The organism is Streptomyces pseudoechinosporeus, assembly GCF_054783935.1.
In genome coordinates this window covers 258,977-315,267 of the sequence record NZ_BAAGPS010000023.1, presented here as the reverse complement: position 1 = coordinate 315,267, position 56,291 = coordinate 258,977, and the positions used below count along the sequence as shown (strand labels likewise).

Sequence of the window (56,291 nt, the reverse complement as noted above, 5' to 3'; positions counted from 1 at the left end):
CCTCTTCGACAACGTCACCGACCAGGCGGGCCTGACGCTGGACAAGGAGAACGGGATCGTCACCGGCTACTCGGACGTGAAGTCCGACCTGTCGACAGGCGCGACACGGCTCTTCGTGTACGGAACCTTCGACGCACCCGTGACCGACGGCGGCTCCTCCGGAGTCAAAGGCCATCTGCGCTTCGACGCAGGCTCCGACCGCACCGTGACTCTCCGCCTGGCGACCTCCCTCATCAGCGTCGACCAGGCCAAGGACAACCTCCGCCAGGAGATCCCCGACGGCACCTCCTTCGACACGGTCAAGTCACGCGCCCAGAAGCAGTGGGACCGGATCCTCGGCAAGGTGGAGGTCGAGGGTGCGACACCGGACCAGCTGACGACGCTGTACTCCAGCCTCTACCGGCTGTACCTGTACCCCAACTCCGGCTTCGAGAAGGTCGGTTCGAAGTACCAGTACGCCTCCCCCTTCTCGCCGATGCCCGCCCCGGACACCCCGACGCACACCGGAGCGAAGATCGTCGACGGCAAGGTGTACGTCAACAACGGCTTCTGGGACACGTATCGGACGACCTGGCCGGCGTACTCGCTGCTGACACCAGGTCAGGCGGGCGACATGGTCGACGGTTTCGTACAGCACTACAAGGACGGCGGCTGGACCTCGCGCTGGTCCTCGCCCGGGTACGCGGACCTGATGACCGGCACCTCCTCGGACGTGGCGTTCGCGGACGCGTACGTCAAGGGCGTCGACTTCGACGCCAAGTCGGCGTACGAGGCGGCGCTGAAGAACGCGACGGTCGTCCCGCCGTCCTCCGGGGTCGGCCGCAAGGGGATGGGCACCTCGCCGTTCCTGGGCTATACGAGCACGGACACGCACGAGGGCCTGTCGTGGGCGCTGGAAGGCTACCTCAACGACTACGGCATCTCGAAGATGGGCCAGGCCCTCTACAAGAAGACGGGCGAGACTCGCTACAAGGAGGAGGCGGAGTACTTCCTCGACCGGGCCCAGGACTACGTCAACCTCTTCGACTCGAAGGCGGGCTTCTTCCAGGGCCGTGACGAGAAAGGCGACTGGCGGGTCGAGTCCGCCAAGTACGACCCGCGCGTGTGGGGCTACGACTACACCGAGACGAACGGCTGGGGTTACGCCTTCACCGCCCCCCAGGACTCGCGCGGCCTCGCGAACCTCTACGGCGGCCGGCCGGGGCTGGCGGAGAAGCTCGACGAGTATTTCGCGACCCCGGAGACCGCCTCGCCCGAGTTCAAGGGCTCGTACAGCGGCGTCATCCATGAGATGACCGAGGCGCGAGACGTACGGATGGGCATGTACGGCCACTCCAACCAGGTCGCCCACCACGTGAACTACATGTACGACGCGGCCGGGCAGCCCTGGAAGGCGCAGAAGAACGTCCGTGAGGTGCTGTCGCGGCTGTACGTCGGCAGCGAGATCGGGCAGGGCTACCACGGAGACGAGGACAACGGCGAGCAGTCGGCCTGGTTCCTGTTCTCCGCACTCGGCTTCTATCCGCTGGTGATGGGCAGCGGCGAATACGCCATCGGCTCCCCGCTGTTCACCAAGGCGACGGTGCATTTGGAGAACGGCAAGGACCTGGTGGTCAAGGCGCCGAAGAACAGCGCGAAGAACGTGTATGTGCAGGGACTCAAGGTCAACGGACGTACGTGGACGTCGACTTCACTCCCCCACTCGCTCATCTCCCGCGGCGGCACCCTGGAGTTCGACATGGGGTCGAAGCCGTCGTCGTGGGGCACGGGGAGGAACGCGGCGCCGCCGTCGATCACCCAGGACGACAAGGTGCCGTCGCCGCGGAGCGATGTCATCGAGGGGGACGGGGCGTTGTTCGACAACACGTCGGCGACGGGCGAGGCTGCGGCCTCCGTCGATCTGCCGATCCCCAAGGGGGCGAAGGCAGTTCAGTACACGCTGACGTCTTCGGATCGGGCGAAGGCTCCGAAGGGCTGGGTCCTGCAGGGCTCGTCCGATGACGGCAGCACGTGGAAGGACCTGGACAGGCGCTCCGGGGAGTCCTTCGCCTGGGACAAGCAGACGCGCGCATTCTCGGTCGCCAAGCTGGGGACGTATGAGCGGTACCGGCTGGTCCTCGACGGCGAGGCGACGCTGGCGGAGGTGGAGCTGCTGGCCTGAGGCACGCTCCCACGGGCCTCCCCCACGGGAGAGGGGCGGGCGCGGAGGAACTCTCCGCGCCCGCCGCGCGTCAACGGTGCGCCGTGGCAGTCTCACTTCGGGTGACGCTACCGTCGTACACAAGACCACGACGCGCACCGGCGTCCACACTCTTGTCCATGGGAGCAGTGATGACCACACCCGGGCAGGGACGGGCCACAGAGGACACCTGGATGTTCCCGCCGGCAGACGGCTGGACCTTCGACCAGGTCAAGCACTTGGAGCTGCCTTTCGACTGGGAACTCGTGGATGGACGGATCGTGGTTCGAGGACAGACCAAGTACTGGCACAACCGTGTGCGCGACAGGCTGTTGATCGCCCTTGATGCCGCACGAGCCGAGCCGTACGAGGTCGTGGCCGAGCAATGCGTCATGGTCGATGACCAGAACGCCAACAAGCCGGACCTGATCGCCTTCGACCCCCGGAAGCTGAACTTCCTGGAGCTCGAATGCATCCCGGTGGAGAAGCTCGCCCTCGTCGTCGAGGTCGTCTCCCCCGGTTCCCGCCAGGACGACCGGGTACGCAAGCCCGCGCTCTTCGCCGAGGCCAAGGTGCCCTGCTATTGGCGGGTGGAGCTGGAACGGGACCAGCGGCTCGCGGTGCACGAGTACTGGCTGCACGCCGAGACCCGGTCGTACATCCCGGCGCCCATGCACCCCGTGCACCACGACAAGCTGGTCACCGAGGTCCCGTTCCAGGTGGAGATCGACATCAACGCGCTCGTCGGGTTCTGACAGGCCGCTCCCGTCAGCCGACCCGACACGGGAGGGCGGTCGCCGGATCACCCCCGGAGCCCTCGACCGCGTACCCGAACGTCGTGCTCTCTCCCGGATCCAGCGAGCCGTTCCAGTCGGCGTTGTGGACCATCACGTTCTGCCCGGTGTAGGTCGCGTTGCCGCTCCACAGGCTGTCGACCTTCTGACCACTGGGCAGCGTCCAGTCGACCATCCAGCCGAGCATCGGGACGTCACCGGAGTTGGTGACGGTCACCTCGGACTGGTAGCCGCCGTTCCAGCTGCCCGTCGTCTTGCGCGTGGCCGTGCAGGTCCCCGGCACCGGCTCGGTGGGGTTGCCCGGCTGCTTGATGCCGGTGACCTCGCCGTTTCCGCCGTCGAAGACGACGTCGGAGCAGGAGTAGAAGGTCTCCTGGCTGTCGGAGCGCTGCCAGACCATGTAGATGATGTGGCGTCCGTCCTTGCCCTCCGGAAGCCGGCCGGACCAGGAGTAGTTGGCCTCGACCGTGCCCGGGCTGCCGTTGAGCGGCGGGTGGTCGACGGTCAGGAACGGCTGTTCCTCCATGTCGTCCCAGGTCAGCGGCTTGGTCGGGTCGAAGCCGTCCTTGGTGATGTACACGTAGAACCAACCCGGGTGCGCGGCCCACGCGTTGTACGAGAAGTCGACGGTCGCGCCCGAGGTCAGATGCGTCAACGGCCAGTCGCTGCTCGGGGTGTTGAAGCCGGTGAAGTTGGTGTTGCCGCCACTGCACAGCTCACCGTCGGGCACGAAGCCGCGGGTGCGGCCCGCACCGTCCGAGCGAAGGACGGAGAACCAGTTGTAGAACGGCGTCGTGCCGCTGACCTGCTGCGCCGCCTTACAGGCTGGGTTGACAGGCTTGATCTCGCCGGTATCGGTCAGGCCGTCCTGCCAGCAGAGGAAGGTGCGGCTGCCGGGCTTCATGGGGGTGCCGTGGGCCTCCGCCTCGCCGCCGGCCGTGACGACCAGGCTCAGGGCCGGGATCGTCGCGAACAGGGCCACGAGGACGAGGAAGAGGGCTCTGGCGCGGGTGGGGAGCACTAATCGGCGTGGGGAGTCCAGGGACTTCGCCGTCGCTCTGGATTTTGGCATGATCATGACAGATCAGTCCATTCCTTGAGGTACGGGCCGTGTGTGGATGCGCGGGTACGCAGTGGATGCGTGTGTGCAGATGCGTGAGGCGGGAGCGGCCACGGGGTGGGTTCCGGTCCACCGTATGGGAGCGCTCCCACCCCACCCTTTGGGGAAACTAGCGCTGAGCGGCCCACTTGTAAACGCCTGGCACAAGGGGCCGCACCTCGGTGAGTGCGGCTCACGGGCTGAACAGGGTTACGCCGACGGGCGGTCCGGGCGTACGGAGAAGGCCGTGTCGCCCGCCACCGCCACGATCGCGTCCTTCACGAGCAGCAGGCTCGGGATCGTGTTCTCCGCCGAGTCCCCCGGGGCGTCGAGCTTGTCCGTGGTCCACCGCTCGGCACCGGTTCCGCGGTCGAGCGCGAGGAGGCGGCCGTAGCGGTTGGCGAAGTACAGGGCGTCGTACTTCTTGGACAGCACGGGCGTCGACAGGTTCTCGATCTGCGTGCCCCGCTGCCACAGCCGGGTGCCGTCGGAGACCTTGACCGCGGTGACGGTTCCGTCGGGACGGACGAAGTACGCGATGCCGTCGATGACGGTGGCCGTGCCGCGTGGGGCGCCCGCCAGGGGGATCCGGGTGACGGTGCCGGTGGTCGGATTCACCCGCAACAGGGCGGTGTACGACTCGTCCCGGCCGTCGTTCGACTGGTACTCCGCAGTCTTGGGCAGCACGAACAATGGCTGTCCGTCGACGGCGCCGAGCGGCACCGCCCCCGAGGGCAGCGGGTCGAGTTCGTTCGCCGTGCCGTCGGTCGGGTCGAGGCGCAGGAGGCCGGTCGACCCCTTGGTGGGATCGTTCGCGTCGGCACACGCGCCGTAGGGAGCGCCGTCGAGGACCACCGGGGCGCAGGAGGTGCCGGCCGACGACTTGGCCGGGGTGCGCCACAGGTCCTTGCCCGTGGTGGCGTCGAGGGCGACGAACTCCAACGCGTCGTCCGACATCGTCACGACGCCGTCGTCGAACAGGGCGGCACGATAGCCTGCGTCGACCTCTCGGGTCCAAACGCGCTTTCCGGTGTCGGCGTCGAGGGCGATCACCCGCTGGGCCGCGTACACCTCGTCCGGCTGCTCCACCGTGTACACGATCCCGTCACGCACGCCGAGGGGCCGCTCGGCGGCCTGGGAGCTGTTGCCGAACCGCCACCCGACGCGGCCCGAGGCGGCGTCGAGCCGGGCGACCGTGAAGCCGGTTCCCGCGCAGTACAGGGAGGATCCGCCGGACACGCAGCCGGAGTCCACGCTGTCCACGTTGATGGTCAGGGGGTCGTCCTGCACGGCCCGGGTGAGGTTTGTCTGCCAGGGCTGCCAGCCGGCGGGGAGCGCCGGGGCCGACGAGGAGGGGGTGTCGGCGGCGGGCCTGTCCTCGGTGGTGTCCGAGCTCGACACCAGGTGGTACACCGACGCGGACACTGCGGTGACGGCCAGGGCCGCGCCGAGGACGACGAGGCGGCGCACCCGGCGGCTGCGGCGGCCGGTGCCGGCCGCGGCCGTCGTGTCACCGTGGCGTCGAGCGGTCGGCCGGTCTCCCGGTACGCGCGGCCTACCCACCACAGCTGTGTCCGGCAGCGTCTTGAACAACCCGTGCAGTTCCGCCAGTTGAGGCCTTGCGCCCGGGTCCTTGTCCAGGCAGCGCTCGACGATACTCAGCAGAGATTCGGGGACGCCGTCCAACGCAGGCTGCTCGTGCACCACCTGATAACCCGTCATGTATGGGCTGTCGCCGTCGAAGGGACGGTTGCCGGTGACCGCGTACACCAGCAGCGAACCCAGCGAGAAGACGTCCGAGGCGGCGGTGACGTCCCGGGGCGAGGCGAACTGCTCCGGGGACATGAAGGGCGGAGTGCCGATCAGCCGTCCGGTCACGGTGAGGGCCTGGTTGTCGGCGGCGCGCGAGATGCCGAAGTCGATGACGCGCGGTCCGTCCTCGGCCATCAGGACGTTGCTCGGCTTCAGATCGCGGTGCACCACCCCCGCCCGGTGGATGTCCCGCAACGCTTCGACAAGACCCAGCGCCAGCGTGCGCAACTCGCCACCGCCCAGCGCGCCTTCCTTGGCAACGATGTCCTCCAGCGTGCGGCCCGGCACGTACAGCGTGGCCATCCAGGGCAGTTCGGCGTCCGGATCGGCGTCCACCACGGGGGCAGTGAAGGCCCCGCTCACCCGGCGGGCCGCCGCGACCTCTTGGCGGAAGCGGGTGCGGAACTCCTCGTCCTGCGCGTACTGCGTGTGGACGACCTTGACCGCGACATGGCGCCCGGAGGCGGCGCGGGCCAGGTAGACGACGCCCATGCCGCCGCTGCCGAGCCGGTCGAGCAGCGTATAGCCGCCGATGGACCCGATGGACTCCGAATCCCCGGTGCTCAGCGGCATATTCCGGTCGCCCATCGCAAATCCCCTGTGTCGCACGGCTGTTCAGCGGCATCAGACTAGTGCCTGTGCCGCGGGCCATGTCGCAGAGGCCGGACCGTCTACACCGACGCAGACCGGCTCCGGGCCGCCTGCACTCCCGACGGTTCGTCCGCCGCCGGAAGGTCGACGGTGAACTCCGTGTGCCCGGGGACGCTGTGCACGTCGATCCGGCCGCCGTGGGCCGACGTGATCGCCGCCGCGATCGCCAGCCCCAGCCCCGAACCGCCCGCCCGCGCGTCTCTCCGGGAGCGGGAGGTGTCGGCGCGGGTGAAGCGCTCGAAGACCCTGGGGAGGAGGGCGGGCGGGATGCCGGGGCCGTTGTCGCGGACGCGGACGACGCAGTGGTCCGCAGTGGCGTCGACGGATGCCACCACTGTCGTGCCAACAGGCGTGTGCATACGCGCGTTGGCCAACAGGTTGGCCACCATCTGGTGGAGTCGGGCCTCGTCGCCGATGACCAACGCCGGGGCGTCGAGGCTGAGTTCGAGCTGCCAGTCGTGACCGCCGCCCGCAGCACGCGCGTCCCACACCGCCTCGGTGACCAGCGCGGTCAGGTCCACCTCGGCGGACTGTAGGGGCCGGCCGTCGTCGAGGCGGGCCAGCATGAGGAGGTCCTCGACGAGGCCGGTCATGCGGGCCGACTCCGCCGAGACCCGGCGCCAGGCCAGCATCGGCTCGATCCGGTCCGTGCCGCGGTTCATCAGTTCCGCGTATCCGGCGATGGACGCGAGCGGTGTGCGCAGTTCGTGGCTGGCGTCGGCGAGGAAGCGCCGCATCTTCTCCTCGCTGCGGCGCACCCGCTCCTCGCCGCGCTGCCGCTCGACGAGGGATGACTCGACGTGGTCGATCATGCGGTTGAGCGCGGCGCCGACTTGGCCGGCCTCGCTGCCGGGATCGGTGTCGGGTTCGGGCACCCGGGTCAGGCCGGTGACCTCGCCCCGGCCGAGCGGCGCGCGGGAGACCTCGGCGGCGGTGGCGGCGACCCGCCCGAGGGGCCGCAGCTGGCGTCGTACGACCACGGCGCAGACGCAGCCCGCGAGGGCGAGACCGGCGACCGCGACGCTCGCCTCGGCCACGACCAGGCCGCTGATCATGTGCTCGACGTTGTCCATCGGGAGCCCGGTGAGGACCCGGATGCCGTCGCTGTCGAGCGCGATGATCCGGTAGGTGCCGAGGCCGGGGACGGTCCGGGTGTACTTGGAGCCGTCGGCCGCGATGTCGGCGAGGGGGGCACGCTGGGCATCGGTGAGGGAGTGCGGCGGGGTGTCCTGGCCGACGACCGCCGCGGAGAGGACCGTACCGTCGTTGTCGAGCCGGGCGGCGAGCAGGCCTGCGGGACGGCCGTTCTCGGCCCCGCCCAGGCCGAGTTCGGCGGCGTTGGTGACCCGGTCGTCCAAGTCGCCCATCAGATAGGCGCGTTGGACGAAGGCGGTGGTGAACGCCATCGTGGTGCACACGACGACGAGGGTGGCGCTGAAGAAGAGGAGCAGCCTGGTGCGCAGGGACTGCGTGCGCAGCCGCAGGCGCGGCGGGGCGGTCATCTCCCCTCCTCCGCAGGCCTGATGGCGTAGCCCGGTCCGGGCCCGGTGTGGATCATCGGCGCCCGGCCGTGTTCGGCCCCGGCGCGCGGCGCGCTCCGCCCGTCCGACGCCGGACAGGCCCGTCGGCCCGCCTCGGTGACGGCCACGGACAACACTTCGGTGAGCGTGGGGTCGTCGACGACGATGAGCACGCGTACGCGGCCGGTCCGGGGCCGGGAGGTGCCAGGCATGTCCCGATCGTGTCCCGGTCCGCTGAGGGAACCCTGTGTTCCACCTGAGGGTGGGTGATGACCTGGGACATCCCTGGCCACACACGGCGAAGGGCCGCACCCCCGTCACCGGGGGCACGGCCCTCAACTACGTTGCCGGACCGCTTACTTGCGGATCAGGCTGCGCAGTACGTACTGCATGATCCCGCCGTTGCGGTAGTAGTCCGCCTCGCCGGGGGTGTCGATGCGGACGACCGCGTCGAACTCGACGCCCGTGTCCGTGGTGACCTTCACCGTGCGAGGCGTACGGCCCTCGTTCAGTTCGGTCACGCCGGTGAAGGAGAAGGTCTCCTCGCCGGTCAGGCCCAGGGACTCGGCCGTGGCGCCCTCCGGGAACTGGAGCGGGAGTACGCCCATGCCGATGAGGTTCGAGCGGTGGATGCGCTCGTACGACTCGGCGATGACGGCCTTGACGCCCAGCAGCGCCGTGCCCTTGGCCGCCCAGTCGCGGGACGAGCCGGAGCCGTACTCCTTGCCCGCGAGGACGACGAGCGGGATGCCCTGCTCGATGTAGTTGCGGGAGGCGTCGTAGATGAAGGAGACGGGCGCGTCCGGCTGGGTGAAGTCGCGGGTGTAGCCGCCCTCCGTGCCCGGCGCGATCTGGTTGCGCAGGCGGATGTTGGCGAACGTGCCGCGGATCATGACCTCGTGGTTGCCGCGGCGGGAACCGTAGGAGTTGAAGTCGCGGCGCTCGACGCCGTGCTCCGTGAGGTACTTGCCCGCCGGGGTGTCGGCCTTGATCGCGCCGGCCGGGGAGATGTGGTCGGTGGTGACCGAGTCGCCCAGCTTGGCGAGGACGCGGGCGCCGGTGAAGTCGGTGACCGGCGTGGTCTCCATCGTCATGCCCTCGAAGTACGGGGGCTTGCGGACGTACGTGGACTGCGGGTCCCACTCGAAGGTGTTGCCGGTCGGGATCGGCAGGGCCTGCCACTGGGCGTCGCCCGCGAAGACGTCGGAGTAGGACTTGTTGAACATGTCCTCGCCGATGGCGTTCGCCACGACGTCGTTGACCTCGGCCTCGGTGGGCCAGATGTCCTCGAGGTATACGGGCTTGCCGTCCTGGCCGGTGCCCAGGGCGTCCTTGGTGATGTTCACCTTCATGGAGCCGGCGAGGGCGTACGCGACGACCAGCGGCGGGGACGCCAGGTAGTTCATCTTGACGTCGGGGTTGATCCGGCCCTCGAAGTTGCGGTTGCCGGAGAGGACCGAAGTGACCGCCAGGTCGTGCTCGTTGACCGCCTTGGAGACCTCCTCCGGCAGCGGGCCGGAGTTGCCGATGCAGGTGGTGCAGCCGTAACCGACCAGGTTGAAGCCGACCTTGTCGAGGTACGGGGTGAGCCCCGCCTTGTCGAAGTAGTCGGTGACGACCTTGGAGCCGGGGGCGAGGGTGGTCTTGACCCAGGGCTTGCGCGTCAGGCCCTTCTCGACCGCCTTCTTGGCCACAAGGGCGGCGGCGACCATGACGTACGGGTTCGAGGTGTTGGTGCAGGAGGTGATGGCCGCGACCGTCACGGCACCGTGGTCGATCTCGTACGTCGAGCCGTCGGGGGCGGTGACCGTGGTCGGGCGGCTCGGGGCGCCGTTGGGGGCGACGGCCGGGGCGTCGGAGGCCGGGAAGGACTCCTGGCCCGCCTCGTCCACGGTGTCCACGTAGTTGCGGACGTCGGTCTTGAACTGCTCGGCCGCGTTCGCGAGGACGATACGGTCCTGCGGGCGCTTCGGGCCGGCGATCGACGGGACGACCGTCGACAGGTCGAGCTCCAGCTTCTCGGAGAAGTCGGGCTCGGCGGCCGGGTCGAGCCAGAGGCCCTGCTCCTTGGCGTACGCCTCGACGAGCGCGAGCTGCTGCTGCGAACGGCCGGTCAGCTTCAGGTACTTGATGGTCTCGGCGTCGATCGGGAAGATCGCGGCGGTCGAGCCGAACTCCGGCGACATGTTGCCGATGGTGGCGCGGTTCGCGAGGGAGGTGGCGGCGACGCCCTCTCCGTAGAACTCGACGAACTTGCCGACGACGCCGTGCTTGCGGAGCATCTCGGTGATGGTCAGCACGAGGTCGGTGGCGGTCGTGCCGGGCTTGAGCTCACCGGTGAGCTTGAAGCCGACGACGCGCGGGATGAGCATCGAGACGGGCTGGCCGAGCATGGCGGCCTCGGCCTCGATACCGCCGACGCCCCAGCCGAGCACACCGAGGCCGTTGACCATGGTGGTGTGCGAGTCGGTGCCGACGAGGGTGTCGGGGTACGCCTGGCCGTTACGGACCATGACGGTACGGGCCAGGTGCTCGATGTTGACCTGGTGGACGATGCCGGTGCCGGGCGGGACGACCTTGAACTCGTCGAAGGCGGTCTGGCCCCAGCGCAGGAACTGGTAGCGCTCGCGGTTGCGGCCGTACTCCAGCTCGACGTTCTGCGCGAAGGCCTCGTTGGTGCCGAACTTGTCGGCGATGACGGAGTGGTCGATGACCAGCTCGGCAGGGGCGAGCGGGTTGATCTTCGCCGCGTCGCCGCCGAGCTCCTTGACGGCCTCACGCATGGTGGCGAGGTCCACGACACAGGGCACGCCGGTGAAGTCCTGCATGATCACACGTGCGGGGGTGAACTGGATCTCCTGGCTCGGCTGGGCCTGCGAGTCCCAGCCGCCAAGGGCCCGGATGTGGTCGGCGGTGATGTTCGCGCCGTCCTCGGTCCGGAGCAGGTTCTCCAGCAACACCTTCAGGCTGTACGGAAGGCGAGCCGAGCCTTCCACCTTGTCCAGCCGGAAGATCTCGTACGACTCGTCGCCCACGTTCAGTGTGGCGCGGGCGTCGAAGCTGTTCGCCGACACGACAGTCTCCTTCATTCATGTGCGCGTACCACCGCATCCTGCCGCCACGTCGGTTGGCCGATCAGCTAAGGTAAGGCTAAGTTAGGTAACCCTTACCGGTCTGGCGGCTGAGGTACGCCTCGGCAGATATCTCGATGTCGAGATAACTCTAGTACATGACCGTCGCTCGGTCATGCCCGGAGGGCCGAACAGGCACGGCTGCTCCGTCACACCGACCCCGCGCACTCCCGACTTGCCTTCCGGGAAAGTCGGGAGTAACTTTCCCAGTAGGCAAGTCAAATGGGGCTCGTCATGGGGAGGCGATGTCGTGAGCACACCGGTAGACGCCGAACAGGCATGGAAAGACCTGCAACGTATCCGGGTACCGCAGGAGCGGGTGTACGACGAGTTCGAGCGCTCCGTGTCCGGCGGGCGCGGCATGACCTACGGCATGGCCGCGGCCATGTGGGTGTTCCTGGCCGGCGTGGGCCTGGATCTGCCCCTGTGGGGTGTCGGGCTGCTCATGGCCGCCTACGCCGGCCTGTTGGGCGTGCTGATCGTGAGGAGCAGCCGCAAGAGCCGGATGCAACTGCACCACTCCCGCGTCACCGGGCGGACATGGGCCGCGTTCGGCGCGGCCGCGGTACTGGTCGCCGGGACTGTCGTGCTGGCCAGCCACCTGACCGAGTCACTGGAGCCGATGTACGCCGGCCCGATCCAGGCCACGGCCGCGGTGGCCGTGAACCTGCTCTGCCTCGGCCCGGCCAACCGCTGGGCGGCCGACTCGGTGCGTGGCCGCGGCGAACGGGCGGCCGACGAGGGGGCGGGCCGATGAGCACCCCGGCCGGCTTCGACGAGCTGATCCATCCCGCCACGCGATTGTCGGTGGTCGCGCTGCTCACCGCCACCGAATGGGCGGACTTCGCGTTCATCCGCGACAGCCTCTCGCTCAGCGACTCCGCGCTCTCCAAGCAACTGCACACCTTGCAGGAGGCCGAGTACCTGGAGATCCAGAAGGAGGGCGGCGGCCGTAAACGCCGTACGAAGGTACGGCTGACGGATCGAGGTCGCGCCGCCTTCGAGGGACATGTGGCGGCACTCCGGGCGATCGTCGACAGCGCCGGGCCCGCGACCGGGACGGCCCAGCAGTCCCACGCGGAGGCGGGACGATGACGGCGCTCGTGCGCACCTGCGTCCAACCCGTGATCCAGGTACGTGATCTGACCATGGCGTACGGCGATGTCGACGTTCTGCGCGGCGTCGATCTGGACATCCACCGCGGCGAGATCTTCGCGCTGCTCGGCCCCAACGGCGCGGGGAAGACCACCACCGTCGAGATCCTGGAGGGCTTCCGGCAGCGCTCCGGCGGGCAGGCCGTCGTCCTCGGTGTGGATCCGGCGCGGGGCGACGACGCCTGGCGCGGCCGTATCGGACTGGTCCTGCAGTCCTGGCGCGACCACCGTCGCTGGCGGGTCGCCGAGCTGCTGACGCACTTCGCGACGTACTACCCCGACCCGCGCGACCCGGCCGAACTGCTGGCCCTGGTCGGCCTCACCGACCAGGCCGGCCGGCAGGTGGACCGGCTGTCCGGCGGCCAGCGGCGGCGGCTGGACGTCGCGCTGGGCATCGTCGGCCGCCCCGAGCTGCTCTTCCTGGACGAGCCGACCACCGGCTTCGACCCGGAGGCGCGGCGCGAGTTCCACGTCCTGGTCGAACGGCTGGCCCGCGAGGAGGGCGTCACCGTGCTGCTCACCACCCACGACCTGGTGGAGGCCGAGCGGCTCGCCGACCGGATCGCCATGCTGGTCGGCGGCCGGATCCGGGCCTGCGGCGCCCCGGCGGAACTGGCCCGCCGGGCCGCCGCACAGGCCGAGGTCCGCTGGACGGCCACCGACGGCACGCCCCGCCGCGAACGCACCGCGGATCCCTCCCGGCTGGTCTGGGAACTCCACCGGGACGCGCCCGGACCGATCGCCGACCTGGAGGTCCGCCGCCCGACGCTGGAGGACACCTATCTGCACATGGTGCACCGGGAGGACGACGGCACGGACGAGGTCGTGGACGGGGAGGCACGGGCCGCATGAGGAGCGCACACATGACGAGCGGGATCGACGAGGCGGGTGGGGCGGGCCGGAAACCGCTCCGCCCCGGCCTGCGGGCCGGCTTCAGCCGCGGCGGCATCGAGCTGCGGCACCTCTTCCGCAACCCCAAGGAGATGTCCGGGCATGTGAGCAACGTGGTCGTCGCGCTCGTGATCGCCGCGTACATCGGCAGCGACGTGCCCGGCACCCGAACCCCCATGGCCCATCTGGTGATTGCGGGCTTCGCCGCTTATCTGCTGTTCCAGGTCGGCCTGATCAACCTCCCGCAGCTCCTCGTCACCGAGCGGGAGGAGGGCGTCCTGCTGCGGATGCGGGCCACGCCCGGCGGGATCACGGCGTATCTCGTCGCCAAGTGCGTGCTGGTGGTCGTTCTGGCGATCGGCACCCTGGCGCTGCTGCTGGGAGCCGCGGCGCTGCTGGCGGACGGGCCACTGCCACGCGGGCCGGGCGCCTGGCTGACGCTGCTGTGGGTGACCACGCTCGGGCTGCTCGCGGTCGTACCGCTGGGCGCGGCCATCGGCGCCGTGCTGCCCAACCCGCGCGAGGCGCTGGCGCTGATCATGCTGCCCGTGATGGCGCTGCTGATGACCTCCGGAGTGATGTTCCCGATCACCTCGCTGCCCGTGGCGGTGCAGCAGGTGTCTGCCGTGTTCCCGCTGAAGTGGATGGCCCAGGGCCTGCGCTCGGCGCTGCTGCCGGACGCCGCACGCGCCGCCGAGCCGGCCGGCTCCTGGGAGCTGCCCATGGTCGCCCTGGTGCTGACCGCCTGGGCAGTCCTCGGCTTCCTCCTCGCGACACCCCTCCTGCGCCGCGCCGCCCGCCGCGAGTCCGGCTCCCGCCTGAGCGCGCGCCACCGCAAGGCGGTACAGAGCGGTGCGCTTCCCGCGTAAGCGCTCCGCTGGGGGCGCGGTTTGAAGCTGCGGGTTCGTTGTGGCTGGTCGCGCCCACGCGGCGGAGCCGCATATCGACACCGCCCCGCGCCCCTTACGGGGCGCGGCAACGCACCGGACTTCACCAGGCCGCGTAGGCAGGCCCGAACAGCGGTAGCCGTGCTGGGGCGGCGTGTCGTCCGGCATCCGGGGTACCCATCGGTGAACGAAAGGAGGCGGACATGCCCCTCACGTTCCGCAAGAGTCTCCGGATCCTGCCGGGGGTGCGGTTGAACATCAACCGACGCTCCTGGTCCATCACCACGGGCGGTCGGCACGGGCCGCGGCACACGCGCAGCAGCACCGGGCGCCGGACCACATCGTTCGACCTGCCCGGCCCCTTCGGGTGGCGCAGGACACGGACCGCCACCCGGCGTCGCCGTGGAGCCGGCCTCACCAGGCGTCACTGGGGCCGCTCCTGAGGAGATGTCACTCCCATCACTCCAATGGACCCCCCTGAGATTTTGACATCTCATATCCGAGATAGCCTGCCGCCATGGACGACGACTACCTCGTACGTATCGGCAAGCTCATCCGTGACGCCCGTCAGCACCGGGGCTGGACACAGACGCAACTGGCCGTGGCGCTCAGCACCAGTCAGAGCGCCGTGAACCGCATCGAGCGCGGGAACCAGAACATCAGCCTTGAGATGATCGCCCGCATCGGTGAAGCCCTGGACAGCGAGATCGTTTCGCTGGGGTACGCGGGTCCGATGCATCTGCGGGTGGTCGGCGGCCGTCGGCTCTCCGGCTCCATCGATGTGAAGACCAGCAAGAACGCGTGCGTGGCGCTGCTGTGCGCGACCCTCCTGAACAAGGGGCGCACGGTGCTGCGCCGGGTGGCCCGCATCGAGGAGGTGTACCGCCTGATGGAGGTGCTCGGCTCCATCGGTGTACGCACCCGGTGGATCAACGACGGGGTGGACCTGGAGATCGTGCCCCCGGCGGACCTCGACCTGGGCACCATCGACGCGCAGGCGGCCCGCCGTACGCGCTCGATCATCATGTTCCTCGGCCCGCTGCTGCACCGTATGGACACATTCAAGCTGCCGTACGCGGGCGGTTGCGATCTCGGTACGCGGACGATCGAGCCGCACATGATCGCGCTGCGCCGGTTCGGTCTGGACATCACTGCCACCGAGGGGCTCTACCACGCCCGGGTGGACCGGTCCGTCTCCCCCCGCCGGCCGATCGTGCTGACCGAGCGCGGGGACACGGTGACCGAGAACGCGCTGCTCGCCGCCGCGCGCCACGACGGCGTGACCGTCATCCGCAACGCCTCGTCCAACTACATGGTCCAGGACCTGTGCTTCTTCCTGGAGGCGTTGGGCGTACGGGTGGAGGGCATCGGCACGACGACGCTGACCGTGCACGGCGTGCCGAACATCGACGTGGACGTGGACTACTCGCCCTCGGAGGACCCGGTCGAGGCGATGAGCCTGCTGGCCGCCGCCGTTGTCACCGAGTCGGAGCTGACGGTGCGTCGGGTGCCGATCGAGTTCCTGGAGATCGAGCTGGCGGTCCTGGAGGAGATGGGCCTCGATCACGACCGTACGCCGGAGTACTTCGCGGACAACGGCCGTACGCGTCTGGTGGACCTCACCGTCCGGCCCTCCAAGCTGGAGGCGCCGATCGACAAGATCCACCCGATGCCGTTCCCGGGCCTGAACATCGACAACGTCCCCTTCTTCGCGGCCATCGCGGCCTCCGCACAGGGCAAGACCCTGATCCACGACTGGGTCTACGACAACCGCGCGATCTATCTCACCGACCTCAACCGCCTCGGCGGACACCTCCAACTCCTCGACCCCCACCGGGTGTTGGTCGAGGGTCCGACGCGCTGGCGCGCCGCCGAGATGATGTGCCCACCCGCGCTGCGCCCCGCCGTGGTCGTCCTGCTGGCGATGATGGCGGCCGAGGGCACATCGGTACTGCGGAACGTGTACGTCATCAACCGGGGGTACGAGGAGCTGGCGGAGCGGCTCAACACGGTGGGGGCGCAGATCGAGATCTTCCGGGACATCTGAGAGGAGTTCCGCCACACCTGCTTTGACCTGCACAAATGTGTGCCTGAAGGGGGTGCGACAGCCCCTGAAACCGCCCAGCGATCAGAACAAACACCGTTGCAGCACTAGGTGAGCGGCAACCTCAGTTCGAACAAGGCACCTCCGCCGGGGGCGTCGGTGACTGTCAATGTGCCTCCGTGGCGTACGGCGATGTCCTTGGCGATGGCGAGACCCAGGCCGGCGCCGCCGTCGTCTCGGGCTCGGGATTCGTCGAGGCGGACGAAGCGTTCGAAGATACGGTCGCGGTCGGCGAGGGGGACGCCCGAGCCGTCGTCGGCGACCTGGAGGACCGTCTGGTCGGTGTCCGTGCGCAGGGTGACGGCGACGCGGTCGCGGGCGTGGCGGCGGGCGTTGTCCAGGAGGTTGCCGAGGACACGGCAGATCTGGTTGCGGGAGCCGCGCACCTCCACGGACTTGGCGCTGTCGAGGGTCACTCCGTCCCGGGAGGACACCTCCTCCGCAACGACCTTCGCCAGGTCGAAGCGCGCGTCCGGCGGGGGCCGCTCCCCCGCGTCCAGACGGGCGAGCAGCAGCAGGTCGGCGGCAAGGCTCTGCAGCCGTACGGTGTCCTCGACGGCCCCATCCAGGTCCAGCAACTCCGGGTGCGCGGCGCCCACTTCGAGCTGGGTGCGCAAGGACGCGATGGGGCTGCGCAGCTCGTGCGAGGCGTCGGCGACGAACGCGCGCTGCCGCTCGACCGAGGTCTCCAGGGCGGCGAGGGTCTCGTTCGTCGTGCGGGCCAGGCGGGCGATCTCGTCGTGCGTGTCCGGCTCGGGGACGCGGCGGGAGAGGTCCTCGGAGGCGGTGATGGCCGCCATCTCGGCGCGGATGCCCTCGACGGGGCGCAGCGCCCGCCTGGTGACGACGTACGTCACCCCGCTGACCGTCAGCAGCAGCAGGGGCAGCCCTATGAGCATCGTCGTCAACGCGGTGCTGACGGCCTCCTCTTCGGTGGAGAGCGGGGCGCCCGCGTAGACGGTGAGCAGGACGTTTCCCGGCGTGATCACGTCGACCGCGGCGAACCGGTATTTCGCCGTCGCCCCTTCGACGGTCGCGGTGCCCTCGCCGTACCAGGTCTCGTCGGCGATCTCCCCGGCGGAGAGAGTGCCCCCGTCCTCCGCCTCGCGATCGCCCTCCGCCCTGTCGTCGGCGTCGTCGTTGGTCTCGGAGTTCAGCCGGTCCGAGGCGACGGCGGTCACGTTCATGGCCTCGACGTCCTCGCCGGCCGCGACGGGCTTCTCGTTCCGGTCCAGGACCTCGACGGGGTTCTCGTCGCCGTCCGGCAGCTTCAGCTCGTCGTACGCGAACCCGTTCGCCAGCGCCGAGGCGGCGTTGCGGGCCACGGAGTCGGCCTCGGTATCCGCCTTGTCGGTGAGGGTGAACCGCAGCGAGAGCAGTACGGCGGTGCCCGCGGCGACCACGGCTATGGCGACGACGACGGTCGCGGCGAGGGTGGCGCGGGCCCGCACAGAGCCGAGAAGACGCTTCACGGGCGAGCCTCCAGTCTGTATCCGGCCCCGCGTACGGTCTTGATGAGCGCGGAGCCGACCTTGCGGCGGAGAGTGCTGATGTAGACCTCGACGATGTTGGGGTCGCCGTCGTAGGCGAAGTCCCAGGCGTGCTCCAGGATGTCGGACTTCGACACGACCTCACCGGCTCTCATCACGAGCTGTTCGAGGACGGAGAACTCCTTTGCGGTCAGGGCGATCTCGTCCTCCGCGAGGAACACCCGCCGGGCGGCGGTGTCCACCTTCAGATCGCCGAGCACGTGCACGGGGGACGCGCCCGCGGATCCGCGCCGCCGGAGCAGCGCCTTCACGCGGGCGACGAGGACGACGTAGGAGAACGGCTTGGTCAGGTAGTCGTCGGCGCCCGTGTCGAGGCCCTCGGCCTCGTCGTACTCGCCGTCCTTGGCGGTGAGCATCAGGATCGGCACGTCCTGGCCGGCGGCGCGCAGGGCGGCGCACACCCGGTAGCCGTTCATGCCGGGCAGCATGATGTCGAGAATGACGAGGTCGTAGACCCCCTCGCTCGCCCGGTGCAGGCCCTCGATGCCGTCGTGGACGACGTCCACGGCGAAGCCCTCGGCCGTCAGTCCCTTGGCCAGCGACACCGCGAGCCGCTTCTCATCTTCAACGATCAACAGGCGCATGCGTTCAGCTTGGCAAACCGAACCTGAAGCGGCTTTCAGGTGGCTTCAGGTTCGCTTCAGCGTCGATCGGCCAGATTGGTTCCCGTCGAAAGCAGACGAGGCAGACAAGCAAACTGCAACCGCCAACAACATCCGTTACTGGTTGCAACCAGTCGTATTCTGGAGGAATCCCATGCAGCGCAACGTCGTCATCGCCACCATCGCGGCCGTCGCCCTGATCGGCGGCGGCACCGCGACCGCCATCGCGGTCACGGGTGACGACGGGACGGTGGCAAAGAAGACCGTGGCGGTGTCGAACGACGACAACAACCGCGACGACGTCGACAACACCGACGACACGGCCCAGGACAGGGCCGAGGACCAGGCCGCCCGCGACACGGACGAGGACGCCGAGGACAAGGCCGAGAACGCCGCCGACGCGAAGGCCGGGCAGATCACGGCCGCCGACGTGATCAGGGCGGCGCTGAAGCACACGACTGGTACGGCGGTCTCGGCCGACCTGGACGACGAGGGCACGACCCACGTGTGGGAGGTCGACGTGCTGACCAACGGCGGTGCCTGGCACAGCATCCAGATCAATCCGGCCAACGGCAAGGTCCTCGGCTCGCACACCGAGAAGGACGAGGACGGTGACGACGCCGCCGAGACCGCGCAGATCCGTGCCGCCCTGAAGGGCAGCTCCGTGACCGCCGCGGAGGCCGCCGAGGCCGCCGCCGCCAAGGGCACGGTGACCTCCGTCGACCTCGACGAGGAGAGCACGGACCAGGCTTGGGAGGTCGACACCACCGCCGCCGACGGCACCGGCAGCGACTGGCGCGTGAACCCCGACTCCGGCAAGGTCACCGCCGACCGCTCGAACGACTGACCCAGGCACACGAACCACCGGGAGGAGTGACCCCGCCGCCCCCGTCGGCCGACGGTCACTCCCCCAGGAGGACCACGCCTCCTTCCTCCACACCGGGAGACCGACTCCTCCTCCCTCCCCGGGAAGGCCGAAACCTCCACTCCCCCTTGAGGAAGGACGCCTTTCCCACCCTCACAGGTAGGGGCACCCGACACCGGGTGCCCCTACCGCCGCGTGCGGGTTACTCAGCGCCGCCCACAGGGTCTCCAACGCTCGCTCACTCTCAGCGGGCTGGCTCCAGCCCAGGTCCACCGTTGAGAGGCCGCTGCCGGCCGAAGTCCAGGGAGATACTTATTGATCCGAAACGGTAGGTGTTCTCGTTGATCCCTGCGTGAGCGAACTGGTGGGGGACGCACGGCAGTTGTCGCCGTCGACGCAAGAGGCCCTTCGGCTGCGGGCGGTGGCCGCGTCGGTGGCGGGCCGAACTCGCGAGGATGTCGTGGCGGTGTTCCAGGTCTCGCTCAAGGCGGTGGACAACTGGCGGGCGAAGTGGCTGGCCGACGGGCGAAGCGCTCGCAGCTCAGCCGCGTGGACGCCGGGTCGGCGAGCATCAGGTTCTCGACGCGGTCGAGCAGCAGGCGATCCGGCAGGCCGTACTGGATCACCGTCCCTGTGACCTGAGGCTGGCGGGGCAGCTGTGGACGCGGGCCGGAGTGGGGGACCTGAAAGCGCGAAGTGAGGACGGATGACGTACGCCGGGCACGACATTCATCAGCCCTTGCCGAGCCTGTCGCCGAGAGTCAGGACATTCGTCTCTGTGAGGATTTCATTGAACTCTCAATAATCCTTTCTGGGTGCCGATGAGGACCCGCGCGGCACGTCCCGCACCCGTTTTCCGAGGAAGGAAGAACCATGACCCGTTCTCTCGCCCGCAGGCAGCTTCTCGGCGCGGGTATCGCTCTCGGGGCGACTGCCCTGGTCAGCGGTACGGCGCAAGCCTCCCCGGGTACCGGCAGATCCTGGCCCGCTCAGTTCCCGCTGCCCGACGGCTGGGGGCCGGAAGGGGTCGCGATCGGCTTCGGACCGTACGCCTACTTCGGATCGATCGCCACCGGCGGGGTCTACCGGGTGGACCTGGCGAGCGGCAAGGGCAAGGTGGTCCACGAGGGCCTGGGGCGCCAGACGGTCGGGCTGAAGGTGGACGCTTGGGGGCGGCTGTTCCTGGCGGGTGGCAGCAGCGGTGAACTGCGCGTCGTGGACGCCGGCAGCGGTGCGCTGCTCGCCTCGCACACGGTTGGTGGCGAGGGCGGTTTCGTCAACGACGTCCTGGTCACCCGCGACGCCGCCTGGTTCACCGAGTCCCTCGGCGCGCGGCTCTACAAGCTGCCGCTGGGCAGGAGGGGCAGCCTCGGCGAGCCGGAGACCCTCGCGCTGAGCGGTGACTGGGTGCAGAACGGATTCGCCGCCAACGGAATCTCGCTCACCCCCGACGGCAGCGCCCTGCTGGTCACCAACGCGGCAGCGGACGGGGGCTCGTTGATGCGCGTCAACCCCCGCACCGGCGTGGCCCGCAAGGTCGACTTGGGTGACACGACGCTGCCCAGCGGCGACGGGCTGGTGCTCATCGGCCGTACGCTCTACGTCGTCCAGCCGGGCAGCAACCAGGTGGACGTGATCCGCCTCAACCGGTCGGGATCGCGGGGCACCGCGACCGGGGTGCTCAGGGACGACCGCTTCGACGAGCCCACCACTGCCGCCGCCTACAAGGGCCGGCTGTACCTTCCCAACTCCCGCTTCAACACCCCGAACCGGAACGAGAACACGTCCTACAACGCGGTGGCCGTGCCGCTCGCGTGACGTACAAGCAGGAAACGGCTGGACCCCGTCCGCTTGAAGCGGGCGGGGTCCAGCCGTACTTGTCGTTTCTATCCCTGCGTCGTGATGGTGTGCGGTTCCGTGAACGAGAGCAGGCCGTCCGGGCCCATTTCGCGTCCGATGCCGCTCTGGCGGAAGCCGCCGAAGGGGGCTCGGTCATCGCATGCGACCGCGTTGGCGTGGTTGATCCAGGTGGTGCCGGTGCGCAGCCGTTCCGCGAGGGCCGCCGCGCGGGCGGGGTCGGCGCTCCAGACCGAGGAGCACAGTCCCGACCAGTCGTTGTTGACCTGGTCCAGTACGGAGTCGACGTCGTCGAAGGGCAGGATCGGCAGGGCGGGGCCGAACTGTTCCTCGGTGACGATCCGCAGGCCCGGGTCGGGATCGAGGACGAGGGCGGGGCGCAGGAAGTGTCCTCCTGAGGAGGCGGCGCCGGGGGCCAGGGTGCCCAGTTCGCGGATCTCGACTCCGGCGTCGGCCGCCTCGGCCAGCATGGCGGCGACCTTGTCGCGCTGGGCGGCGCTGTTGAGCGGGCCCATGGTCGAGGCGGGGTCAGTTCCCGGGCCCACGCGCTGGGTGTCGAGGGCGGAGCTGAGCCCGTCGACGAGTTCGTCGTAGCGGGAGCGGTGGACGTACAGCCGTTTGACGGCCATACAGACCTGACCGCTCGTCAGGAACACGCCCTGGACGAGCCGTCCGATGTGCTCCTGGTCGAGTACGGCGTCGTCGAGGACGATCGCGGGGTCGTTGCCGCCGAGTTCGAGGGTCACCGAGGCGAGGTTCTGCGCGGCGGCGGCCATGATGTGCTTGCCGGCGGCCGTGCTGCCGGTGAACACGATCTTGCGGACGCGGGGATCGGTGAGCAGCGGGGCGACCGCTTCGTTGCTGCCGGTCACCACGTTCAGGACGCCGGCGGGGAGTCCCGCGGCGAACAGTTCCAGGGTGCGCACCATGGCCAGCGGCACGGTGGGCGGAGGCTTGACCACGGCCGTGTTCCCGGCCAGCAGCGCGTACGGCAGGCTCGCTCCGAGGATCGCGATCGGCCAGTTGAACGGCACGATGACGGTGACCACGCCCATGGGGAGCCGGTGGATGTGCGAGGTCAGCGGCGGACCGTCGAGGCGTCGTACCTGGTCGAGGGAGTCGACCAGGTCGATGGCCGCCCGGGTGCGCGCGACGAAGACGCTCATCTCGATCTGGCTCTCGAGGGAGATCTTGCCGTTCTCGCGGGTCATCAGTGCTGCCCGGTCGGCCACGCTGTCGTCGAGCAGCGTGAGCGCCTCGCCGATGATCTCCGCTCGTCGGCGGGCGGGCATCGCGGCCCAGCCGGGGAACGCCGCGTCCGCGGCCGCGACCGCCGCGCGGGCCTGGTCGGGGGTGGCCGCGGCGGCGTGGCCGACGATCCGGTTGGGGGCGGCGGGGTCGTGGACGGCTGTCCAGTCGTCGGACTCGACGGTCTTGCCGTCGATGAGCAGTCCGGTCCGGAAGGCTTCCGGCCGGGTCTGAGCTGGATCTGTTTCGAGTTTCTCGGACATGCGGCTCTCCAAGCGATCAAGTGACCAAGTGATCAAGGAACCAGGTGTGCTGCGCCGTCAGCGGACAGAAATCCGTATGACGGACACGCTGAGGTCAGAGGCACTGCGGTTGCCTGGGTGTGTCCATCCTTCCTCCTGCTGAAGCTGCGGAATGCGGCCCTGTCCGCATCGCGGACGCCCGCTAGTCTGAGTGGGAAGCGCAAGCGGATCGCAGCCGAGGAGCCACGTGCCACGTCAGGGAACAGGACCGGACTTCATCGAGGCGCTGGCCCGGGGCCTGGAGGTCATCGCCGCGTTCAAGCCCGGACAACCGGCCATGTCGCTGTCCCAGGTCGCCGGCGCGACCGGACTCGCCAGGCCGACCGCCCGCCGGATCCTGCTCACCCTCGAGGAACTCGGCTATGTCCGCTCGTACGAGGCGGGATTCGCGCTGACCCCGAGAGTCCTCGAACTCGGGGTCGCCTACGTGCGCTCCATGGGCCTGTGGGACATCGCACGGCCCCACATGGAGCACCTGGTGGAGCGGACCGGCGAATCGTGCTCCGTGGCCCAGCTCGACGGATCGGACATCATCTACGTCGCCCGGGTCGCCGTCCCGAAGCTCGTGACCCTGTCGGTGCAGATCGGAACGCGTTTTCCGGCACTGCCGACCTCCCTGGGAAAAGTACTCCTCGCGTCGTTGTCGGCCGACGGACTGGAGCAGGTGCTCGCGCAGCCGTCGCGCTCGGGGCTGACTCCGGTCTGGCAGCCCGACCGGGAGGAACGCGAAGCGGTCCTGCGGGAGGTGCGGGCCCGCGGTTGGGCACTGACCGACGAGCAGCTGGCGCCCGGCATCCGCTCGGTCGCGGCCCCGCTGCGGGACGGTTCCGGCCGGGTCATCGCGGCGCTCAACGTCAACTGCCACGCCGCCGAGACGTCGGTCGAGCGGCTCGTCGGCACCCATCTGCCGCTGCTGCTGCAGACCGCCGGGGACATCAGCGCGGATTTCGCCCGCGTCGCCGCGGTACCGCAGGTCTGACAATGGCGACTCGCCCATCGAGCATGCTGTCCTCCTGAGCTGGGAGCCGGTACGGCGATTCCCTGAGCGTAGGAACGCTCCGGGCTCGAGGGATCCTTCCGATGACGGCACCTGACGGCGACCTGTGTCCCGGTCTGTCCGGGACATCCGTCGCGGTCGGCAGGACAGTCGGCCGCCGCGGCCCTTTGTGACGGTCAGGCCCGCGACGCCACGGGGCCATACGACCGTCAGGCCCGCGGCGGCACCAGCCCCTGCCGTACCGCGAACAGCGCGGCCTGGGTCCGGGAGGTGAGCCGGAGTTTGCGCAGTACGTTGCTCACGTGGGTGCGGGCGGTGCGCTCGCTGATCACCAGCTCGTCGGCGATCTGCTGGTTCGAGCGCCCCTCGGCGACGAGGACGAGGACGTCGCGTTCCCGGCTGGTGAGCGCGGCGAGCCCGGTCGGTGGCGAAACGATCTCCTGGGTGAGTCCCCTGGCCACCTCGGGGTCGAGGAAGACCTCGCCCCGGGCGGCGGCGCGGATCGCGGCGACCACCTCACCCGCTTCGGCGTCCTTGAGGAGGTAGCCGGCGGCTCCCTGCGCGAGCGCCGCGTGGACGCGTTCCATCTCGCCGAAGCTGGTGAGCACCACGACCCGTACCTCGGGATGGCGATTCTTGATCACGCCGATCGCCGTCGCCCCGTCCATCCTCGGCATGAGCAGGTCGATCAGCACCACGTCCGGCAGTTCCCGGTGCGCGGCCATCGAGTCCAGCCTGGTGAGCGCCTCCTGCCCGTCGGCGGCCTCCGCAGCGACCTCCATGTCGTCCAGGACCTCGAGATAGGCGCGGATTCCACGGCGTACGACGGCGTGGTCGTCGACGATCAGGACCCGGATCGGGCGGGGTTCGCCGCCTCTCGGAGCGGGACCGCCGACGGGGTGCTCCGGGAGTTCTCCGGGTCCGTGGGGGGCGACTCCGGCACCCGTACGGGGAGGGGTATGACGACGCGCACGGTCGTACCGCTCTTCGCGCCGGATCTGATCCTCATGGTGCCGCCCCATCGTTCCGCCCTTTCGCGCATGGTCGTCAGTCCGTAGCCGTGGTACCGAGCCGTCCGGCCGGCCTTCGCTTCCGGGGCGGCCTCTCGCCCGCCGGATTCCGCGAGTCCGCGCCCGTCGTCGCGGACGCTCGCGGTCAGTGTGTGGTCGTGGACGCCGAGGCGGATGGTGACGGTGGTGGCCTCCGCGTGCTTGACCACGTTGTGGATGGCCTCCGCGACGATCCGGTACATGTCCTCGGCCAGTTCCGGTTCGATCACGTCCAGCTCCTGATCGCCCTGGAGCCGGATGCTGAGACCCGTCCGGTTCTCGGTGCTCCTGACGAGCGCCCTCACCGCGTCCTCCAGTCCGAGCCGGGCGGAGGAGGGCGGCCGCAGCTCGTGCACCATCGCCCGCAGGTCGGCGAGTACGGACTGGGAGAGGGCTCCGACCTCGTCCGCGAACTTCTGGACGGCCGGCGCGGGAACCGGCCCGCCGCGGGTGCCCAGCACTCCGACAGCGTTGGCCTGCATGCCGATGGAGAACACCTGCTGGACGATCGAGTCGTGCAGATCGCGGGCGAGGCGCTGGCGCTCGTTACGGCGGGCCCCTTCGCGTTCGCTCTGCAGCAGCGTGGCGTAGTCGACGGCGAGGGCGGCCTGTTCCGCCATGGCGGCGAGGAACTCCAGCGTGCGGCTGCCGATCTCCTGCCCGGGTGCGAAGTACGCGTTCAGTACGCCTTCGGGACGGCCGCGCGCCATCAGCGGAACGCTGACGAAGGAGTCCCAGTTCAGCTCGCCGAGGTAACTGTGCAGCGGTTCCCAGGCGGGGTCCTCGCGGACCTGGGCCCACCGGTGGGGGACCACGACGGGTTTGCGTTCCTTCAGGGTGTCGAGCATGACCAGCCTGGCGCCGCGGTCGCGGCACTCCAGCAGACGGTCGAGGAACGCGTCCCAGTGCCGTAGCCCCGCGGAGCCCATCAGCCGCAGTTCCCGGCCCGAGCTGTCCAGGGTGAGGATCTGTGCGCCGGCCAGGCCGTCGGCCTGCACGATCTGCTGAGCCACGGCGTCCAGGGTCGAGCCGAGCGATCCCTCCGAGGCCAGCGCGATCGACGTCCGGGCGATCGCCACGAGCCTGCGCTGCCGGTGCGATTCGTCGGTCACGTCGCGGAACGACACGACGGTGAACTTCGGGTCGGACGCCAGCGTGCGGGCCCGGTAGGCGAACTCGCGCCGGGCTCCGGAGGCGGGCACCCAGTGGGCCACCTGCTCGTCCGACCGTTCGTCGGAGTGCTCGTCCAGCAGCCCCACCCAGCAGGCGCCGGCTTCCTCCCCGAGGGCGAACGGGGCCGGCGCACCGAGTAGTTCGGCCTCCGTACCGGCGCCGCACAAGGCGACCGCCGCCGGGTTCAGCCGGACGAACCGGCCCACGCAGTCCAGTACCGCGAGGCCGTCCGGCGCGACGGCCGCGATGTCGTCCCACCCCACGAGCGGCGTACCTGGCATGACCGGTCTCCTCACCATCGTCATCATCGACGAGCGACGAACCCCGCCCCGAAGGCCACTACGCCATGTCGACACATCGATGAAGCGGGAGGGCTGGTGAACGGACCGGGGCGACTCGGGGTCGGTCACAGCATCGTAGCCCGGTGAATTCGGGGCGGGTCTACGTCATTCGACCTGTTCACCGCCCGGTCGAAACGCCGAGCCGGTTGCGTCATTGCTCGCGTTCCCGCGCGGCCGACACCTGCCTACGTTGAGGAGGGCGCCCCGTGGATCCACCGGACCCCCGCGCCGGATCCACGGGGTCGCACACGAGGCGTGTCCGGCCGCGCGGTCTGTCCGAGCCCCCGAGGACGAGGAGGTCTGAAGGTATGGACGTGTCCATCGGCACGATCTGGGAGGCGGTCTCCCGCGCGCTCCCCGATGCCGTCGCCATCACCGAGCCCGGTCGTGAGACCACGTACCGGGAGTTCGACGAGCGCGCGTCCCGGCTGGCCACCGCGCTGGACGTGGCCGGGGTACGGGCGGGCGACACCGTGGCCTGTTACCTGTACAACGGCGCCGCCTACCTGGAGACGGTCTTCGCCGCCTTCAAGCTCGGTGCCGTGCCGGTGAACGCCAACTACCGCTACACCGGCGAGGAACTCTCCGAACTCCTCACCGACGCCGACGCCGCCGCGCTCGTCTTCAGCGGCACCCTGGCCGACCGGGTCACGCACGCCGCCGGTCACGTACGCACGCTGAAACTGCTGGTGAGGGCAGGCGATCCACCCGCCGACGGACCCACAGGCCCCTCCGTGCCCGAACTGGAAGACCTGCTGGCGGCGCACGCACCGCGTGAGCCGCAACCGCGTCCCGGATCGGACCGGCTCTTCATGTACACCGGCGGGACCACCGGCAAACCGAAGGGCGTCGTATGGCGGCAGAGCGATCTGCTGCACTCCCTGGTGGTCCCGATCTTCCATCCGCTCGGTGTCACCGAACTCCCGGCGACCCTCGACGAGGCCGTGACCATCGCCGTCAAGGCACATCACGGGGGCTGGGCCCCGACCACCATGCCCGTCGTGCCGCTGATGCACGCCACCGGGCTGTTCAACACCATGGGCGCCCTGATGGTGGGCGGCCGGGCGGTCACCGCGCGCCAGGGTGGCCTCGACCCGGAGCACGTCTGGCACACGATCGCCGAGCAACAGGTCGAGACGGTCATCGTCGCGGGCAACGCCGTATGCCGGCCGCTCGTCGACGAACTCGTGCACGCGGAGCAGACGGGACCGCCGCACGACTTGCGCTCCGTACGCAGAATCCTCAGCTCCGGCACCGCTCTCAGCGATGTGCTCAAGAGGCAACTGCACGAGCGTGCCGAGCTCACGGTCATCGACGCCATCGCATCGAGCGAAGGAGGACCTTTCGCCTTCGCGATCACCTCGTCGGTACGCGACCTGCCCGCCCGATTCTTCCCCGTGCCCGCAACAAGGGTGATCGGCGCCGGTGACCGGTTCGTCGAACCCGGCAGTGACGAGATCGGGCGCCTCGCCTACTGCGGGCCCATGCCCCTCGGCTACTACAAGGACGCCGAGAAGAGCGCGACGACGTTCCGCACCATCGGCGGGGTCCGGTACGCGATCCCCGGCGACCTCGCCCGGATCGAGGCCGACGGCGCGATCCGGTTCCTGGGACGCGGCTCGGGCGTGATCAACACGGGCGGGGAGAAGGTGCACCCGCAGGAAGTCGAGAACGTCCTGCTCTCGCACCCCGCGGTGAAGGACTGCGTCGTGGTCGGCGTCCCCGACGAGACATGGGGGGAACGGGTGGCGGCCGTCGTGGCGGTCCCGCCGAACACGACCGTCACCGGCGAGGAGCTGCGCGACTGGGTACGGCGGAGCCTCGCCGGCTACAAGGTGCCGCGATCCGTCGTCGTGACGGACGCCCTGCCGCGGACCCCGACCGGCAAGCTCGAAGTCGCCTGGGCCAGGAAGACGGCCCAGGACTCCGGCGCGGGCGACGGATCGTGACGGTCGAGTGCGAGACGTACTGAACGGCAGCGTCGGCGCCCTCGCGGCGCGGCGTACAGCTGAAGCGCAACGCCGGACCAACCTCGGCCTGCCCCACACGACCATGGGAGAGGCGTACGTACGGCTCTACCTGCAGACGACGGGTGTACTGGCATGACGATCCGCAGCGAGACGAGTGGCCGTGGGGCCACGCACATCTGGGTTCCCTTCCGCGACACGTCTCTCTACGTGGAGTTCGCGGACGAGGCGGGCGAAGCGGCCCGTACGTCCGATCGCCGGGGCCTGCTGGCCGACGCCGTCCCCCAGGACGGCATCACGCGCGACGACCGCTACGGCGCACCGATGTGGCGCATCGACGTCCAACGGCTGCACGCCGTCGTGGAAACCCTCTGGAACGAGGACGACCGCCAGGTGCGGATCCACCTCGACCAGGCTCCGCGGCTCGACGGGGATGGCGGGATGCCCGGTCACGGGGATGGCGGGATGCCCGGTCACGGGGATGGCGAGATGCCCGGTCACGGGGATGGCGAGATGCCTGACCCGCGCGACGGATGACGTAGTCCGGGCCACGACCATACGCCGCCCCGGTCCGGTCATTCGAGCGATGACCTGGACATTTCCCATGGCTAACGTCGATCGTGCCGCCGCCGAGCGCGGCCGAGGTGATCCCCGCCGACCGTACCGAGGAGATGACGAACGTGACGAGCCCCTCAGCCGCCGCCCCGGACACGCGCACCCTCGGTACCGCCGAAGCCGCAACGCCGTCCGCGGCGCGACGCGGCGCCGAGTTCGAGGGCACCGTCACCGTGGTGACCCGGCAGACGGTGGCGGAAGGTGTCGTATCGCTGGAGCTCGCACCGAACTCCGGCGAACCGCTGCCGCCCTGGCAGCCGGGAGCGCACATCGACGTCGTCCTGCCCACGGGAGTCACCCGTCAGTACTCGCTGTGCGGCCCAGTGGATCCGGCGGGGAACACGACCCGCTGGCGCATCGCGGTACTCCGGGAGCCCGACGGACGCGGCGGCTCGCAGTGGATCCACGACCACATCGAGGAGGGCGGCGAACTCCGCGTGCGCGGCCCCCGCAACAACTTCCCCCTGCGGCCCGCCACGAAGTACCTGTTCATCGGCGGCGGCATCGGCATCACCCCACTGCTCCCGATGATCGCCGAGGCCGAGGCCGCGGGTGCCGACTGGTCCCTGCTCTACGGCGGCCGGACGCGCGCCTCCATGGCGTTCCTGCCCGAACTGGAAAGCTACGGCGAGCGCGTATCCGTACGGCCACAGGACCAGTACGGACTGCTCGACCTCGCCGGCTTCCTCGGCGATCCCGACCCCTCAGCCCTGGTGTACTGCTGCGGCCCCGCAGGGCTCATCGACGCGGTCGAGGCGTACTGCCCCACCTGGCCGGCCGGGTCGCTGAACGTCGAGCGGTTCGCCGCGGCGGCCGGGCAGCAGCCCGTCGGTGGCGAGGCCGAGCAGCCGATCGAGGTGGAGTTGCGGGCGTCCGGGATGACGCTGACCGTGCCGCCCGACCTGCCGGTCCTCAAGGCCGTGGAGCAGGCGGGCATCCCCGTCCTGTCCTCCTGCGAGGAAGGCATCTGCGGCTCGTGCGAGACCGCCGTACTGGAGGGCGAGGTCGACCACCGCGACTCACTGCTCACCGAGGACGAGCGGGCCGCGAACGACACGATGCTGATCTGCGTCTCCCGCGCGCGGGGCGGGCGTCTCGTCCTGGATCTCTGACACACCGTCAATTCGATGCGTCCCGTGCCCTGTCGGCCGCCACCGGACCCGTACACCCTCAGCACTCCCCCACCGACCCCCTGCCCGATCCAGACGTCCGACGACGAAGGAAGGACCCGTGATGACACTGACACAGCACGTGCGCAACGGCTGGTACCTGGGAGCCTGGTCCGACGAGATCGGCCGGACGCTCAAGCAGCGCTGGATCACAGACATCCCGGTCTGCTTCTACCGGCTGCCCGACCAGAGTGTCACCGCCGTCGAGGACCGCTGCCCCCACCGCAAGTACCCCTTGTCCCTGGGGCATTTGGACGACGAGGGCACGCTCCAGTGCGACTACCACGGCTACCGCTTCGACGGGCAGGGCGTGTGCGTCGGGGTCGCCGAGCAGGCCGACCGGCCCAAAGCGGCGCTGCGCCGGTTTCCTCTGGTCGAGCGGGACGGCGCGATCTGGATCTGGCCCGGTGACCCGAAGCTCGCCGACGAGAGCCTCCTGCCCGACACCTCATGGCTCACCGCCCCGGAATGGACCCATGTCCACGGCGTCGTCCCGCTGAAGGCCCGGCACATGCTGCTCCTGGAGAACCTGCTCGACCTCACCCACGAGACGTTCCTGCACCCCACGAGCATCGGCAACGCCGCCGTCGCCGCGACCCCGATCGACGTGACCGTGGACGGCGACCGGGTCGCCTTCAGCCGCCGCATGATCGGCATCGAGGCCCCTCCCTTCTACGAGAAGTCCTGCGGGCTGACCTCTCCGGTGGACCGCTGGCAGGACGGCGACTTCTACCCGCCGGGCATCTTCATCCTCAACATCCGCGTCGCGGCCACCGGCACCGAGGAGCCGGAGGGCTTCCATATGAAGGTGCTGTACGGGATGACGCCGGGGCGCGGCAACGAGACGCACGACTTCTACGCGCTGGGCCGCGACTACCTCATCGACGACCAGGAGCTCACGAAGTTCCAGCATGAGCAGCAGCTCGCCGTGATGCAGGAGGACGTCGACGCCCTGGAGGCGCAGGAGGTCATGTACGCCACCGACCCGGGCGGCACCGCTGAGTCCAGCATCAAGTCCGACCTCGCCGCACTCCGCGGACGCCGCGCGGTGACGAAGATGCTCGCCCGCGAACAGCAGGCGGGCCAGGGAGGGGCGGCAGGGCGGATCCCCGCCGCCCGGACCGCCGCACCGGCGAACTGACCATCCGTCCCGCCCGCTGAGGGCACCATCCTCCACAGAACGGTGTTGCCATGAGCGTCTTCGTCCTGCTCCACGGAGCCTGGCACGGCGGCTGGGTGTGGCAGCGCGTGGCCCCGGCGCTGCGCGCGGCCGGGCACGAGGTGCACACCCCCACGCTGACCGGGGTGAGCGACCGCGCCCATCTGCTCGGTCCGCAGGTCGGACTGAGCACGCACATCCAGGATGTCGTGGCGCTGATCGAGGCCCATGACGCGCGGGACGTCGTACTCGTCGGGCACAGTTACGCCGGCCAGGTCGTCACCGGGGTCGCGGACCGGATCCCGGACCGGCTGGCGCAGCGGGTCCACCTCGATGCCTTCGTCGGCGACGACGGTGAGGCGGCGATCGATCTGCTGCCCGCCCAAGTCGCCGGGCACTACCGGGAGTCCGTGGCCGGGCCCGGCTTCGGCTGGCTCATCCCGGTGCGCTCGCTGAGCGTGCTCGGCGTCGAGGACCAGGCGGACCTCGACTGGCTCGGCCCCCGGCTGACCCCGCACCCGTGGCTGACCTACACCGAGCCGCTGCGGCTGACCGGCAAGGCGGACCAGGCCCCCGGCGTCTTCGTCGAATGCACCGACTGGATGCGGGTGTTCACTCCGCATGCCGAGCGGGCCACCGCCCGCGGCTGGCCGGTCCACGAGATCGCCACCGGCCACGAGGCCATGGTCACAGCTCCCGGCGAACTGGCCGAACTGTTGCTGGAGATCGCGGCAGCCTGACCCGATCCATGAAGGGACGCCCCATGGAATTCCTCGTACGCACCGAGAACACCCTGCCCCCGGACACCCCCGACGACGTACGCGAGGCCCTGCGCAAGGGCGAGCGCGAACGTGCCATGCAGCTCAGGGAGGCGGGCATCCTCAAGCGGCTGTGGCGGGTTCCGGGCCGCAACGCCACGATCGGCCTGTACGAGGCGGCCGACCCGGCGGAACTGCACGACGCACTCGCCTCCCTGCCCATGTGGAAGTGGATGGACATCACCGTCGAGGCGCTCGCCACCCATCCGCAGGAGAAGGCGCCTTGACCGGCCAGGACAGCCGGGACGGCCGACGGGTCGCCGTGGTGACGGGCACCGCGGGCGGCCTCGGGCAGGCCATCGCCCGGCGCCTGGCCGCGGACGGATTCACGGTCGCCGCACTCGACATCGCCGAACCGGACAGCAGCAGCGAGACCTCCGGTGTGCGGCCGTGGCACTGCGACATCAGCGACCCGGCCGCGACCCGCCAGGCCGTCAGCGAGATCTCCGAGGCGTACGGAGGAAACGGGATGTCCAGCAGCACGCCCCAGGTACCCGGCACCTACGTCTTCGACGCCGCCGAGAGCCGCCGCGGCCGAGCGCTGAACCGGCTCTGCGGGTCCCTCAAGGAGGTCGAGAACCGGGACAGTTTCAAGACCGACGAGGCCGCGTACTGCGAGGCGTACGGGCTCACGGCCGCGCAGCGGGACGCCGTCCTCACGCGGGACTGGAACCGGATGATGGAGCTGGGCGGCTCCATCTTCTACGTCTTCAAGCTCGCCATGGTCGACCAGAAATCCATGCAGTACCTCGGCGGGGTGTTCACCGGCATGACCACCGAGGAGTTCGCGGAGGCGCTGAAAGCGGGAGGGCGGAACTTTGGCTGAGGTGATCTGGGGTCTGGCCACCTCGCATGTGCCGTCGATCGGTGCGGCCATGGACCACGGGAAGACCGAAGACCCGTACTGGAAGCCGCTGTTCGACGGCTACGCGCCGGCGCGTGAGTGGATGGCCGAGCACACCCCCGATGTCGCGATCGTCGTCTACAACGACCATGCCAACGCCCTCGACATGAGTGTCACCCCGACCTTCGCGCTCGGGACGGCGGAGTCGTACCGAGTGGCCGACGAGGGATGGGGCAGCCGCCCCGTGCCGGCGGTCATCGGCAACCCCGAGTTCTCCGACCACCTCGTCAAGAGCCTGATCGACGCCTCCTTCGACCTGACCGTCTATCAGGAACTCGACGTCGACCACGGCCTGACCGTTCCGCTGTCGGTGTACTGCCCCGACCCCGGCGAACGCTGGCCGTGCGCGGTGGTGCCCCTCCTGGTGAACGTCATCCAGTACCCGCAGCCCGCTGCCGCACGCTGCCTGGCCCTCGGCCGCGCGCTCGGCGAGGCGATCCGGTCCTTCCCCGAGGACCTCAAGGTCGCGGTCTTCGGCACCGGCGGCATGTCCCACCAACTCGCGGGCGCCCGCGCGGGGTTGATCAACCAGGACTTCGACCGGATGTTCCTCGACGCGATCGAGCACGACCCCGACAAGCTGGCCGCGCTGACGCGCGAGGAGTACATCCGCGAGGCCGGCTCCGAGGGCATCGAGCTGATCATGTGGCTGATCATGCGCGGTGCGCTCGGGCCCCGGATGCGACGCGTGCACGAGACGTACCACGTGCCCGCGTCGAACACCGCGGCCGGGATGGTCCTGTTCGAGAACCTGGGCCGGTGACGTGCCATCAGCCCAGCTCGGCCACCGCCCGTGCCGCCGGGGCGGCATGCCGCTCGATCCACTGGGCCGGGGCGTCCTCCGGCGGCGCGACAATGGCCTCGTCGATGCCCAGAGCGGCGTAGTCGGCCATGGCCTCGGGAAAGCCGTCGAGCGTACCGCTGGGGTCGATGTAGAGGACGGTTTTGCGGATGGCCGCGTAGTCACGGCCGACGTCCTCGCAGTGATCACGCAGCACGTTCAGCTTGTGCCCGACCTCCGCCGGGCTGGAGCCGAAGAGGTTGCAGGCGTCCGCGTACTGGGCGACGAGCCGCAGGGTCTTCTTCTCCCCACCGCCGCCGATCATGATCTCCGGGTGCGGGGTGCTCACCGGCGCCGGTACGTTGAGCGTTTCGGCCAACTGGTAGTGCTTGCCCTCGAAGGGGCCGTTGTTCTGCGGGTCCCACATCTGCCGGCAGATGCGCAGCGTCTCCTCCAGCCGCTCGAAGCGCTCGGCGACCGGAGGGAACGGCACGCCCAGGGCCGTGTGTTCGCGCTCGTACCAGGCGGCGCCGGCACCGAGAAAGGCCCGGCCGCCGGAGAGTACGTCGAGAGAGGTGACGATCTTGGCCAGCAGGCCGGGGTGACGGTACGTCACCCCCGTGACGAGCAGGCCCAGTTGTGTCGTGGAGGTGTGCGCCGCGAGGTAGCCGAGGGTGGTGTAGCCCTCCAGCATGGGCTCCGTCGCGGTGAGTCCGTACGCCTCCATCTGGAAGTAGTGGTCCATGACGGAGAGCCGGCTGACACCGGCCGCCTCCGCCGCAGCGCCCACCGCGGCCAGCTCGGGGCCGAGGGCGGCCGGGCCGTCGGGGTGGTTGAAACGGGTGATGTGTACGCCCAGTCGCATGGGGTCTCCAATTCAGCCGGCGCGGTGACGAAGCCCGTCAAGGAGCAGATCGAGCATGCGGCCCGCGCGGTCGCGTTGTCCTTTGTCACTGGTGATCAGGAGGATGCCGCCGAGGGCGAAGCCGACGTCCAGAGGATCGACGTCGGAGCGCAGGACACCCGCCCCCGCCCCGGCGTTCAGCAGCGTGCTGATGGCCGTGCTGAGCCGGTCGAGACTTTCGGCGAACGGATCGGCGCCGGAGGCGATGACGGCCTTCAACGCCTCCGCCATGCCCTCCTTGGTGGTCAGGTAGTCGATGAACCGGTCCATCCACAGCCGCATCGCCTGGTCGGGCGGGAACTGGTCGAGCAACTCCGTGGCGCTGTCGCAGACCCGGGCGAGCTCGTTGCGGTAGGCGGCCTCCACCAGCGCCTCACGGGTGGGGAAGTGCCGGTAAAGGGTCCCGATACCCACACCGGCGTCCTTGGCGATGGCCTCGAGCGAAGCGTCGAGGCCCCGCTCGGAGAAGGCGCGCACGGCCGCGTCGAGCAGACGCTCCCGGTTGCGCCGCGCGTCGGCACGCATTCCGCGTGTGTTGCCGGTCACAGCATTCCTTCCTCCTGGACAAGCGGAGGCTCCTCCGTTTAAAGTTTCAATCAAATCCGGAGGCACCTCCGTTTTGAGCGTAGCAAACCAGGAGCACTTGCCTGACCCTGCTTCTGATCCACCCCTGTCTCTACGAAGGATTCCCATGTCCAAGATCTGGTTTGTCACCGGTTCGTCCCGCGGCCTGGGCCGCTCGTTCACCGAGGCGGCGCTGGAGCGCGGCGACAAGGTCGCGGCGACCGCGCGGAACACCGAGTCCCTGGCGGACCTCGCGGTCACCTACGGCGACCAACTGCTCGCGCTGCCGCTGGACGTCACCGACAAGGCCGCCGCGTTCGACGCGGTCAAGCAGGCCCACGCGCACTTCGGGGGTCTGGACGTCGTCGTCAACAACGCCGGCTACGGCCACTTCGGCATGATCGAGGAACTGACCGAGGCCGAGGCGCGCGATCAGATGGAGGCCAACTTCTTCGGCGTACTCTGGGTCACCCAGGCCGCCCTACCCCTGCTGCGCGCACAGGGCGGTGGCCACATCGTGCAGATCAGCTCGGTCGGTGGCGTACTCGCCATCCCCAGCCTCGGTGTCTACGCCGCCTCCAAATGGGCCGTCGAGGGGCTCTCCGAGGCGCTGGCCGGTGAGGTCGCCGGGCAGGACATCAAGGTCACCATGGTCGAGCCGGGCCCCTACCCCACCGACTGGCCCGGCGCCTCCGCGGCCCGCTCCGAGCCCAACCCGGTCTACGACGGGGTCCGCCAGGCCCTGGCCGAAGGCTTGGACCTGTCCGACCTGGGCAACCCCAAGGCCGTCGGCCCGGCACTGCTGAAGATCGTGGACGCCGAGAACCCGCCGCTGCGGGTGTTCTTCGGCCGGCCGCCGATCCAGATGGCCAAGGACCACTACGCGCAGAAGCTGGCCACTTGGGCCGAGTGGGAGCACATCTCGCTTGCCGCCCACGGCTGAGCCGCATCCTCAAGGCCCCGCCCCCCGCTCATACGCCGGACAACTAGGGCGACCCATAGGCCAGTACTTGAAAGTTCAGTTGAAATTCTCAAACACAGGCTAGGAGAACACCATGGCAGGCAGCATCCGCAGGCACTGGAAGCGCTGGCTGATCGCGGGCGTGGCGGTCGTCGCCGTACTGGGCATCGGAGGCCCGTACGTCTACATCAACTACATCGCGGACGAGCCACCGGCCGCGCTCTCGCTCGACAGTCCGCCACCGAGGTCGGAGGCGTCCCCCGACGGATCCTCCGGGTCCGGAGAGCAGGCGAGGGACGGCGTCGAGGGCGCATGGCGGGTGAGCAGCGGCTCACAGGCCGGTTACCGCGTCGACGAGGTCCTGTTCGGCCAGAACGTCACCGCCGTGGGCCGTACCGAAGAGGTCACCGGAGACCTGGAGATCGAGGGCACCCGCGCCACCAGCGGCACCATCACCGTCGACCTGGCCTCGGTGGCGAGCGACTCCGACGAGCGTGACGCCCAGTTCCGCGGCCGGATCATGAACACCGAGCAGTTCCCGGACGCCACCTTCGAGCTCACCGAACCCGCCGACTTCGGCTCGGCCCCGGACGTCGGCGAACAGGTCACCGCCGAGGCCACGGGCGAACTGACCATCCACGGCGAGACCAACCCCGTCACCTTCGAGCTCACTGCCCAGCGCACCGCCGAAGGCTTCCGCACCAACGGCTCCATCCCCGTCACCTTCGCCGACTACGGCATCGACGCACCGAACTTCGGCGGGATCACCGTCGAGGACGAGGGAACCGTCGAGTTCCTCCTCGCCTTCACCTCCGCCTGATCCCTTCCCTGACACCCCTTCGCCTTCACCCGCACAGCATTGGAGAACACCGTCATGCGCAGCACCCACCTGTCCCGCAAGGCCGTCGCCACCCTGGTCGCCGCCGCGACCGTCGGAGCCGTGGCCGGCTTCACGCCCGCCGCCACCGCCTCCGCGCCCTCACACGGCGGGGCCACCACCGACGCCTGGCACACCAGCCCCGTCACGCAGGAGCGCAACAAGCGCGTCGCCGTCCACGTACTCAAGCGGCTCTTCGAGCACGGCGACCTGTCGGCCGCCGACCGCTACATCCGCCCCGACTACATCCAGCACAACCCCAACGCGGCCGACGGCACCGAGGCGCTCAAGGACTTCGTCCGCTTCGAGACCGCGCGCTACCCGGACCTGACGTACAACGTCAAGCGGGTCCTCGCCCAGGGCAACATGGTCATCGTCCACGGCAACGTGATCAACGAGCCCGGCACCCGCGGCGTAGCCCTGGTCGACATGTTCCGCTTCGACCCGAAGAGCGGCATGATCGCCGAGCACTGGGACATCCTGCAGGACGTGCCGGCGACCACCGTCAACGGCAACGACATGTTCGGCACGGTCAGCCACCCGCGTACGAACCAGCCGGGCCCGCGCTGGTTGACGCCGTTCAGCCAGAAGGTGGCGACCAAGTACTTCGACACACTCCTCGTCGACAAGAACCCCGACGCGGTCCGGTACCTGGCTCCGGAGTACTACCAGCACAATCCCACCATCCCCAACGGCTCGGCCGGCCTGCGCGAGCAGTTCACCAGCTTCTTCCAGCAGTTCCCGAACCTGATCGTGGAACGCAAGCGCGTCATCGCCGAAGGCGACATGGTGGCCATCCACGCCCACTACCGCCTCAACCCCGAGGACCGCGGCCAGTCCGTCGTGGACATCTTCCGCGTCGGCAAGAACGGCAAGGTCGTCGAGCACTGGGACGTACTCCAGGACGTGCCGGCGACCTCCGCCAACGACAACACCATGTTCTGAAACGCTCTTTGAGCCGATCCCGTCGCGAGGGCTTGCTTTCGGTATCAACCATGCGCCAAGGTGACCGCTGTACGGACGATAGTCCGTACAGCGGTCACGGTCGGAAACGAATCAAGGAGGATTCCATGGCCTTCGTGACGGAGGACAACCTCACCGACCTCGCGGTGAAACGGTGGACCACCGCTCACTCGTCCCGGCTCGCCGAGCTGATGACAGCGCTGGTGCGGCATCTCCATGCGTACGCCCGCGAGGTCCAGCTGACGGAGGAGGAATGGGCGACGGCCGTCGAATGGCTCACGGCGACAGGCCGGATCAGTGACGACAAGCGCCAGGAGTTCATCCTCGCCTCCGACGTCCTCGGCCTGAGCACGCTCGTCGTCCAGCTCAACCACCACTTCTCGGCGGACGCCACTCCGGCGACGGTGCTCGGCCCGTTCCACATCGCCGGCTCGCCGACGGCGGACTTCGGCGCCGACATGTCCGACGGCGTCGCGGGCACCCCGCTGTTCGTCACCGGCCGCGTACTGGACCTCGACGGCACGCCACTGCCGGACGTCGTCCTGGACGTGTGGCAGGCCGACGCCGACGGTACGTACGAGGCGCAGATCCCGGAGATCGACGAGGCGCGGCTGCGCGCGAAGTACCGGACGCGGGCGGACGGCACGTACTGCGTACGCACCATCGCACCACGCGGCTATGCGATTCCGATGGACGGGCCGGTCGGTGACCTGATCGGCAGGACGGACATCAGCTACTACCGTCCCGCACACATCCACTTCCTGATCGACCACCCCGGCTACGAGAAGCTCATCACCCACCTGTTCCGGCAGGGCTCCGAATTCCTCGACACCGACGTCGTGTTCGGCACGAAGGACGAGCTGATCGTGCGCTTCACGGAGGAGCCGGCCGGGGCCTCCCCCGACGGCGGCACGATCGAAGAGCCCTATCTGCGCGCCGAGTTCGACTTCGTGCTCCAGCCCCGGCCCGCGGACGAGGCACGGCTGTGAACCTGGGGCTGCTCCTGCTGCGGCTGCTGCTCGCCGCGCTGCTGTTCGGCCACGGCAGCCAGAAGCTTTTCGGCTGGTTCGGCGGCGCCGGGCGCACAGGGACCGCCGCCGTCTTCGAGCAGTGGGGCTTCGTTCCCGGCCGACGGATGGTGCTCGTCGCCGGTGCGGCCGAACTCGCCGGAGCCGCCTCGGTCGCGGCCGGTCTGCTGACGCCCGGCGGCTGCGCCGTCCTGGTCGGCACCATGGCGGTCGCCGCGGCGGCGACCGCGCCGAACGGCTTCTGGGCCCAGAAGGGCGGCTGCGAGGTGCCCTTCCTGTACGGCGCCGTGGCCGCGGTCCTCGCCTTCACCGGCCCCGGTGCCTGGTCGCTCGACCACACCCTCGGACTGAACCGACTGGGCGGCGCCGTATGGGGATTCGCGGCACTGGCCCTCGGCCTGGCCGCCGCGGCCGTACCACTGGCCGCCCGCGCCCGGGTCCTGCACGCCCGGACCACACAGACCACCACCATCAACGACGAGGTGACGCCATGACCACCGAAGAGCCACGTCCCGAGGACTTCGCCTCCGGACGCCCTGTCCTGTTCCGCGACGCGACCGTACTGTCCATGGATCCCGCGATCGGCCTGCTCGACCGGGGCGACGTACTGGTCCGCGGCGAGCGGATCGAACAGGTGGGGCCGGACCTCCAGGCACCGGACGACGCGGTGGTGGTGGACTGCGCCGGCGGCATCCTCATGCCCGGCATGGTCGACACCCACCGGCACATGTGGCAGACGGCGTTGCGAGGCCTCGGGGCGGACTGGACCCTGTCGCAGTACTTCGTCTTCTACTACCTCAGCTGGGGCAAGATCTTCCGCCCCGAGGACATCCTCGCGGGCAACCTGCTGTCGGGCATCGAGGCGCTCGACGCGGGTGTGACCACCACGGTGGACTGGTCGCACGGGCTGCAGACGCCCGAGCACGGGGACGCGGCCGTCGAAGCGCTGCGCTCGGTGCCGGGCCGTTTCACACTGGCCTACGGCAACCTGCTCGGAGCGCCCTGGGAGTGGACCAACTCCCCCGAGTTCCGGGCCTTCGTCGACCGTCACTTCAGCTCGCACGACGACATGCTCGGCCTGCAACTCGCCTTCGACGTGACCGGTGACGAGGCGTTCCCCGAGAAGGCGGCGTTCGAAGCGGCGCGTGAACTCGGCCTCCCGGTCACCACCCACGCGGGCGTCTGGGGCGCCACCAACGACAATGGCATCCGGCTGATGTGGGACCACGGGTTCATGACGCCCGACGTCACCTACGTGCACTCGGCGACGCTCAGCGAGGACTCGTACCACCGGATCGCCGCCTCGGGCGGCACGGTCTCGGTGTCGGCGGAGAGCGAGCACAACGCGGGCCAGGGCTACCCGCCCACCTGGCGGCTGCGACGCCACGGCATCCCCGTGTCGCTGTCCATGGACACCAGTGTGTGGTTCAGCGCCGACCTGTTCTCGGCGATGCGCGCCACGCTCTCGGCCGACCGCACGCGCGAGCACATGGCGGCCCACGCGGCCGGGGAGACGGTGGTGCACCACCGGCTGCGGGCGCGGGACGTCGTGGAGTGGGCCACGATCGGCGGCGCCGGCGTGCTCGGACTCAGCGACAGCATCGGCTCGCTGACCCCGGGCAAGAAGGCGGACCTCGTCCTGCTCAAGAACGACCGGGACCCGGCGATGTACCCGGTCCTGCACCCCTACGGACACGTCGTCTACCAGGCCACCCGCGCCGACGTGCACACCGTGCTCGTCAACGGAACCGTCGTGAAGTACGCCCACGACCTGGTCGGCGCGGACCTGGAGCGGGCCCGCACCGCCGTCGCCGCGACCGTCGAGTACGCGCGGTCGACGATGGGCGAGGACGCGTGGCGGGAGGCCGTGGAGCCGGAGATCCCGGGGTCCGAGCTGATCCCGAACCCGTACCTCTACAGCGAGTACCGCGGCGAGGGCGTCGCCGTACGGCAGGAAGAGGCGTAGCCCGTGAGCGACGGTTCAGGCGGTCCACGCGGACCGCTCGACGGGCTGCTGGTGGCGGACTTCTCGCGCATCCTGGCAGGTCCGTACGCGACCATGCTGCTGGCCGATCTCGGAGCCGACGTGGTGAAGGTCGAGGGTCCCGGAGGCGACGACACACGGACGTGGATGCCGCCGGTACGCGACGGTGTGTCCACCTACTACCTCGGGATCAACCGCGGCAAGCGGTCGATCGCGCTCGACTTCCGCGACGAGGACGACGCGCGAGTGGCCAGGGAACTCGCGCGGCGCGCGGACGTGGTGATCGAGAACTTCAAACCGGGCGGGCTCGCCAGGTACGGCCTCGACCACGCCTCGGTGAGCGCCGTGAACCCGGGCGTGGTGTACGCGTCGATCAGCGGTTTCGGAGCCGGGCCGGGCCGCCATGTCCCCGGCTACGACCTGATGGTGCAGGCGATCTCCGGGCTGATGAGCCTCACCGGTGACCCGGACGGGCCGCCGTACCGGGCGGGAATCTCGGTGTTCGACGTGATGGCGGGCAATCACGCCGCCATCGGGATCCTCGCCGCGCTGCGCCACCGCGACGCCACCGGCCAGGGCCAGCTCGTCGAGGTGAACCTGCTGTCGTCGGCGCTGACCGGGCTGGTCAACCACAGTTCCTCGTACGTCGCCGGGGGCACCGTTCCCTACCGGATGGGCAACGCGCACCCGAGCGTCTTCCCGTACGAGCCCTTGCCGACGGCCGATCAGGACCTGATCGTCACGGCCGCCAACGACGGACAGTTCCGCAAGCTGTGCGAGGTGCTCGGCATCCCCGAGACCGCCGACGACCCCCGCTTCCGGCACAACGCCGACCGCACCGAGCGCCGCGAGGAACTCCGCCCGCTCCTGGTCGAGCGGCTGCGGACGAAGACGGCTCTGGAGTGGTTCGACCTGCTCGTCGACGCGGGTGTCCCCTGCGGGCCGATCAACACCATCGACGGCGGGTTCGCCATGGCGGAACGCTTCGGGCTCGACCCGGTGGTGGAAGTCGGCGAAGGAGACCGGGCCGTACCCACCACCCGGCACCCGATCCGCTTCTCGGAGACCCCCGCCACCTACCGGCTGCCCCCGCCCGAGCTGGACGAACATGGGGCCGAACTGCGCAAGTGGCTGGAGGACAACGATGGTTGAGAAACCGAAGAAACCGGAGGAGCCCGAGTACCCGACCGCCCTCGGTGCGTCCTCCCTCGACAGCATCACCCTGCTCGGGCAGAACCTCGCGGAAGACGTGATGGGCGAGGTGGGCTTCGGCGAGCTGGCGTTCTGGCTCGCCACGCAGCGCCGCCCCACCCCCGGCGAGACCCGGGTCTTCGAGGCCGTACTCGCCGCCCTCGCCGACCACGGCTTCACACCGACCGCGATCACGACCCGGCTGACGTACCTGTCAGCGCCCGACTCGATCCAGGGCGCCCTCGCCGCCGGGCTCCTGGGCGGCGGCTCGCGCTTCCTCGGCGTGACCGAGGACTGCGGGCGGTTCCTGCACGAGGCCCTGTCCACACGGGAGGGTGGCCGCCCGACCGACGAGGCCGGCTGGGACGAACTCGCCCTCGCCGCCGTACGGTCCGCGCGCGAGGACCGCAGGATGATCCCCGGCCTCGGACACCACGTCCACAAGCAGGGCGACCCCCGCACTTCGCGGCTGTTCCAACTCGCAGCCGAGGAAGGGCAGTTCGGCCCGCATCTGGCACTGTTCGCGGCCATCGGCCGGGTCCACCCCCAGGTGCTGGGCAGGACACTGCCGCTCAACGGCGCCGGAGTCTGCGGAGCCGCGCTCGCCGACCTCGGCCTGCCGCTGGAACTGCTCCGCGCCTTCGCCCTCCTCGCCCGCACGGCCGGACTCATCGGCCAGCTCGCCGAGGAGATGCGCAACCCCGTCGCGAACGACATCTTCCTGTCGGTGGACCTCAACAACCGGCCCGTCCCGCCAAGGCCCCACGACGACGGCCCCCGCACTGCGGGGGCCGCGTGACTTCTTCGGGGCCTCGTCCGGTCAGGCGGCCTGCCCTCCCTGCGCCCGGACGGCCAGGTCCGACCAGTCCGCCCAGGTCTTGAGCCGATCGGCGTAGACCTGCGGGAGCATCTGGTTGCCCTGGGTACCGAAGAAGACCCGCAGCGGCGGGTTGTCGGAGTCGACGACTTCCAGCAGTGCCTCACCGGCAGCGACGGGGTCGCCGAAGTCCAGGCTCTGCACGAACGCGGCAAGTTGTTCACGGGTGGGGTCGTAGACGGGGTTGGTGTCGGCCTGCACGGCGGACGAGCCGCCCCAGTCGGTGGCGTACCCGCCGGGCTCGACCAGCGTCACCTTGATACCGAGACCGGAGACTTCCTGGGCCAGCGACTCGGTCAGCCCCTCCAGGGCCCACTTGGAGGCGTGGTAGCCGCCGAGCAGGGGCCAGGCGGCCACACCGCCGGTGGAGGAGATCTGCACGATGTGGCCGGAGCCCTGCTCGCGCAGGCGGGGCAGCGCCGCCTGGGTGACCCACAGCGCACCGAAGAGGTTGGTCTCCAACTGGTCGCGCAGTTGCTGCTCGGGCAGTTCCTCCACGGCGCCGAACAGGCCGTAGCCCGCGTTGTTGACGATCACGTCGAGGCGGCCGAAGTGTTCCCCGGCCCGCTCGACGCTCGCGAAGACCGCGGCCTTGTCGGTCACGTCCAGCTCCAGCGGCAGGACCGCGTCGCCGTGGGCCGTGACGAGGTCCGTCAGCGTGCCGGCGTCGCGCGCCGTGGCGGCGACCTTGTCACCGCGGGACAGCGCGGCCTCGACGAAGCGGCGGCCGAAGCCGCGGGAGGCGCCGGTGACGAACCAGACCTTGCTCATGGTGTTCTCCAACTTTCTGTACGACATCTTCTGTACGACCGTGTTCGGTCAGTGGGGGAAGGTGAGTGGGGGACGGTCAGTCCTGGAACGCGGTGGCCAGCGGAGCCACCTCGTCCAGGAAGCTGCGTACGGTGTCGGCGTCGGCCGGAGGCGCGTACAGCAGCGCGCGGTTCACGCCGATCTCCCGTAGCTCCGTCAGGTGCGCGGCGTCAGGCTCGGCGCCGAAGACGGTCACCGGCACGTCGTCGGCGCGTCCGGCCACACGGCCCGCCGCGCGCAACTTGGCGATTCGCTCGGCCAGTTCGGGCACGGGCATGCCGGCGTGCGGCATCCATGCGTCGCCGAAGTCCAGCACCCGCCTCGCCACCAGCGGACCGGAACCGCCCACCAGCACCGGCGGTCCGGACGGCCGGTGGGGCTTGGGCCAGGACGACAGGGGTCCGAACCGCACGTGCTCGCCGTGGAATTCGGCGACGTCCTTCTCCCAGATCTCACGCATCGCCTTCACCCGCTCGGCCATGACGCTCCAGCGGCGCGCGGGGTCGGTGCCGTGGTTGGCGATCTCCTCGCTGATCCATCCGGCGCCCACCCCGAACAGCACGCGTCCGCCCGACAGGGCGTCCAGGGTGGCCACGGCCTTGGCGGTGACGATCGGATCGCGCTGGGGCAGCAGGCAGATGCCGGTGCCCACCAGCAGAGAGCGAGTGGCGGCAGCGGCGTAGGTGAGCGCGACGAACAGGTCGTGGGTGCGCGAGAAGTGCGCGGGCAGCTCTCCCACCTCCGCGCGGCTGCTCTCGGTGGCGGGCATGTGGGTGTGTTCGGGAAGGAACAGCGACCCGAAGCCGCGTTCCTCGACCGCACGCGCCAGTTCGTCGGGGCGGATGGCGAAATCCGCGGGGAACATGGCGATGCCTAGTTTCATGGCTTCCGTCCTACGTGGCGGCCGACGGCGGCGCGCCGTTGTCGGGCCTTCGTTCACCATCGACCCTAGGCAGGGCGACCGAGAGCATCCATGACAGAGAAGCTCAGATTTTTGCCTCAGGCTCTCACCCTCCGATCCTCTGCATCATTTCCGGCTCTTGTCCGGCGCTAGGGTGTGCGGCATGGACGTACTCGCCGACGTACTGGCTTCCACCGGCTTCAAGGGCGTTCTGCTGGCACAGCTGCGTTCTTCCGGCGCCGGCTGGGGCTGCGCCGTGGACCAGCTCGACACCGCGGGCTTCCACCTCATCGCCGAGGGCGCCTGCTGGTTGCGGACCGACGGGGCGCCACCGGTGCAGCTGGTGTCCGGGGACGTGGTGCTGCTGCCGCGCGGCACACGGCACCAGCTCGTCGGGGCGCCCGGCCAGGACGCCCTCCCCTACGCGGAGTTGGAGGCCGCTCACCCACCGGGCCGCGCGGGTGTGGTCGACCTCGGCGGGAACGGGCCCGTCGTGCGGGTGGTGTGCGGCAAGTTCCACTACGCGGGCAGCACAGGTGGACATCCGGTCCTGTCGGCGCTGCCCGAGGTCATCCACGTCCCCGGCATGAGCGCCGACCCGCACCTGCAGGGCATCATCCGGATCCTCGCCGCCGAGACGGCGCATGGACAGCCAGGATCGCGCGCCGTGGCCACCCGCCTGACCGAGGTGATGTTCGTGCTGGCGGTCCGCGCCTGGATCGAGCGGGCCGACACCGCCGACGAGCAGGGTCCGTCGTGGCTGACGGCCCTGCGCGACCCGCGCATCGGAACCGCCTTGTCGCTGATGCACGAAGAGCCGCACCGCGACTGGACGGTGGAAGGGCTGGCCCACACCGTCGCGATGTCCCGTCCGGCGTTCGCCCGCCAGTTCAAGACGGTGGTCGGCCGCACCCCACTGGCCTACCTCTCCCGCGTACGGATCGACCTGGCCGCCCGACTGCTGCGCGACACCGACGATCCGGTCGGCGATATCGCCCAAGCCGTCGGATACGGCTCCGAGTTCGCCTTCTCCCGGGCCTTCTCCCGAGAACACGGCATCGCGCCCGGCCGCTACCGCCGTACGGCCTCGGCCCACTCGTGACGAAGCGGCCAAGGGCGTCCGCTCAGACGGACTTGCGTATCGGGAAGGCCGCCCGGACTTCCCAGCCGTAGCCGACCCGGGGCCCGGCCCACAGCGTGCCGCCCAGGGCGGTGACGCGTTCCGTCAAGCCGACGAGGCCGAAGCCGCCGCCGCGCGCGGCGGCCGGGAGTTGGGTGCCGCCGCGGCCGTCGTCCGCCACCGCGACCATCAGGCGGTGGTCCTCGCACCACAGGCCGACGCTGATCTCCGTAGCGTCGGCCGCGTGGCGTCGTATGTTCGTCAGGGCCTCCTGGACGACCCGGAAGGCGGCCGCCTGCACCTCGTGCGGGAGGTCGTCGCGGACGGACGGGTCCCGATCGAGCGTGACCTTCTGGACCGGGCTCGCGAACCCCTCGATCAGGCCGGAGATGCCCGCGAGATCGCCCACGGGCCGGTGGTCGGCCGCCTCCGGCCCGGGCTCGCGCAGCACGCCCACCGTGCGGCGCATGGATGCCAGGGCCTCGGTGGCGGCGCGTTCGATACCGGCGAGGACCGGGTCGAGGTCGTCGGTCCGGGAGGTCGCCATCATGCGCGCCACCTGCGTCTGCACGAGGATCCCGGTGACATGGTGGGCGACGAAGTCGTGCAGGTCGGCGGCGATGGCCACGCGCTCGTCACGGCGGGTCTCGGCCACCGCGACCGTCCGCCGGAAGTCCAGCGAGCGCAGGTAGCCCGCGAGTCCGCCGACCAGGCCGATCAGGAGCAGGCCGACCACCAGGAATCCCAGTGTTTCGTCGTCACTCAGCGACCGGTAAAAGCCCACGGGCAGGGCGAGCCCGGCGACCGCGTCGAGCGTGCCGCACACCACGGCCCAGCGTCGCGGGCAGTGCCGTACGGCGATGAACAGCAGGCACAGCATGATCGTGATCTCGCCGGGGCCGAAAGCGCGCTGCTCGCCGGTCAGCGAGATCCCGACCGTGAAGGCCAGGGAAACGACGGCGGGCACCGTGGCGCGGACCTGCGGGGTGAGCCACGCGGGCCGCATGCCGGCCGGCCACAGCAGGGCGACAAGGCCGACAGCGAGCACGGCCGCGGTCGGCCGCACGTCGTGCCCCTCGGAACCCACCGCGGCGAAGTCGAGGACACACACCCCGAGCAGCGCGCCGAAGCCGAAGCCGCGGGCGCAGCCCTGGGCAGAAACGGATTTCATGCGCTCACCGTAGGGCGAGGCCGCAGGTCCCGGGGATCGGCCGAACGGCCGAGGGGCCCGGCCGTGGGGCGTGGCATTGTGGCCGTTCGGCCGATGCGGGCGCCCGGGCCCGCGGACGAGGGTTGAGCCGCTGCCTTCCCTCGGACAGCAGGACTTCAGGAGTACGTACGTGATGCAGCGCAGCAGGTTCCTCGTCGGCGCCGTCGGTGGTGCCATCGCCGTGGTCGCTCTGGGCGGTGTCGGCACCTATCTGCTCTCCGGGACCGAGTCGAACACCATCCTGGATGAATACAGCACGGTGACGGTGGACGGTCAGAAGGCTCTGTCGGCGAACATCGTCGCGACCCGCACCCAGAGCAAGTACAACCCGCTGCCCTGGATCGGGGAGAAGATCACCGGCGTGACCTGTCCGACAGGGCTGAGGGCGGTGACCGGGACCACCCTCACCTGCACCGGCAAGGACAGCGACGGCAAGGCCATCGACATCCCCGTGACCGTGGTCAAGGCATCGGACCGCTCCGTCACCTGGAAGTTCGAGCGCTGAGACGGAGTTCCGTCGCCGGATCAGCGGGCGTCGATGACCATGAGTGCGGTGTGGAGCGAGGTGCGTGACTCGGCGGATTCGAGGGAGACGCCCAGGATGCGTTCGACGGTCCGCAGGCGGCTGTGGAGGGTGGGGCGGCTCAGGCCGGTGACGCGTCCGCGTCCTGGTCATCGCAGAAGGCGGCCGTCTTCGCCCAAGGGGGCGCTCCTCCCGGCCCCCCAGGCGAGCAGCGCGAAGCCAAGAGCGAAGCCGAGCATCGTCCATACACCGCGGGGCCAGAAGATGTGGCTGTCGACGAAGGACCAGCCGGCCGCGAGGAGCACCAGCGTGCCGGGGAGGATTCGGGCGCCGTTCCTGGGGAGCAGCGCGACCGCCGTGGCCACGATGGCTGCGATGAGGGCGTAGGCACCGGCCTGTCCGAGTGCCTCGCCCGTGTCGTAGAGCGGGCGTTTCACCGGCCCGAGAGCCGCGGTCTCGGCGACGTGCTCGACCGCGGTTCCGGCCCCGATGCCGGCGACGGCGTCGAGACCGGTGTAGAAGGCCGCGTAGACGAAGGCACCCACCCAGGCCACCACTGTGGCAACGCCCGCGAGGTCGAGCCGGGGCCGATGCCACAGCGGGACCAGGAGGCCAACTGTGAGCAGGGGAAAGACCGGCAGCAGTGCGACGTGCAAGTGCGTCCAGTCCGCGGCCGTCGACCTGGAGAGCCCATGTGGATGCGCGATGCCCGCGACAGCGAGCACGAGAGGGGCGGCGGTGACGAGGGCGGTGCTTCGGATGGTTGACATGCCTGCGAACGTAGGCGCGTTACGTCACCCGACAAGGACGCGTAAGGGACTCGTAAGACACTTCGTGCCTACTCGGCCGCCGACTGGACAGGCCCCGCCGTACGCGATGTCGACGACGATCTCACCGAGCCCCATGAGGTCGTAGATGGTGGTGAGGAATTTTTCCATGTCGTGATTCCCTCTGTGTGAAGAGAGGTCCTTGTCTCCTGAGAGGCGTCCCGTCCTCTCGCGGAGCGCCGCGAGTTCATCGGCCCGGCACTGGGTAGAGGGCGGTCTCCTGGTCGTGAGACCGCCCCCTCGACCTGCGTGGAGGCGTTAGTTGTCCGCGGTGGGTCAGCGGCTGGTGAAGACCGTGTCGTGCCAGGACTTGTGCTGTTCGCCGGTGTTCTCCGACATGACGTGTTTGACGTTGGTGTACTCGTCGAAGGAGTACGCCGACATGTCCTTGCCGAAGCCGGAGGCCTTGTAGCCGCCGTGCGGCATCTCGCTGATGATCGGGATGTGGTCGTTGATCCAGACGCAGCCCGCCTGGATCTCGCGGCCGGCGCGTCCGGCGCGGAAGACGTTGGTGGTCCAGGCGGATGCGGCAAGGCCGTACGGGGTGTCGTTGGCCAGGCGGATGGCTTCGTCGTCGCTGTCGAAGGGCAGGCAGACGAGGACCGGGCCGAAGATCTCCTGCTGGACGATGGCGGAGTCCTGCGCCGCGTCGGTGATGAGGGTGGGCTCGTAGTAGGCGCCCCGGCCCAGTGGCCCGTCGGGAATCCGTCCGCCGCGCACGATCGTGGCTCCGGCCTCGCGGGCGGCCTCCACCATGGCGGCGACCTTGTCGCGCTGTCGTAGGGAGATCAGCGACCCCATGTCGGTGGCCGGGTCGTCGACCGGGCCCAGCCGTACGCCGTCCATCAGCTCGGCGACGCGGGCCACGAAGGCCTCGTACAGGGGGCGTTGGACGTACGCGCGGGTGGCGGCCGTGCAGTCCTGGCCGGCGTTGATGAGGGCTCCGGCCACGGCACCGCGGGCGGCGGCCTCCAGGTCGGCGTCGTCGAAGACGACGAAGGGGGCCTTGCCGCCGAGTTCGAGGTGGACGCGCTTCACCAAACCGGCTGCCTGCGCGGCGACTTGGCGGCCGACCCCGGTGGAGCCGGTGAAGGAGACCATGGCGATGCCGGGGTGGGTGACCAGGGCCTGACCGGCGACGGGGCCGCTGCCGGTGACGATGTTGATCACACCGTCGGGGATGCCGGCCTCCTGCGCCGCCTCGGCGAACATCACCGAGGTGAGCGGGGTGAGTTCGGAGGGCTTGAGCAGCACGGTGTTGCCTGCGGCGACGGCGGGCAGCACCTTCCAGGCGGCCATCTGGAGGGGGTAGTTCCAGGGAGCGATGGAGCCGATCACGCCGATGGGTTCGCGGCGGATGGTGGAGGTGTGGTCGCCGGAGTACTCCGCCGAGGCGCGGCCTTCCAGGTTGCGGGCGGCACCGGCGAAGAACCGGACGTTGTCGATGCTGCCGGGGATGTCGAATCCGCTGCTCAGCCTGATCGGTTTGCCGCCGATACGGCTCTCGGTGCGGGCGAACTCATCGGCGCGGGCCTGGAGTTGGTCCGCCCAGCGCAGCATGGCCTCGGAGCGTTCGGCGGGGGTGGTGCGCGACCACTCGGCGAACGCGGCGCGGGCGGCGGCGACCGCCTCGTCGACGTCCTCCGGTCCGGCCAGGATGTCGGTGGCCAGGACCTCGCCGGTGGCAGGGTTGGTCACCTCGTACCGCTCGCCGGACGTGCCGGAGCGGCGCTTGCCCGCGATGAACTGCTGTCCGCTGGTCTCCATCAGTCACTTCTCCGATTGGTCTCGGGGCTGGAGCTCTGCTCGCCTCACAGGTCGCCGAGCGTATAGCCGTGCGGGAAGGGATCGGTCTCGTCCAGGACGTACTGGCTGTACGCGGTGATCCAGCCGCGTCCCCTGATCGTCGGCAGCACGGCTTCGTACGGGCCGATGTGGGCGGTGTCCAGGAGCGTGCCCATGAAGGTCGTGCCGATGATCGACTCGTGCACGAACGGTGTGTTCAGGGCGAGTTCGCCGCGGGCGTGCAGGGCGGCCATGCGGGCGCTGGTGCCGGTGCCGCACGGGGAGCGGTCCAGTGTGCCGGTCCAGGTCGTCGGGTCGGCCAGGTCCACCTCGCCGTTCGGCAGGACGACCGTGTTGCGGCCGGAGACGTCCGGCGTCGGAGAAGGGCCGTGGATCATCACCAGGGAGACCTGGTTGATGCCCGGATTGAGTGGATGGCTGACCGGCACCTGCTGCTGGGCGGCGGCCCGCAGTACCGCTCCGGCGCGGGTGAGCTGTTTGGCGGCGGAGGGCTCAACACGGATGCCGAGGTCCGCGGCGCGCGCCTGCACGAAGAACTGCCCGCCGAAGACGATGTCGACCGGCACCGACCCGTACTCGGGCAGCTCCAGGACGTGGTCGAGGGCGACCGCGAAAGCGGGCACGTTGGCGAAGGTGACCCGGGTGGCCCGGCCCCCTTCGACGTCGGCACGGACCCGGACGAGACCGACCGCCGTGTCCACGGTGAGTTCGGTGACGGGCTCGGTGACCGGGACCGCGCCCGTCTCCACGAGGGCGGTGACGGCGCAGATCAGGTTGGAGCCGGACATGGGGCGGAAGCCGCCCTGTTCCAGCACGACCAGGCCGAAGTCAGCGGACGGGTCGGCCGGGGGCAGGACCAGGGCACCGCACAGGGCCGGGTAGCCGCGCGGCTCGCGCAGCAGGAGCTGGCGCAGCTCGTCGAGCTCCTTCTCGCAGTGCTGCAGCCGTTCGGCCATGGTGGCGCCCCGGACGTGCAGATGGCTGCCGATCAGCACGCGTCCCGGTTCGCCCTCGGCGTGGACGTCGATCGCGTGGATACGGCGATGCTGCGTGACCATCACGCGGCCACGGGGTCGGCGGCGGTCTCGACACCGGCGGCGGCCAGCAGGGCGCGGAACTCCTCGCGGAACTCCGGGGCCAGCGGCAGGACGGGCCTGCGGGTGGGTCCGGCGCTCACGCCGACGAGGTCGAGGCCGGTCTTGATGCCGCAGGCGTAGTTGTGGGACTCCAGGAACCGGCAGATCGGGAAGATCTTGGCCCACAGCTCGCGCGCAGCGTGCAGGTCGCCGCGGACGGCGAGGGCGTCGTACAGGTCGGCGCACAGCCGGGGGATCACGCTCGCCGTGCCCCACACTCCGGCCTTCGCGCCGCTCGCGAGGGCGGCGAAGGTGAGGGTGTCCCAGCCGTTGAGGGTGGTGATGTCCTGCGCGTGCTGCTGCTGGACGGTGGAGAGCCAGGTGAAGTCGCCGCCGGTGTCCTTGTAGGAGGTCACCGCGGTCTCGCGGGCCAGCTTGGCCAGTTGCTCGGGGGTGAGGTGCACTCCGGATGCGGAGGGGATGTTGTAGTACATGATCGGGATGTCGATCGCCTCCGAGACCGCGCCGAAGTAGGCGAGGAGTTCCTCGTAGGACGGGGCGTCGTAGAACGGCGGCACGATCATGACGGCCGTCGCGCCGGCCTTCTGGGCGTGGACGCTCAGCTCCACGGTCTCGGCCGTGCTCAACGCGCCGGTTCCGGCGATGACCGGGACTCGTCCTGCGGCCGCTTCGACGTACAGCTCGGTGACCTGCTTGCGTTCGCCGAGGGTCAGCGTCGTGAACTCGCCGGTGCTGCCGCCGGGGACGAGGCCGTGGATACCACCGCCGATGATGTGGTCGGCCTGGCGCTGGACGCCCGCCGCGTCTACGGCGGAGCCGTCCGCGGTCAGGGGGGTGACGACGGCAGCGAGGATGCCGGTGAACTGCGGGGCGCTCATGTGCGGTCTCCTGGAGTGAGAGGGGAAGGGGAGGGTGAGGATCACCGGCGGGTGAAGCGGCGCGGGGAGACCGCCTCGGCGACGGCGGGGAGGCGCTGCCGGGTGATGGCCTCGGTGATGATCTCGGCGGTCGCAGGGGCCAGGGTGAGGCCGAGCATGCCGTGGCCCGAGGCGACGTAGACGTTGGGCAGCGGGTGGAGCCGCCCGATGACGGGCAGTCCGTCCGGGGTCATGGGCCGCAGGCCCGCCCAGGGGGCGGCCTCTCCGGGCGGGTTGCCCCAGTCGGTGAAGGCGTCGGCGGCGGCCTTCTTGATGGCGGCGACGCGCCGGAGGTTGATGTTCTCCTCCAGGCCGCCGAACTCCATCGTCCCGGCCAGGCGCAGGAATCCGCCCAGCGGGGTCACCGCGACACGGGCGTCCTCCAGGGTGAGGGAGGTGCGCAGCTTCACGGGAGCCGGGGAGTAGTCGACGCTGTACCCCTTGCCGGGGCGGATGGGCAGCGGGGCGCCCAGTTCGCGGGTCATGCGGCCGGTCCACACGCCGGCGGCCAGGAGCAGGGTGTCGCCGGTGAACTCGCCCTTGTCGGTCAGTACGCCGGTGACGGTGTTGTCCCGGCGCTCCCGGCGCAGGAAGCGGCGTACCGGGGCGTGTTCGTGGATCTCCACGCCCAGCTCCTGGCAGCGCTTGAGCAGGCCGGCGGTGAGGGAGTCGGGCTCGACCTGCCGGTCGTCCGGGAAGTACAGGCCGTGGCGGGTACGGCTGTTCAGTGCCGGTTCGCGGGCCTGGACGGCATCCCCGTGCAGGTGCTCGGGGAGCATGCCGAACCGCTCGAAGACGTCGAGGGAGGCGCACTGCTCCTCGTACCGCTCCCGGGTCTCGAAGGCGAGCAGGACGCCGGCCTTGTGCATCTCGAAGTCGATGCCGTCCCGGGTCCAGTCGTCGAGGAGGTCCATCGTGCCCTCGGCCAGGCGCAGTTGGGTCTGAAGGCCGTTGCGGAAGTCCCGGACGGTGCAGTGCCGGGCCATGCTCAGCATGAACTTCACGAAGCCCGGGGCGAGCGAGGGCTTGACGCACAGCGGGCTGTCCGGCTTCAGCATCCACTTCAGGGACTGCAGGATGACTCCGGGGGCCGGTACCGGACCGCTCTCCGCCAGCGCGATCTTGGCCGCGTTGCCGTGCGTGGCGGCGGAACCCGCGCGCCGGGCGTCCAGCACCACCACTTCGCAGCCGCTCTTGGCCAAGCGGTAGGCACTTGCCAGGCCGACGGCTCCGGCGCCGACAACGATGATCCGCATGGAGTGGTGTACCTCTCCCGACCGAGAACTAGGACCGAAGATTGTCAAACAATCTGCGGTTGGAGGTGACGCTACGAGCGACGCCCGCCGCAGTCAACAAGTCACGGTGGACTTGTTGTAAATGCGAGAGGGCCCCCGCGCGTGCGGGGACCCCCGGGGCTGCGAAAACGGCCTCTACAAAGCGTAGACCGGCGCCGCAGCCCTGCTGCGCATCAGCCAGCCCGCACTCTCGCGCACCCCGGACCGGCCGGAGAGCCGGGTCGGCGTACGGCTGGTGGAACGCACCACCCGCCGCCCGGCCCTCACCGACGCCGACCGGCGGGCGGCGAGCCGGCCCAGGGCTACCCTCCCCCGCGCCGGTGGAGGACTCCTCGTCCCCGCCTCATCAGCCACCGACACCGCCTCGGCATCGGCATCGGCATCGGCATCGGCATCGGCATCGGCATCGGCATCGGCAAGGGTTCAGCAGTCGCGCCGCTCGGGTCCACGAGAATCGCCTCGGTCATGTCGCAGGTCGGCAGGTCCGACTACCGGTGCGCGAAGCAGTCGGTCACCGCTGCCATCAACGCGCGTGGCGACCGGCCCTCGGTCTGCCCGCGACCGGGGCAATGATGCGCGTTCCTCCACGCGCTGCCTCCATGGCCTCCGATCGATCGCCGCTCGACGAGATGCGATTGGTACGCCCTCGGCCCTTGACGCCGCAGCAGGCGCAGGGCAGATTGCCTGACAATCTGCACCCAGGTGGTGCGTCATGGGTGCTTTGCGAGTCGGACGAGTGAGAAGGAGCCCGACGATGGAATCGGTTCTCGTAGGAGTGGATCGGAGCGATGGTTCGCGCCGGGCCTTGGCCTTCGCTCTGAAAAGGGCACAGGTCAACCAGTGGGCGATCACGATCGCGCATGTGATCAATTGGTCCCGCTACTCGTTTCCCATCGGAGAGGACAACGAGGTGAGGCCCGTGCAGCGCCGGGCCGAGGTCGAGGCGGCGCGAGCCGAGATCGTCGAGCCTCTCGTCTCCTGGGCCGAAGCTGAGAACCTTCGTGGTGACGTCGAGATCACGGTGGAAATTCGCCATGGCAGGCCGTCCGAGGTGCTCGCCACCATCGCCGACGAGCGTGGTCACGACGTCATCGTCGTGGGCCGGAAGGGCGACTCGGATCTTCGCGTCGCCATCTTCGGCAGCACGGCGAACCGCTTGACTCAGCATGCGGCAGTGCCGGTGGTGGTGGTCCCATGACGACACAGTTCTCACTCGACTTCGCCGCGACGCCGACGATCTCGCTGGCCAACAGCGTCGACGACACTCTTGAGAAGTACTTCGGGCCGTTCGCCAACTGGCTGGCCGACGTCGTCTTCTACTCGGTGCCCATGTTCGGGACCGAGGTTCCGCTCATCGTGACGTGGCTCGTCATCTGCGGCATGTTCTTCACGATCTGGCTCAAGTTCCTCAACGTCCGAGGGATGAAGCACGCCGTGGACCTGGTGCGGGGCAAGTACACCCCAGCCGATGCCCAGGGCGAGGTCACCCACTTCCAGGCGCTGGCGACAGCGCTCTCGAGCACCGTAGGCCTGGGGAACATCGCCGGCGTGGCGGTGGCCATCACGATCGGAGGGCCTGGAGCGGCCTTCTGGATGGTGTTCGCCGGGTTCGTCGGCATGTCGACGAAGATGGCGGAGTGCATGCTCGCCGTGAAGTACCGCCATGTCCGCGAGGACGGCACCGTCTCCGGCGGGCCGATGTACTACCTCCGTGACGGACTGGCCGAGCTGGGTTTCGCGAAGATCGGCAAGTTCCTCGCCGTGGCGTGGGCCGTCTTCATGATGATCGCGGCCCTGGGAACCAACGCCTTCCAAGCCAACCAGGCCACCCAGCAGCTCGTCGGTGTGTCCGGGGACGGCTCCCTGGGCGCGTGGCTGGATTCCAACCGGTGGGCGGTCGGAGTCACCATGGCGGTGCTGGCCGCCGCCGTCATCATCGGCGGAATCAAGTCGATCGCCCGGGTCACCAGTGTGATGGTGCCCTTCATGGCAGTCCTCTACGTGCTCGCCTGCCTGACCGTCCTTCTGACCCACCTCGCGGACATACCGGGGGCGATCGGCGAGATCGTCACGGGCGCGTTCTCCCCGGAGGGTGTCGCCGGCGGTGCCATCGGGGCTCTCATCGTCGGATTCCAGCGGGCCACGTTCTCGAACTCCGCGGGAGTCGGTGACGCGCCGATCGCGCACTCGGTGGTCAAGACCAACCGCCCGCCGACGGAAGGCTTCGTGGCCTCCCTCGAACCGTTCGTCGACACCATCATCGTCTGCTCGATGACCGCGTTGACGATCGTCGTGACCGGAACCTGGAAGGGCTCCGACATCGGCGATGTCAGCGGGATCACTCTCACTTCGCGATCGTTCGAGTCCGTCGTCGGGTGGTTCCCCTACGTCCTCACCGTCGCGGTGCTGCTCTTCGCCTTCTCCACGATCCTCAGCAACTCGTACTACGGCATGAAGGGGTTCGGCTACCTCTTCGGGGACAGGGCCAAGCCAGAGATGGTGTACAAGGGCATCTTCCTGTGCTTCACCGTGATCGGCGCGGCGTCCGCGCTGGGGCCGGTCATCCTGTTCGCGGACTCGGTCTTCTTCCTCCTGGCCCTGGTCAACGTCATCGGGTTGTACTTCCTGGCCAAGGTGGTCCGCCGGGAGTTCACGACCTACTGGAACGATCTGCACTCGGGCGACATCCGGGAAGTCGGTGGGATCAGTGAGACCGGTGGGCGCGTGAGCGCGTCCGAAAGGTGAGCGACTGCCCTGCGGCCTCCTCTACTTCGTGATCGCCCACATGAACGTCTACGGCTTGTCAAGGAGGACGCC

The 56,291-nt window shown here is 69.7% G+C and carries 54 protein-coding genes (1 of these 54 cut by a window edge); 33 read left to right on the top strand and 21 right to left on the bottom strand.

The window, feature by feature from the left end:
- On the top strand, positions 1–2,161 hold the 3' portion of the coding sequence (locus ACYVO6_RS24900; RefSeq protein ID WP_461064666.1) for a GH92 family glycosyl hydrolase. Its footprint begins 1,646 nt before the window's first position; 2,161 of the gene's 3,807 nt are visible here — the last part of the coding sequence; its start codon lies beyond the left edge, outside the window; it ends in the stop codon at positions 2,159–2,161.
- 158 nt (positions 2,162–2,319) lie between these two features.
- Positions 2,320–2,934 (top strand): Uma2 family endonuclease, encoded by a 615-nt coding sequence (locus tag ACYVO6_RS24895; protein WP_461064664.1) that lies wholly within the window; start codon positions 2,320–2,322, stop codon positions 2,932–2,934.
- A gap of 13 nt (positions 2,935–2,947) precedes the next feature.
- On the opposite strand, the gene ACYVO6_RS24890 is transcribed toward ACYVO6_RS24895, so the two are convergent.
- From ACYVO6_RS24890 to acnA, 5 genes are all read right to left on the bottom strand, one after another.
- Entirely contained in the window at positions 2,948–4,045 is a 1,098-nt protein-coding gene (locus ACYVO6_RS24890; protein ID WP_461064662.1) for a lytic polysaccharide monooxygenase auxiliary activity family 9 protein, read from the bottom strand.
- A 237-nt stretch (positions 4,046–4,282) separates the two neighbouring features.
- Positions 4,283–6,472 (bottom strand): protein kinase domain-containing protein, encoded by a 2,190-nt coding sequence (locus tag ACYVO6_RS24885; protein WP_461064660.1) that lies wholly within the window; start codon positions 6,470–6,472, stop codon positions 4,283–4,285.
- 83 nt (positions 6,473–6,555) lie between these two features.
- Entirely contained in the window at positions 6,556–8,037 is a 1,482-nt protein-coding gene (locus ACYVO6_RS24880; RefSeq protein WP_461064658.1) for a HAMP domain-containing sensor histidine kinase, read from the bottom strand.
- On the bottom strand, positions 8,034–8,267 hold the full coding sequence (locus tag ACYVO6_RS24875) for a response regulator (protein WP_461064656.1): 234 nt from the start codon (positions 8,265–8,267) through the stop codon (positions 8,034–8,036). The genes ACYVO6_RS24880 and ACYVO6_RS24875 overlap by 4 nt, the downstream gene beginning before the upstream one ends.
- Positions 8,268–8,411: 144 nt before the next feature.
- A complete protein-coding gene (gene acnA / locus ACYVO6_RS24870) occupies positions 8,412–11,129 on the bottom strand; it encodes an aconitate hydratase AcnA (protein WP_461064654.1) in 2,718 nt (905 codons plus the stop codon).
- 307 nt (positions 11,130–11,436) lie between these two features.
- Here acnA and ACYVO6_RS24865 point away from each other — a divergent pair, with 307 nt between their 5' ends.
- The 6 genes from ACYVO6_RS24865 (at position 11,437) to ACYVO6_RS24840 (ending at position 16,165) form a co-directional block, all read left to right on the top strand.
- Complete coding sequence (locus ACYVO6_RS24865) at positions 11,437–11,943, top strand: hypothetical protein (protein ID WP_461064652.1); 507 nt, start codon at positions 11,437–11,439, stop codon at positions 11,941–11,943.
- Positions 11,940–12,281 carry a transcriptional regulator gene (locus ACYVO6_RS24860; RefSeq protein WP_461064650.1) on the top strand — a complete coding sequence of 114 codons (342 nt, stop codon included), beginning with the start codon at positions 11,940–11,942 and terminating at the stop codon, positions 12,279–12,281. The genes ACYVO6_RS24865 and ACYVO6_RS24860 overlap by 4 nt, the downstream gene beginning before the upstream one ends.
- Positions 12,278–13,192 carry an ABC transporter ATP-binding protein gene (locus ACYVO6_RS24855; protein WP_461064648.1) on the top strand — a complete coding sequence of 305 codons (915 nt, stop codon included), beginning with the start codon at positions 12,278–12,280 and terminating at the stop codon, positions 13,190–13,192. The genes ACYVO6_RS24860 and ACYVO6_RS24855 overlap by 4 nt, the downstream gene beginning before the upstream one ends.
- Before the next feature lie 11 nt (positions 13,193–13,203).
- Complete coding sequence (locus tag ACYVO6_RS24850; protein WP_461064646.1) at positions 13,204–14,100, top strand: ABC transporter permease; 897 nt, start codon at positions 13,204–13,206, stop codon at positions 14,098–14,100.
- 221 nt (positions 14,101–14,321) lie between these two features.
- Positions 14,322–14,561 (top strand): DUF4236 domain-containing protein, encoded by a 240-nt coding sequence (locus tag ACYVO6_RS24845; RefSeq protein WP_461064644.1) that lies wholly within the window; start codon positions 14,322–14,324, stop codon positions 14,559–14,561.
- A 74-nt stretch (positions 14,562–14,635) separates the two neighbouring features.
- On the top strand, positions 14,636–16,165 hold the full coding sequence (locus tag ACYVO6_RS24840) for a UDP-N-acetylglucosamine 1-carboxyvinyltransferase (protein WP_461064642.1): 1,530 nt from the start codon (positions 14,636–14,638) through the stop codon (positions 16,163–16,165).
- Positions 16,166–16,269: 104 nt separating this feature from the next.
- On the opposite strand, the gene ACYVO6_RS24835 is transcribed toward ACYVO6_RS24840, so the two are convergent.
- Positions 16,270–17,694 carry a sensor histidine kinase gene (locus ACYVO6_RS24835; protein WP_461064640.1) on the bottom strand — a complete coding sequence of 475 codons (1,425 nt, stop codon included), beginning with the start codon at positions 17,692–17,694 and terminating at the stop codon, positions 16,270–16,272.
- The gene (locus ACYVO6_RS24830) at positions 17,691–18,356 is read right to left on the bottom strand and encodes a response regulator transcription factor (protein ID WP_461064638.1); all 666 of its coding nucleotides are present in this window, start codon (positions 18,354–18,356) and stop codon (positions 17,691–17,693) included. Before ACYVO6_RS24830 ends, ACYVO6_RS24835 begins: the two co-directional genes overlap by 4 nt.
- Before the next feature lie 172 nt (positions 18,357–18,528).
- Between ACYVO6_RS24830 and ACYVO6_RS24825 the strand changes: the two genes are divergently transcribed.
- Both ACYVO6_RS24825 and ACYVO6_RS24820 read left to right on the top strand, forming a co-directional pair.
- A complete protein-coding gene (locus ACYVO6_RS24825; RefSeq protein WP_461064636.1) occupies positions 18,529–19,221 on the top strand; it encodes a PepSY domain-containing protein in 693 nt (230 codons plus the stop codon).
- 891 nt (positions 19,222–20,112) lie between these two features.
- Positions 20,113–21,057 carry an NHL repeat-containing protein gene (locus ACYVO6_RS24820; RefSeq protein ID WP_461064634.1) on the top strand — a complete coding sequence of 315 codons (945 nt, stop codon included), beginning with the start codon at positions 20,113–20,115 and terminating at the stop codon, positions 21,055–21,057.
- 68 nt (positions 21,058–21,125) lie between these two features.
- On the opposite strand, the gene ACYVO6_RS24815 is transcribed toward ACYVO6_RS24820, so the two are convergent.
- Positions 21,126–22,607, bottom strand: coding sequence for an aldehyde dehydrogenase family protein (locus tag ACYVO6_RS24815; RefSeq protein ID WP_461064632.1), 1,482 nt, complete (start codon positions 22,605–22,607; stop codon positions 21,126–21,128).
- Between the two features lie 226 nt (positions 22,608–22,833).
- On the opposite strand from ACYVO6_RS24815, the gene ACYVO6_RS24810 reads away from it, so the two are divergent.
- A complete protein-coding gene (locus tag ACYVO6_RS24810) occupies positions 22,834–23,625 on the top strand; it encodes an IclR family transcriptional regulator domain-containing protein (RefSeq protein ID WP_461064630.1) in 792 nt (263 codons plus the stop codon).
- A gap of 227 nt (positions 23,626–23,852) precedes the next feature.
- On the opposite strand, the gene ACYVO6_RS24805 is transcribed toward ACYVO6_RS24810, so the two are convergent.
- Both ACYVO6_RS24805 and ACYVO6_RS24800 read right to left on the bottom strand, forming a co-directional pair.
- Positions 23,853–24,500, bottom strand: a complete 648-nt coding sequence (locus tag ACYVO6_RS24805; protein WP_461064886.1) for a response regulator — start codon at positions 24,498–24,500, stop codon at positions 23,853–23,855.
- The gene (locus ACYVO6_RS24800; protein WP_461064628.1) at positions 24,488–26,146 is read right to left on the bottom strand and encodes a GAF domain-containing sensor histidine kinase; all 1,659 of its coding nucleotides are present in this window, start codon (positions 26,144–26,146) and stop codon (positions 24,488–24,490) included. Before ACYVO6_RS24800 ends, ACYVO6_RS24805 begins: the two co-directional genes overlap by 13 nt.
- A 368-nt stretch (positions 26,147–26,514) precedes the next feature.
- Between ACYVO6_RS24800 and ACYVO6_RS24795 the strand changes: the two genes are divergently transcribed.
- The 9 genes from ACYVO6_RS24795 (at position 26,515) to ACYVO6_RS24755 (ending at position 33,601) form a co-directional block, all read left to right on the top strand.
- The gene (locus ACYVO6_RS24795) at positions 26,515–28,155 is read left to right on the top strand and encodes an AMP-binding protein (protein WP_461064626.1); all 1,641 of its coding nucleotides are present in this window, start codon (positions 26,515–26,517) and stop codon (positions 28,153–28,155) included.
- 7 nt (positions 28,156–28,162) lie between these two features.
- Positions 28,163–28,312 carry a hypothetical protein gene (locus tag ACYVO6_RS24790; protein WP_461064624.1) on the top strand — a complete coding sequence of 50 codons (150 nt, stop codon included), beginning with the start codon at positions 28,163–28,165 and terminating at the stop codon, positions 28,310–28,312.
- Complete coding sequence (locus tag ACYVO6_RS24785) at positions 28,309–28,710, top strand: hypothetical protein (protein ID WP_461064622.1); 402 nt, start codon at positions 28,309–28,311, stop codon at positions 28,708–28,710. Before ACYVO6_RS24790 ends, ACYVO6_RS24785 begins: the two co-directional genes overlap by 4 nt.
- 143 nt (positions 28,711–28,853) lie before the next feature.
- Positions 28,854–29,900, top strand: a complete 1,047-nt coding sequence (locus tag ACYVO6_RS24780) for a PDR/VanB family oxidoreductase (RefSeq protein WP_461064620.1) — start codon at positions 28,854–28,856, stop codon at positions 29,898–29,900.
- Positions 29,901–30,021: 121 nt separating this feature from the next.
- The gene (locus ACYVO6_RS24775; protein WP_461064618.1) at positions 30,022–31,098 is read left to right on the top strand and encodes a Rieske 2Fe-2S domain-containing protein; all 1,077 of its coding nucleotides are present in this window, start codon (positions 30,022–30,024) and stop codon (positions 31,096–31,098) included.
- A gap of 50 nt (positions 31,099–31,148) precedes the next feature.
- A complete protein-coding gene (locus ACYVO6_RS24770; protein ID WP_461064616.1) occupies positions 31,149–31,856 on the top strand; it encodes an alpha/beta fold hydrolase in 708 nt (235 codons plus the stop codon).
- 23 nt (positions 31,857–31,879) lie between these two features.
- Entirely contained in the window at positions 31,880–32,161 is a 282-nt protein-coding gene (locus ACYVO6_RS24765) for a muconolactone Delta-isomerase family protein (RefSeq protein WP_215453050.1), read from the top strand.
- Entirely contained in the window at positions 32,158–32,760 is a 603-nt protein-coding gene (gene ligA / locus ACYVO6_RS24760) for a protocatechuate 4,5-dioxygenase subunit alpha (RefSeq protein WP_461064614.1), read from the top strand. The genes ACYVO6_RS24765 and ligA overlap by 4 nt, the downstream gene beginning before the upstream one ends.
- A 1-nt stretch (position 32,761) precedes the next feature.
- Entirely contained in the window at positions 32,762–33,601 is an 840-nt protein-coding gene (locus ACYVO6_RS24755; RefSeq protein ID WP_461064884.1) for a class III extradiol dioxygenase subunit beta, read from the top strand.
- Between the two features lie 7 nt (positions 33,602–33,608).
- On the opposite strand, the gene ACYVO6_RS24750 is transcribed toward ACYVO6_RS24755, so the two are convergent.
- Both ACYVO6_RS24750 and ACYVO6_RS24745 read right to left on the bottom strand, forming a co-directional pair.
- Positions 33,609–34,484 carry an LLM class F420-dependent oxidoreductase gene (locus tag ACYVO6_RS24750; protein ID WP_461064612.1) on the bottom strand — a complete coding sequence of 292 codons (876 nt, stop codon included), beginning with the start codon at positions 34,482–34,484 and terminating at the stop codon, positions 33,609–33,611.
- Positions 34,485–34,496: 12 nt separating this feature from the next.
- On the bottom strand, positions 34,497–35,069 hold the full coding sequence (locus ACYVO6_RS24745) for a TetR/AcrR family transcriptional regulator (RefSeq protein ID WP_461064610.1): 573 nt from the start codon (positions 35,067–35,069) through the stop codon (positions 34,497–34,499).
- A gap of 145 nt (positions 35,070–35,214) precedes the next feature.
- Between ACYVO6_RS24745 and ACYVO6_RS24740 the strand changes: the two genes are divergently transcribed.
- From ACYVO6_RS24740 to ACYVO6_RS24705, 8 genes are all read left to right on the top strand, one after another.
- Positions 35,215–36,030 carry an SDR family oxidoreductase gene (locus ACYVO6_RS24740; RefSeq protein WP_461064608.1) on the top strand — a complete coding sequence of 272 codons (816 nt, stop codon included), beginning with the start codon at positions 35,215–35,217 and terminating at the stop codon, positions 36,028–36,030.
- Positions 36,031–36,142: 112 nt separating this feature from the next.
- A complete protein-coding gene (locus ACYVO6_RS24735; protein WP_461064606.1) occupies positions 36,143–36,868 on the top strand; it encodes a YceI family protein in 726 nt (241 codons plus the stop codon).
- A 54-nt stretch (positions 36,869–36,922) separates the two neighbouring features.
- Positions 36,923–37,870 (top strand): nuclear transport factor 2 family protein, encoded by a 948-nt coding sequence (locus tag ACYVO6_RS24730; RefSeq protein ID WP_461064604.1) that lies wholly within the window; start codon positions 36,923–36,925, stop codon positions 37,868–37,870.
- Between the two features lie 125 nt (positions 37,871–37,995).
- Entirely contained in the window at positions 37,996–38,877 is an 882-nt protein-coding gene (locus tag ACYVO6_RS24725) for a dioxygenase family protein (protein ID WP_461064602.1), read from the top strand.
- Positions 38,874–39,410, top strand: a complete 537-nt coding sequence (locus ACYVO6_RS24720; RefSeq protein ID WP_461064600.1) for a DoxX family protein — start codon at positions 38,874–38,876, stop codon at positions 39,408–39,410. The genes ACYVO6_RS24725 and ACYVO6_RS24720 overlap by 4 nt, the downstream gene beginning before the upstream one ends.
- Positions 39,407–40,882 (top strand): amidohydrolase family protein, encoded by a 1,476-nt coding sequence (locus ACYVO6_RS24715; protein WP_461064598.1) that lies wholly within the window; start codon positions 39,407–39,409, stop codon positions 40,880–40,882. The genes ACYVO6_RS24720 and ACYVO6_RS24715 overlap by 4 nt, the downstream gene beginning before the upstream one ends.
- 3 nt (positions 40,883–40,885) lie before the next feature.
- A complete protein-coding gene (locus ACYVO6_RS24710; protein WP_461064596.1) occupies positions 40,886–42,052 on the top strand; it encodes a CaiB/BaiF CoA transferase family protein in 1,167 nt (388 codons plus the stop codon).
- Entirely contained in the window at positions 42,045–42,890 is an 846-nt protein-coding gene (locus ACYVO6_RS24705) for a citryl-CoA lyase (RefSeq protein ID WP_461064595.1), read from the top strand. The genes ACYVO6_RS24710 and ACYVO6_RS24705 overlap by 8 nt, the downstream gene beginning before the upstream one ends.
- Positions 42,891–42,911: 21 nt before the next feature.
- Here ACYVO6_RS24705 and ACYVO6_RS24700 read toward each other — a convergent pair whose 3' ends face one another.
- Positions 42,912–43,739 carry an SDR family NAD(P)-dependent oxidoreductase gene (locus ACYVO6_RS24700; RefSeq protein ID WP_461064593.1) on the bottom strand — a complete coding sequence of 276 codons (828 nt, stop codon included), beginning with the start codon at positions 43,737–43,739 and terminating at the stop codon, positions 42,912–42,914.
- 76 nt (positions 43,740–43,815) lie between these two features.
- The gene (locus ACYVO6_RS24695) at positions 43,816–44,661 is read right to left on the bottom strand and encodes an LLM class F420-dependent oxidoreductase (RefSeq protein WP_461064591.1); all 846 of its coding nucleotides are present in this window, start codon (positions 44,659–44,661) and stop codon (positions 43,816–43,818) included.
- A gap of 181 nt (positions 44,662–44,842) precedes the next feature.
- Here ACYVO6_RS24695 and ACYVO6_RS24690 point away from each other — a divergent pair, with 181 nt between their 5' ends.
- Positions 44,843–45,781: a cupin domain-containing protein gene (locus ACYVO6_RS24690; protein ID WP_461064589.1), complete on the top strand. Its 939-nt coding sequence runs from the start codon at positions 44,843–44,845 to the stop codon at positions 45,779–45,781.
- Positions 45,782–45,803: 22 nt separating this feature from the next.
- Here the strand turns inward: ACYVO6_RS24690 and ACYVO6_RS24685 are convergent, their stop codons facing one another.
- Positions 45,804–46,970, bottom strand: a complete 1,167-nt coding sequence (locus ACYVO6_RS24685; protein WP_461064587.1) for a sensor histidine kinase — start codon at positions 46,968–46,970, stop codon at positions 45,804–45,806.
- A 172-nt stretch (positions 46,971–47,142) separates the two neighbouring features.
- On the opposite strand from ACYVO6_RS24685, the gene ACYVO6_RS24680 reads away from it, so the two are divergent.
- Positions 47,143–47,514 carry a DUF4333 domain-containing protein gene (locus tag ACYVO6_RS24680; protein WP_461064585.1) on the top strand — a complete coding sequence of 124 codons (372 nt, stop codon included), beginning with the start codon at positions 47,143–47,145 and terminating at the stop codon, positions 47,512–47,514.
- Positions 47,515–47,534: 20 nt separating this feature from the next.
- Here the strand turns inward: ACYVO6_RS24680 and ACYVO6_RS24675 are convergent, their stop codons facing one another.
- The 6 genes from ACYVO6_RS24675 to ACYVO6_RS24650 form a co-directional block, all read right to left on the bottom strand.
- On the bottom strand, positions 47,535–47,657 hold the full coding sequence (locus ACYVO6_RS24675) for a helix-turn-helix domain-containing protein (protein ID WP_461064882.1): 123 nt from the start codon (positions 47,655–47,657) through the stop codon (positions 47,535–47,537).
- 24 nt (positions 47,658–47,681) lie between these two features.
- A complete protein-coding gene (locus ACYVO6_RS24670; RefSeq protein ID WP_461064583.1) occupies positions 47,682–48,302 on the bottom strand; it encodes a hypothetical protein in 621 nt (206 codons plus the stop codon).
- 333 nt (positions 48,303–48,635) lie between these two features.
- Positions 48,636–50,126 (bottom strand): gamma-aminobutyraldehyde dehydrogenase, encoded by a 1,491-nt coding sequence (locus tag ACYVO6_RS24665; protein ID WP_461064581.1) that lies wholly within the window; start codon positions 50,124–50,126, stop codon positions 48,636–48,638.
- 44 nt (positions 50,127–50,170) lie between these two features.
- Complete coding sequence (locus ACYVO6_RS24660) at positions 50,171–51,223, bottom strand: proline racemase family protein (RefSeq protein WP_461064880.1); 1,053 nt, start codon at positions 51,221–51,223, stop codon at positions 50,171–50,173.
- Positions 51,223–52,140, bottom strand: coding sequence for a dihydrodipicolinate synthase family protein (locus ACYVO6_RS24655; RefSeq protein ID WP_461064579.1), 918 nt, complete (start codon positions 52,138–52,140; stop codon positions 51,223–51,225). Before ACYVO6_RS24655 ends, ACYVO6_RS24660 begins: the two co-directional genes overlap by 1 nt.
- A gap of 41 nt (positions 52,141–52,181) precedes the next feature.
- Positions 52,182–53,435: an NAD(P)/FAD-dependent oxidoreductase gene (locus ACYVO6_RS24650; RefSeq protein WP_461064576.1), complete on the bottom strand. Its 1,254-nt coding sequence runs from the start codon at positions 53,433–53,435 to the stop codon at positions 52,182–52,184.
- Positions 53,436–53,637: 202 nt separating this feature from the next.
- Between ACYVO6_RS24650 and ACYVO6_RS24645 the strand changes: the two genes are divergently transcribed.
- From ACYVO6_RS24645 to ACYVO6_RS24635, 3 genes are all read left to right on the top strand, one after another.
- Positions 53,638–54,162 carry a helix-turn-helix domain-containing protein gene (locus ACYVO6_RS24645; RefSeq protein WP_461064878.1) on the top strand — a complete coding sequence of 175 codons (525 nt, stop codon included), beginning with the start codon at positions 53,638–53,640 and terminating at the stop codon, positions 54,160–54,162.
- 66 nt (positions 54,163–54,228) lie between these two features.
- Entirely contained in the window at positions 54,229–54,672 is a 444-nt protein-coding gene (locus ACYVO6_RS24640) for a universal stress protein (protein ID WP_461064574.1), read from the top strand.
- Positions 54,669–56,219, top strand: coding sequence for an alanine/glycine:cation symporter family protein (locus ACYVO6_RS24635; protein ID WP_461064572.1), 1,551 nt, complete (start codon positions 54,669–54,671; stop codon positions 56,217–56,219). The genes ACYVO6_RS24640 and ACYVO6_RS24635 overlap by 4 nt, the downstream gene beginning before the upstream one ends.
- The last annotated feature ends 72 nt before the right edge of the window (positions 56,220–56,291 follow it).

What these genes read in the sequence shown, in the direction of transcription:
- ACYVO6_RS24670 (WP_461064583.1), bottom strand. Translation starts at nt 48,302, where the DNA reads ATGTCAACCATCCGAAGCACCGCCCTCGTCACCGCCGCCCCTCTCGTG.
- ACYVO6_RS24785 (WP_461064622.1), top strand. Translation starts at nt 28,309, where the DNA reads ATGACGATCCGCAGCGAGACGAGTGGCCGTGGGGCCACGCACATCTGG.
- ACYVO6_RS24775 (WP_461064618.1), top strand. Translation starts at nt 30,022, where the DNA reads ATGACACTGACACAGCACGTGCGCAACGGCTGGTACCTGGGAGCCTGG.
- ACYVO6_RS24640 (WP_461064574.1), top strand. Translation starts at nt 54,229, where the DNA reads ATGGAATCGGTTCTCGTAGGAGTGGATCGGAGCGATGGTTCGCGCCGG.
- ACYVO6_RS24685 (WP_461064587.1), bottom strand. Translation starts at nt 46,970, where the DNA reads ATGAAATCCGTTTCTGCCCAGGGCTGCGCCCGCGGCTTCGGCTTCGGC.
- ACYVO6_RS24750 (WP_461064612.1), bottom strand. Translation starts at nt 34,484, where the DNA reads ATGCGACTGGGCGTACACATCACCCGTTTCAACCACCCCGACGGCCCG.
- ACYVO6_RS24795 (WP_461064626.1), top strand. Translation starts at nt 26,515, where the DNA reads ATGGACGTGTCCATCGGCACGATCTGGGAGGCGGTCTCCCGCGCGCTC.
- ACYVO6_RS24690 (WP_461064589.1), top strand. Translation starts at nt 44,843, where the DNA reads ATGGACGTACTCGCCGACGTACTGGCTTCCACCGGCTTCAAGGGCGTT.
- ACYVO6_RS24840 (WP_461064642.1), top strand. Translation starts at nt 14,636, where the DNA reads ATGGACGACGACTACCTCGTACGTATCGGCAAGCTCATCCGTGACGCC.
- ACYVO6_RS24880 (WP_461064658.1), bottom strand. Translation starts at nt 8,037, where the DNA reads ATGACCGCCCCGCCGCGCCTGCGGCTGCGCACGCAGTCCCTGCGCACC.
- ACYVO6_RS24850 (WP_461064646.1), top strand. Translation starts at nt 13,204, where the DNA reads ATGACGAGCGGGATCGACGAGGCGGGTGGGGCGGGCCGGAAACCGCTC.
- ACYVO6_RS24730 (WP_461064604.1), top strand. Translation starts at nt 36,923, where the DNA reads ATGCGCAGCACCCACCTGTCCCGCAAGGCCGTCGCCACCCTGGTCGCC.
- ACYVO6_RS24770 (WP_461064616.1), top strand. Translation starts at nt 31,149, where the DNA reads ATGAGCGTCTTCGTCCTGCTCCACGGAGCCTGGCACGGCGGCTGGGTG.
- ACYVO6_RS24705 (WP_461064595.1), top strand. Translation starts at nt 42,045, where the DNA reads ATGGTTGAGAAACCGAAGAAACCGGAGGAGCCCGAGTACCCGACCGCC.
- ACYVO6_RS24700 (WP_461064593.1), bottom strand. Translation starts at nt 43,739, where the DNA reads ATGAGCAAGGTCTGGTTCGTCACCGGCGCCTCCCGCGGCTTCGGCCGC.
- ACYVO6_RS24665 (WP_461064581.1), bottom strand. Translation starts at nt 50,126, where the DNA reads ATGGAGACCAGCGGACAGCAGTTCATCGCGGGCAAGCGCCGCTCCGGC.
- ACYVO6_RS24655 (WP_461064579.1), bottom strand. Translation starts at nt 52,140, where the DNA reads ATGAGCGCCCCGCAGTTCACCGGCATCCTCGCTGCCGTCGTCACCCCC.
- ACYVO6_RS24855 (WP_461064648.1), top strand. Translation starts at nt 12,278, where the DNA reads ATGACGGCGCTCGTGCGCACCTGCGTCCAACCCGTGATCCAGGTACGT.
- ACYVO6_RS24660 (WP_461064880.1), bottom strand. Translation starts at nt 51,223, where the DNA reads ATGGTCACGCAGCATCGCCGTATCCACGCGATCGACGTCCACGCCGAG.
- ACYVO6_RS24860 (WP_461064650.1), top strand. Translation starts at nt 11,940, where the DNA reads ATGAGCACCCCGGCCGGCTTCGACGAGCTGATCCATCCCGCCACGCGA.
- ACYVO6_RS24830 (WP_461064638.1), bottom strand. Translation starts at nt 18,356, where the DNA reads ATGCGCCTGTTGATCGTTGAAGATGAGAAGCGGCTCGCGGTGTCGCTG.
- ACYVO6_RS24715 (WP_461064598.1), top strand. Translation starts at nt 39,407, where the DNA reads ATGACCACCGAAGAGCCACGTCCCGAGGACTTCGCCTCCGGACGCCCT.
- ACYVO6_RS24815 (WP_461064632.1), bottom strand. Translation starts at nt 22,607, where the DNA reads ATGTCCGAGAAACTCGAAACAGATCCAGCTCAGACCCGGCCGGAAGCC.
- ACYVO6_RS24695 (WP_461064591.1), bottom strand. Translation starts at nt 44,661, where the DNA reads ATGAAACTAGGCATCGCCATGTTCCCCGCGGATTTCGCCATCCGCCCC.
- ACYVO6_RS24825 (WP_461064636.1), top strand. Translation starts at nt 18,529, where the DNA reads ATGCAGCGCAACGTCGTCATCGCCACCATCGCGGCCGTCGCCCTGATC.
- ACYVO6_RS24800 (WP_461064628.1), bottom strand. Translation starts at nt 26,146, where the DNA reads ATGCCAGGTACGCCGCTCGTGGGGTGGGACGACATCGCGGCCGTCGCG.
- ACYVO6_RS24820 (WP_461064634.1), top strand. Translation starts at nt 20,113, where the DNA reads ATGACCCGTTCTCTCGCCCGCAGGCAGCTTCTCGGCGCGGGTATCGCT.
- ACYVO6_RS24875 (WP_461064656.1), bottom strand. Translation starts at nt 8,267, where the DNA reads ATGCCTGGCACCTCCCGGCCCCGGACCGGCCGCGTACGCGTGCTCATC.
- ACYVO6_RS24680 (WP_461064585.1), top strand. Translation starts at nt 47,143, where the DNA reads ATGCAGCGCAGCAGGTTCCTCGTCGGCGCCGTCGGTGGTGCCATCGCC.
- ACYVO6_RS24740 (WP_461064608.1), top strand. Translation starts at nt 35,215, where the DNA reads ATGTCCAAGATCTGGTTTGTCACCGGTTCGTCCCGCGGCCTGGGCCGC.
- ACYVO6_RS24765 (WP_215453050.1), top strand. Translation starts at nt 31,880, where the DNA reads ATGGAATTCCTCGTACGCACCGAGAACACCCTGCCCCCGGACACCCCC.
- ACYVO6_RS24890 (WP_461064662.1), bottom strand. Translation starts at nt 4,045, where the DNA reads ATGCCAAAATCCAGAGCGACGGCGAAGTCCCTGGACTCCCCACGCCGA.
- ACYVO6_RS24845 (WP_461064644.1), top strand. Translation starts at nt 14,322, where the DNA reads ATGCCCCTCACGTTCCGCAAGAGTCTCCGGATCCTGCCGGGGGTGCGG.
- ACYVO6_RS24650 (WP_461064576.1), bottom strand. Translation starts at nt 53,435, where the DNA reads ATGCGGATCATCGTTGTCGGCGCCGGAGCCGTCGGCCTGGCAAGTGCC.
- ACYVO6_RS24635 (WP_461064572.1), top strand. Translation starts at nt 54,669, where the DNA reads ATGACGACACAGTTCTCACTCGACTTCGCCGCGACGCCGACGATCTCG.
- ACYVO6_RS24885 (WP_461064660.1), bottom strand. Translation starts at nt 6,472, where the DNA reads ATGGGCGACCGGAATATGCCGCTGAGCACCGGGGATTCGGAGTCCATC.
- ACYVO6_RS24895 (WP_461064664.1), top strand. Translation starts at nt 2,320, where the DNA reads ATGGGAGCAGTGATGACCACACCCGGGCAGGGACGGGCCACAGAGGAC.
- ACYVO6_RS24725 (WP_461064602.1), top strand. Translation starts at nt 37,996, where the DNA reads ATGGCCTTCGTGACGGAGGACAACCTCACCGACCTCGCGGTGAAACGG.
- ACYVO6_RS24735 (WP_461064606.1), top strand. Translation starts at nt 36,143, where the DNA reads ATGGCAGGCAGCATCCGCAGGCACTGGAAGCGCTGGCTGATCGCGGGC.